The 55,668-nt window shown below is 59.4% G+C and carries 58 protein-coding genes (1 of these 58 only partly in view); 21 read left to right on the top strand and 37 right to left on the bottom strand.

From position 1 onward, the window contains the following. Positions 1–356 precede the first annotated feature (356 nt). From astA to KW837_RS14510, 7 genes are all read right to left on the bottom strand, one after another. The gene (astA, locus tag KW837_RS14540) at positions 357–1,391 is read right to left on the bottom strand and encodes an arginine N-succinyltransferase (RefSeq protein WP_218396700.1); all 1,035 of its coding nucleotides are present in this window, start codon (positions 1,389–1,391) and stop codon (positions 357–359) included. 61 nt (positions 1,392–1,452) lie between these two features. Beyond that, positions 1,453–2,469 (bottom strand): arginine N-succinyltransferase, encoded by a 1,017-nt coding sequence (locus tag KW837_RS14535; protein ID WP_218396698.1) that lies wholly within the window; start codon positions 2,467–2,469, stop codon positions 1,453–1,455. Positions 2,470–2,588: 119 nt separating this feature from the next. Next, the gene (locus tag KW837_RS14530) at positions 2,589–3,950 is read right to left on the bottom strand and encodes an APC family permease (RefSeq protein ID WP_008073256.1); all 1,362 of its coding nucleotides are present in this window, start codon (positions 3,948–3,950) and stop codon (positions 2,589–2,591) included. 57 nt (positions 3,951–4,007) lie between these two features. Then, positions 4,008–4,760: an N-formylglutamate amidohydrolase gene (locus tag KW837_RS14525; RefSeq protein WP_218396696.1), complete on the bottom strand. Its 753-nt coding sequence runs from the start codon at positions 4,758–4,760 to the stop codon at positions 4,008–4,010. Beyond that, the gene (locus tag KW837_RS14520) at positions 4,744–6,075 is read right to left on the bottom strand and encodes a glutamine synthetase family protein (protein WP_218396693.1); all 1,332 of its coding nucleotides are present in this window, start codon (positions 6,073–6,075) and stop codon (positions 4,744–4,746) included. The genes KW837_RS14525 and KW837_RS14520 overlap by 17 nt, the downstream gene beginning before the upstream one ends. Next, on the bottom strand, positions 6,072–6,716 hold the full coding sequence (locus KW837_RS14515) for an isochorismatase family cysteine hydrolase (RefSeq protein ID WP_008073253.1): 645 nt from the start codon (positions 6,714–6,716) through the stop codon (positions 6,072–6,074). Before KW837_RS14515 ends, KW837_RS14520 begins: the two co-directional genes overlap by 4 nt. Positions 6,717–6,718: 2 nt before the next feature. Continuing rightward, positions 6,719–7,573 carry a MurR/RpiR family transcriptional regulator gene (locus KW837_RS14510; RefSeq protein ID WP_218396691.1) on the bottom strand — a complete coding sequence of 285 codons (855 nt, stop codon included), beginning with the start codon at positions 7,571–7,573 and terminating at the stop codon, positions 6,719–6,721. A 504-nt stretch (positions 7,574–8,077) separates the two neighbouring features. On the opposite strand from KW837_RS14510, the gene KW837_RS14505 reads away from it, so the two are divergent. Both KW837_RS14505 and cobF read left to right on the top strand, forming a co-directional pair. After that, complete coding sequence (locus KW837_RS14505; RefSeq protein ID WP_218396689.1) at positions 8,078–8,650, top strand: histidine phosphatase family protein; 573 nt, start codon at positions 8,078–8,080, stop codon at positions 8,648–8,650. Next, the gene (gene cobF / locus KW837_RS14500) at positions 8,650–9,405 is read left to right on the top strand and encodes a precorrin-6A synthase (deacetylating) (RefSeq protein ID WP_218396687.1); all 756 of its coding nucleotides are present in this window, start codon (positions 8,650–8,652) and stop codon (positions 9,403–9,405) included. The genes KW837_RS14505 and cobF overlap by 1 nt, the downstream gene beginning before the upstream one ends. Positions 9,406–9,519: 114 nt before the next feature. Here the strand turns inward: cobF and ftrA are convergent, their stop codons facing one another. Further along, the gene (gene ftrA / locus KW837_RS14495; RefSeq protein ID WP_218396685.1) at positions 9,520–10,494 is read right to left on the bottom strand and encodes a transcriptional regulator FtrA; all 975 of its coding nucleotides are present in this window, start codon (positions 10,492–10,494) and stop codon (positions 9,520–9,522) included. 101 nt (positions 10,495–10,595) lie between these two features. On the opposite strand from ftrA, the gene KW837_RS14490 reads away from it, so the two are divergent. Continuing rightward, positions 10,596–11,030 carry a rhodanese-like domain-containing protein gene (locus KW837_RS14490; protein WP_218396683.1) on the top strand — a complete coding sequence of 145 codons (435 nt, stop codon included), beginning with the start codon at positions 10,596–10,598 and terminating at the stop codon, positions 11,028–11,030. 118 nt (positions 11,031–11,148) lie between these two features. Here the strand turns inward: KW837_RS14490 and KW837_RS14485 are convergent, their stop codons facing one another. Continuing rightward, a complete protein-coding gene (locus KW837_RS14485; protein WP_192343468.1) occupies positions 11,149–11,790 on the bottom strand; it encodes a type 1 glutamine amidotransferase in 642 nt (213 codons plus the stop codon). Between the two features lie 322 nt (positions 11,791–12,112). Between KW837_RS14485 and KW837_RS14480 the strand changes: the two genes are divergently transcribed. Together KW837_RS14480 and KW837_RS14475 are read left to right on the top strand one after the other, a co-directional pair. Continuing rightward, entirely contained in the window at positions 12,113–12,892 is a 780-nt protein-coding gene (locus KW837_RS14480) for an ABC transporter substrate-binding protein (RefSeq protein ID WP_218396681.1), read from the top strand. A gap of 187 nt (positions 12,893–13,079) precedes the next feature. Beyond that, positions 13,080–13,796, top strand: a complete 717-nt coding sequence (locus KW837_RS14475) for an alpha/beta hydrolase (protein WP_218396679.1) — start codon at positions 13,080–13,082, stop codon at positions 13,794–13,796. Positions 13,797–13,807: 11 nt separating this feature from the next. Here the strand turns inward: KW837_RS14475 and KW837_RS14470 are convergent, their stop codons facing one another. Continuing rightward, positions 13,808–14,395, bottom strand: coding sequence for a hypothetical protein (locus KW837_RS14470; RefSeq protein WP_218396677.1), 588 nt, complete (start codon positions 14,393–14,395; stop codon positions 13,808–13,810). Between the two features lie 373 nt (positions 14,396–14,768). Between KW837_RS14470 and KW837_RS14465 the strand changes: the two genes are divergently transcribed. Then, on the top strand, positions 14,769–15,026 hold the full coding sequence (locus KW837_RS14465) for a hypothetical protein (RefSeq protein WP_123499659.1): 258 nt from the start codon (positions 14,769–14,771) through the stop codon (positions 15,024–15,026). A gap of 90 nt (positions 15,027–15,116) precedes the next feature. Here KW837_RS14465 and KW837_RS14460 read toward each other — a convergent pair whose 3' ends face one another. Then, positions 15,117–15,914, bottom strand: a complete 798-nt coding sequence (locus tag KW837_RS14460; RefSeq protein ID WP_123499657.1) for a hypothetical protein — start codon at positions 15,912–15,914, stop codon at positions 15,117–15,119. Between the two features lie 202 nt (positions 15,915–16,116). Then, entirely contained in the window at positions 16,117–17,019 is a 903-nt protein-coding gene (locus KW837_RS14455; protein WP_218396675.1) for a LysR family transcriptional regulator, read from the bottom strand. Between the two features lie 110 nt (positions 17,020–17,129). On the opposite strand from KW837_RS14455, the gene KW837_RS14450 reads away from it, so the two are divergent. Continuing rightward, a complete protein-coding gene (locus KW837_RS14450) occupies positions 17,130–17,732 on the top strand; it encodes an NADPH-dependent F420 reductase (protein WP_192343476.1) in 603 nt (200 codons plus the stop codon). A 118-nt stretch (positions 17,733–17,850) separates the two neighbouring features. On the opposite strand, the gene KW837_RS14445 is transcribed toward KW837_RS14450, so the two are convergent. Genes KW837_RS14445 through KW837_RS14435 form a run of 3 tightly spaced genes read right to left on the bottom strand, consistent with a single transcriptional unit; the run spans position 17,851 to position 20,441 of the window. Continuing rightward, a complete protein-coding gene (locus KW837_RS14445; RefSeq protein ID WP_218396673.1) occupies positions 17,851–19,029 on the bottom strand; it encodes an acetyl-CoA C-acetyltransferase in 1,179 nt (392 codons plus the stop codon). 11 nt (positions 19,030–19,040) lie between these two features. Beyond that, positions 19,041–19,706, bottom strand: a complete 666-nt coding sequence (locus KW837_RS14440; RefSeq protein ID WP_123499651.1) for a CoA transferase subunit B — start codon at positions 19,704–19,706, stop codon at positions 19,041–19,043. Between the two features lie 36 nt (positions 19,707–19,742). Next, complete coding sequence (locus tag KW837_RS14435) at positions 19,743–20,441, bottom strand: CoA transferase subunit A (protein ID WP_007896014.1); 699 nt, start codon at positions 20,439–20,441, stop codon at positions 19,743–19,745. Positions 20,442–20,620: 179 nt separating this feature from the next. Between KW837_RS14435 and KW837_RS14430 the strand changes: the two genes are divergently transcribed. Next, positions 20,621–21,520, top strand: coding sequence for a LysR family transcriptional regulator (locus tag KW837_RS14430; RefSeq protein WP_192343478.1), 900 nt, complete (start codon positions 20,621–20,623; stop codon positions 21,518–21,520). Between the two features lie 144 nt (positions 21,521–21,664). Here KW837_RS14430 and KW837_RS14425 read toward each other — a convergent pair whose 3' ends face one another. Then, on the bottom strand, positions 21,665–22,711 hold the full coding sequence (locus KW837_RS14425; RefSeq protein WP_032830528.1) for a class I SAM-dependent methyltransferase: 1,047 nt from the start codon (positions 22,709–22,711) through the stop codon (positions 21,665–21,667). A 297-nt stretch (positions 22,712–23,008) separates the two neighbouring features. On the opposite strand from KW837_RS14425, the gene KW837_RS14420 reads away from it, so the two are divergent. Beyond that, positions 23,009–23,848 (top strand): DUF692 domain-containing protein, encoded by an 840-nt coding sequence (locus tag KW837_RS14420; RefSeq protein WP_218396671.1) that lies wholly within the window; start codon positions 23,009–23,011, stop codon positions 23,846–23,848. Beyond that, positions 23,841–24,605 carry a putative DNA-binding domain-containing protein gene (locus KW837_RS14415; RefSeq protein ID WP_218396669.1) on the top strand — a complete coding sequence of 255 codons (765 nt, stop codon included), beginning with the start codon at positions 23,841–23,843 and terminating at the stop codon, positions 24,603–24,605. The genes KW837_RS14420 and KW837_RS14415 overlap by 8 nt, the downstream gene beginning before the upstream one ends. A gap of 109 nt (positions 24,606–24,714) precedes the next feature. Here the strand turns inward: KW837_RS14415 and KW837_RS14410 are convergent, their stop codons facing one another. Both KW837_RS14410 and KW837_RS14405 read right to left on the bottom strand, forming a co-directional pair. Continuing rightward, the gene (locus KW837_RS14410; RefSeq protein ID WP_218396667.1) at positions 24,715–26,025 is read right to left on the bottom strand and encodes an ATP-binding protein; all 1,311 of its coding nucleotides are present in this window, start codon (positions 26,023–26,025) and stop codon (positions 24,715–24,717) included. After that, on the bottom strand, positions 26,022–26,762 hold the full coding sequence (locus KW837_RS14405) for a response regulator (protein ID WP_007896007.1): 741 nt from the start codon (positions 26,760–26,762) through the stop codon (positions 26,022–26,024). Before KW837_RS14405 ends, KW837_RS14410 begins: the two co-directional genes overlap by 4 nt. 305 nt (positions 26,763–27,067) lie before the next feature. On the opposite strand from KW837_RS14405, the gene KW837_RS14400 reads away from it, so the two are divergent. The 5 genes from KW837_RS14400 to KW837_RS14380 all read left to right on the top strand — a co-directional run bounded on the left by KW837_RS14400 (position 27,068) and on the right by KW837_RS14380 (position 30,293). Further along, entirely contained in the window at positions 27,068–27,331 is a 264-nt protein-coding gene (locus KW837_RS14400; protein ID WP_218396664.1) for a DUF2790 domain-containing protein, read from the top strand. A 48-nt stretch (positions 27,332–27,379) separates the two neighbouring features. Next, positions 27,380–27,601: a hypothetical protein gene (locus KW837_RS14395; protein WP_218396663.1), complete on the top strand. Its 222-nt coding sequence runs from the start codon at positions 27,380–27,382 to the stop codon at positions 27,599–27,601. A 170-nt stretch (positions 27,602–27,771) separates the two neighbouring features. Further along, positions 27,772–28,983 carry a cytochrome c biogenesis protein DipZ gene (locus tag KW837_RS14390; protein ID WP_218396660.1) on the top strand — a complete coding sequence of 404 codons (1,212 nt, stop codon included), beginning with the start codon at positions 27,772–27,774 and terminating at the stop codon, positions 28,981–28,983. Between the two features lie 188 nt (positions 28,984–29,171). Further along, a complete protein-coding gene (locus KW837_RS14385; protein ID WP_218396659.1) occupies positions 29,172–29,444 on the top strand; it encodes a DUF4242 domain-containing protein in 273 nt (90 codons plus the stop codon). A 36-nt stretch (positions 29,445–29,480) separates the two neighbouring features. Next, the gene (locus KW837_RS14380; protein ID WP_218396657.1) at positions 29,481–30,293 is read left to right on the top strand and encodes a class I SAM-dependent methyltransferase; all 813 of its coding nucleotides are present in this window, start codon (positions 29,481–29,483) and stop codon (positions 30,291–30,293) included. Positions 30,294–30,438: 145 nt separating this feature from the next. Here KW837_RS14380 and KW837_RS14375 read toward each other — a convergent pair whose 3' ends face one another. The 7 genes from KW837_RS14375 to KW837_RS14345 all read right to left on the bottom strand — a co-directional run bounded on the left by KW837_RS14375 (position 30,439) and on the right by KW837_RS14345 (position 36,124). Next, positions 30,439–31,365: a universal stress protein gene (locus KW837_RS14375; protein ID WP_218396655.1), complete on the bottom strand. Its 927-nt coding sequence runs from the start codon at positions 31,363–31,365 to the stop codon at positions 30,439–30,441. A 281-nt stretch (positions 31,366–31,646) separates the two neighbouring features. Next, the gene (locus KW837_RS14370; RefSeq protein WP_218396653.1) at positions 31,647–32,105 is read right to left on the bottom strand and encodes a GNAT family N-acetyltransferase; all 459 of its coding nucleotides are present in this window, start codon (positions 32,103–32,105) and stop codon (positions 31,647–31,649) included. A 64-nt stretch (positions 32,106–32,169) separates the two neighbouring features. Next, positions 32,170–33,351 carry a DUF4236 domain-containing protein gene (locus KW837_RS14365; RefSeq protein WP_218396651.1) on the bottom strand — a complete coding sequence of 394 codons (1,182 nt, stop codon included), beginning with the start codon at positions 33,349–33,351 and terminating at the stop codon, positions 32,170–32,172. A 426-nt stretch (positions 33,352–33,777) separates the two neighbouring features. Continuing rightward, the gene (locus KW837_RS14360) at positions 33,778–34,164 is read right to left on the bottom strand and encodes a DUF488 domain-containing protein (RefSeq protein WP_218396649.1); all 387 of its coding nucleotides are present in this window, start codon (positions 34,162–34,164) and stop codon (positions 33,778–33,780) included. 11 nt (positions 34,165–34,175) lie between these two features. Continuing rightward, on the bottom strand, positions 34,176–34,898 hold the full coding sequence (gene pcsA / locus KW837_RS14355) for a phosphatidylcholine synthase (RefSeq protein WP_032830527.1): 723 nt from the start codon (positions 34,896–34,898) through the stop codon (positions 34,176–34,178). A 217-nt stretch (positions 34,899–35,115) separates the two neighbouring features. Further along, complete coding sequence (locus KW837_RS14350; protein WP_218396647.1) at positions 35,116–35,481, bottom strand: VOC family protein; 366 nt, start codon at positions 35,479–35,481, stop codon at positions 35,116–35,118. 190 nt (positions 35,482–35,671) lie between these two features. Next, the gene (locus tag KW837_RS14345) at positions 35,672–36,124 is read right to left on the bottom strand and encodes a cupin domain-containing protein (protein ID WP_218396645.1); all 453 of its coding nucleotides are present in this window, start codon (positions 36,122–36,124) and stop codon (positions 35,672–35,674) included. Positions 36,125–36,304: 180 nt separating this feature from the next. Between KW837_RS14345 and ligD the strand changes: the two genes are divergently transcribed. Beyond that, entirely contained in the window at positions 36,305–38,929 is a 2,625-nt protein-coding gene (ligD, locus tag KW837_RS14340; protein ID WP_218396643.1) for a DNA ligase D, read from the top strand. A gap of 43 nt (positions 38,930–38,972) precedes the next feature. Here the strand turns inward: ligD and KW837_RS14335 are convergent, their stop codons facing one another. Together KW837_RS14335 and KW837_RS14330 are read right to left on the bottom strand one after the other, a co-directional pair. Further along, a complete protein-coding gene (locus KW837_RS14335) occupies positions 38,973–39,254 on the bottom strand; it encodes a DUF3303 domain-containing protein (protein ID WP_123499616.1) in 282 nt (93 codons plus the stop codon). A 213-nt stretch (positions 39,255–39,467) separates the two neighbouring features. Then, on the bottom strand, positions 39,468–39,869 hold the full coding sequence (locus KW837_RS14330) for a hypothetical protein (protein WP_008073195.1): 402 nt from the start codon (positions 39,867–39,869) through the stop codon (positions 39,468–39,470). Between the two features lie 313 nt (positions 39,870–40,182). Here KW837_RS14330 and KW837_RS14325 point away from each other — a divergent pair, with 313 nt between their 5' ends. Continuing rightward, entirely contained in the window at positions 40,183–41,055 is an 873-nt protein-coding gene (locus KW837_RS14325; RefSeq protein WP_218396641.1) for a DNA/RNA non-specific endonuclease, read from the top strand. A gap of 147 nt (positions 41,056–41,202) precedes the next feature. On the opposite strand, the gene KW837_RS14320 is transcribed toward KW837_RS14325, so the two are convergent. The 6 genes from KW837_RS14320 to KW837_RS14295 all read right to left on the bottom strand — a co-directional run bounded on the left by KW837_RS14320 (position 41,203) and on the right by KW837_RS14295 (position 46,835). Next, positions 41,203–42,564 (bottom strand): hypothetical protein, encoded by a 1,362-nt coding sequence (locus KW837_RS14320; RefSeq protein WP_218396639.1) that lies wholly within the window; start codon positions 42,562–42,564, stop codon positions 41,203–41,205. Between the two features lie 576 nt (positions 42,565–43,140). Further along, the gene (phnE, locus tag KW837_RS14315) at positions 43,141–43,908 is read right to left on the bottom strand and encodes a phosphonate ABC transporter, permease protein PhnE (RefSeq protein WP_218396637.1); all 768 of its coding nucleotides are present in this window, start codon (positions 43,906–43,908) and stop codon (positions 43,141–43,143) included. After that, on the bottom strand, positions 43,905–44,732 hold the full coding sequence (locus KW837_RS14310; RefSeq protein ID WP_218396635.1) for an ABC transporter permease: 828 nt from the start codon (positions 44,730–44,732) through the stop codon (positions 43,905–43,907). Before KW837_RS14310 ends, phnE begins: the two co-directional genes overlap by 4 nt. Beyond that, positions 44,726–45,523 (bottom strand): phosphonate ABC transporter ATP-binding protein, encoded by a 798-nt coding sequence (locus KW837_RS14305; protein ID WP_218396633.1) that lies wholly within the window; start codon positions 45,521–45,523, stop codon positions 44,726–44,728. The genes KW837_RS14310 and KW837_RS14305 overlap by 7 nt, the downstream gene beginning before the upstream one ends. After that, on the bottom strand, positions 45,520–46,371 hold the full coding sequence (locus KW837_RS14300) for a putative selenate ABC transporter substrate-binding protein (RefSeq protein ID WP_218396631.1): 852 nt from the start codon (positions 46,369–46,371) through the stop codon (positions 45,520–45,522). Before KW837_RS14300 ends, KW837_RS14305 begins: the two co-directional genes overlap by 4 nt. Positions 46,372–46,607: 236 nt before the next feature. Beyond that, positions 46,608–46,835, bottom strand: coding sequence for a hypothetical protein (locus KW837_RS14295; protein WP_123499602.1), 228 nt, complete (start codon positions 46,833–46,835; stop codon positions 46,608–46,610). Between the two features lie 325 nt (positions 46,836–47,160). Here KW837_RS14295 and KW837_RS14290 point away from each other — a divergent pair, with 325 nt between their 5' ends. Continuing rightward, complete coding sequence (locus KW837_RS14290; RefSeq protein ID WP_218396629.1) at positions 47,161–48,174, top strand: GlxA family transcriptional regulator; 1,014 nt, start codon at positions 47,161–47,163, stop codon at positions 48,172–48,174. A 112-nt stretch (positions 48,175–48,286) separates the two neighbouring features. Here KW837_RS14290 and KW837_RS14285 read toward each other — a convergent pair whose 3' ends face one another. Together KW837_RS14285 and KW837_RS14280 are read right to left on the bottom strand one after the other, a co-directional pair. After that, on the bottom strand, positions 48,287–48,667 hold the full coding sequence (locus KW837_RS14285) for a RidA family protein (protein WP_218396627.1): 381 nt from the start codon (positions 48,665–48,667) through the stop codon (positions 48,287–48,289). Positions 48,668–48,912: 245 nt separating this feature from the next. Continuing rightward, on the bottom strand, positions 48,913–49,554 hold the full coding sequence (locus KW837_RS14280; protein WP_218396625.1) for an FMN-dependent NADH-azoreductase: 642 nt from the start codon (positions 49,552–49,554) through the stop codon (positions 48,913–48,915). A gap of 95 nt (positions 49,555–49,649) precedes the next feature. Here KW837_RS14280 and KW837_RS14275 point away from each other — a divergent pair, with 95 nt between their 5' ends. After that, positions 49,650–50,504 (top strand): LysR family transcriptional regulator, encoded by an 855-nt coding sequence (locus tag KW837_RS14275; RefSeq protein ID WP_218396623.1) that lies wholly within the window; start codon positions 49,650–49,652, stop codon positions 50,502–50,504. A gap of 109 nt (positions 50,505–50,613) precedes the next feature. Here the strand turns inward: KW837_RS14275 and KW837_RS14270 are convergent, their stop codons facing one another. After that, positions 50,614–51,651 carry an AraC family transcriptional regulator gene (locus KW837_RS14270; protein ID WP_218396620.1) on the bottom strand — a complete coding sequence of 346 codons (1,038 nt, stop codon included), beginning with the start codon at positions 51,649–51,651 and terminating at the stop codon, positions 50,614–50,616. A 9-nt stretch (positions 51,652–51,660) separates the two neighbouring features. Beyond that, on the bottom strand, positions 51,661–52,575 hold the full coding sequence (locus tag KW837_RS14265; protein ID WP_218396618.1) for a GGDEF domain-containing protein: 915 nt from the start codon (positions 52,573–52,575) through the stop codon (positions 51,661–51,663). A gap of 436 nt (positions 52,576–53,011) precedes the next feature. On the opposite strand from KW837_RS14265, the gene KW837_RS14260 reads away from it, so the two are divergent. Both KW837_RS14260 and KW837_RS14255 read left to right on the top strand, forming a co-directional pair. Further along, the gene (locus KW837_RS14260) at positions 53,012–55,540 is read left to right on the top strand and encodes a TonB-dependent receptor (protein WP_218396616.1); all 2,529 of its coding nucleotides are present in this window, start codon (positions 53,012–53,014) and stop codon (positions 55,538–55,540) included. A 63-nt stretch (positions 55,541–55,603) separates the two neighbouring features. Continuing rightward, positions 55,604–55,668, top strand: partial view of a phytase gene (locus tag KW837_RS14255; RefSeq protein ID WP_218396614.1) — the 5' end (the start) only. Its footprint extends 1,849 nt past the window's final position; only the first 65 of its 1,914 coding nucleotides appear in the window; its start codon is at positions 55,604–55,606; its stop codon lies off the right edge, out of view.

The following is a 55,668-nucleotide window of genomic DNA, read 5'->3' as shown; positions in this document are numbered from 1 at the left end:
ACCATACAAAGGAATGGAAGGGCTTGAGCAAAAGTGTCAACGCCGAAGGAACAAAAGGCTATCACGGGGATGGGTAAAGAATGATGACGAATTTGCCGGCCAAGGAATGCAAGATCAAAAGATCGCAGCCTGCGGCAGCTCCTGCAGAGTGCATATCATCCGGATTGACACGATCCTGGCCTCGCCGCGATCCCTTGTAGCAGCTGCCGAAGGCTGCGTTCGAGTGCGAAGCGCTCGCCATCACGGATCGGAAGTCATGCATAAAAAAATCGAGTCGGCGATCAGTCTCAAAGACTGAGTTGGAAAGTTTACGACTGCTACGCAGCCGAACGCAGGCTTCGCCAGCTGCTACATGATCACGCCGCCACCGCCTGCTGCTGTTGATTGCGCAGCGGCACGGCACGCACCGAGTTGCCGGGTTGCAGTTGCAGGCGTTTGGCAGTGAGTCGGTCGACGATCAGGCTGTTGCCCACCAGCCGCGCCTGGGCAGTGGTGATGCGGCAGTTTTCCAGGCGGCGGTTGTGGATCAGCCATATTGGCGCCTGGTCGTCGGGCGTGCCGATGGCCAGCTCCAAGCGTTGGCTGTCACGCACCGTGCGGATTCTCGATACCGGGGCTTCGATCACCGGGCCGGCGTCGAAGATGTCGATGTAACCCTTATGAGCAAATCCCTCGGCGGTGAGGAGCTTCAGTGCAGGTTCGGTGTTCGGGTGCGGCTTGCCGATCACCGCCTGCGCCTGTTCGGTGAGCAGGCAGGTGTAGAGCGGCTGGCGCGGCATCAGTTCGGCGATGAATGCTTTGCTGCCAAGCCCCGACAAGTGATCGGCATGGCTGAAATCCATCTTGAAAAAGTGCCGACCCAGGCTGTCCCAGAACGGTGAGCAGCCTTGTTCGTCGGCACTGCCGCGCAGTTCGGCGATAAGCTTGTCGCCGAACAGATGGGGGAACTCGGCAACGAACAGCAGGCGCCCCAGCGACAGCAGTCGACCATTATTGCCATGACGTTGATCGTGTCGCAGAAACAGCGAACAGATTTCCGATTGGCCGGTCATTTCGTTGTTCAGGAACAACGTGGGGATCTGGCGCGCAATACCCAGGTCCGGCGAGGAGCTGACCGTGAGCCCCACCCGGTAGTTGTACCAGGGCTCCCGCAGGCCGACGGCTCCTGTCAGGGCGCTGACGCCGACCACTTGTTGATCGTCGTCTTCAAGCACGAACAGGTAATCGGCGTCCGCACGCTCCACCTGTTCGGCAAAGGTGCGCTGGGCCCAGCGTACACGGTGGGTCAGGCGCTCTTCACTGGCCGGCAGGGTGGTGAACCCGGGGCCGGCCCGTTGCACCAGATCAAGCAAGGCGGGCAGGTCGGTGACTTGGACCGGGCGGACAATCATGATGCAGCTCCTTCTTCGCGCATGTTCGGGCGCTGTCGTTGGGCACGGGGCCGGTGGCGGCTCACAGGGCGATCAACCGGATTGCGCTGGCGTCGGTCACATTCAGGGCTGCGCACATCTCGGCGCTCAAGGCCACGGGTTGCCCGGCGTGGTAGTCCAGTTCGGCAACGATGGCGCGGTAACCCTTCAACGAATCGTTGCTCACCAAGTAACTGCCGCGGGCATCGATGGTCGGGCCAGGATGCACCGTGCCGGTCTGGCTCTGGGCGATGGAGCGAATGTTCGAGGTGCGTGCGTACAGCGTCGGGCCAGCGTCGAACAGGTCGATGTAGCTGTTGGTCTCGAAGCCTTCGCGTTCAAGAATGTCGAAGGCCTCTTGACCGTCAGGATGAATCCGGCCGATACAGGCCTGTGCCTCCGGCGGCAGCATCGGCACGTAAATCGGGTATTGCGGCATCAGTTCGGCGAGAAACGTCCGGCTCTGCAGACCGCAAAGCCGCTCGGCCTCAACGTACGGCAGGTCGAAGAAATGCTTGCCCAGCGCATCCCAGAACGGTGACTGGCCCTGTTCGTCGCTGTAGCCAACGATTTCGGTGATCACCGCTTCGGCAAAGCGCGCCGTGTGGGCGGCGATGAACAGCAGCCGTGCCCGGGACAGCAATTCGGAAAACCGCGTGCGTTCCAGTGTTGCGTCGATATGGAAGCCGCGCAGCAACGTATGACCACTGAGGTCGTGGCACAACGACAGTGCCGGCACCCCGTGCTCGATGTTCAGCTCCCGTGAGGCGCTGGTGAAATGGCGGTTGCGCAAACTGTAGAACGGCTCGTTGAACCCCGCGGTGGCGAGGACTTCCGAGCAGCCGACAAGATGGCGAGTCGTGAGATTTTCCAGCACGAAGAAATAGTTCTCCGGGCCATGACCCTGGACGTCTTTCTCGAACGAAGCGCAGGAGGCGAGAATCTTCTCGCGCAGGCGTTCGGTGTCGTCCGGCAAGGACGTGACCCCCACCAGACTGTCGCGCGCCAGTTGCTGCAACTGGGGCAGGTCGGTTAACTCCACCGGGCGTAAGACCAGCATGGATGTACTCCTGTATCAAAGGGTTCGGCGATTTGCACCGAACCTGACTATCACTGTCGGTTTCCACGCTTGAAATCAGCAGTCGCCTGAATTCATGTCAGACGCTGCCCTTTTTCTTGTCAGCCATTGCTTGGGTCGGTGCTCGGATCAGGCAGCGCCGTGCTGGCACCCAGTTTGTTGAGGAAGAATAGATAGACCAGCCCCAGGGCAATCCATATCAGGCCGAGTTTCTGTGCATCGACGCCCATGTTGTACATGATGGCCGCGACGATGATGAAGCCGATTACCGGGCAGATCAGGTGACGGATCACCTGGCCGGACTTCTGCCGACGCCAGTAATAGTTGATGACGGTCAGGTGCAGCAACATGAAGCCGCTCAGGGCGCCGAAGTTCACCAGGGAGGTGAGGGTGTCCACCGAGTTGATGAACAGGTAGCAGATCACTAGCGACAGCACCGCCACCAGATAGATGCTCAAGTACGGCGTGTTGTGTTTCGGGTGCACCTTGGCCAGCACTTTCGGCAGTTTGCCGTCCCGGGCCATGCCGAACAGCAGGCGCGAAACCGCCGCTTGCGAGGTGATCGCGACGGCTACGCCCCAGGCCAGGGCGGTGGCCACGGCGGTCAAGGTTGCCAGCCAGCTGCCGGCGGCGATTTCGGCAATTTCATAGAACGCAGTGTCGGCGCTCTTGAAGCCCAGGCCGGCGGCCAGATCCGTGGCAATCCAGGTCTGTACGACGAAGATCACGCCCATTACCAGCAATGTGATCAGCGCAGCCTTGCCGACGCTACGGCCCGGATCGCCCTTGATCTCTTCGGCGAGGGTGGAAATCGCATCGAAACCGAGGAACGACAGCACGGCAATCGACACCGCTTGCATCAGCAGGGCGAAGTTGAAAGTCTCGGGGTTGTACAGCGGCGCCAGGGTCAGTTGACCATTACCGCCGCCGCTGTGCAGGGCATTCCAGGCGTAGAACAGGAAGATCCCCAGCACCACCAGTTGCGCCAGTAGAAAGACGATGTTCATCCGCGCGGTGAAGGTAATGCCCCGCAGGTTGACGAAGGTCGCGCTGACCAGAAAGGCCAGGATGAAGCCGACTTTCGGGATATCCGGGTACAAATGATTCAACGCCATCGCCGCGTAGACGTAGAGCAGCGGCGGAATCAGCAAATAATCGAGCAGCATCAGCCAACCGGCGATAAACCCGACATGAGGGTTGAGGCCGCGTTGTGCGTAGGAATACACCGAGCCTGCAATCGGAAAGGCCCGGGCCATGCTGCCGTAACTGAGGGCCGTGAACAGCATCGCCACCATGCCGATGATGTAGGCCAGCGGCACCATCCCCGGGGCTTCGGCGTTGACGTAACCATAGACGCCGAACGGGGCGATGGGGATCATGAAGATCATCCCGTACACCACCAGGTCCGTCAGCGACAGGCTACGTTTCAACTCTTGCTTGTAGCCGAATTCTTCTATTTCCATGAAGCCCTTCTCCTTGATTTGGAAGCAGCTGCACGCTGCGAGTGTGAAGCTATTGCTCTACAGCAGTGGCGCCAGATAATCGGTCCAGCGACCGATGTTTTCGGGTGTGCGCAGCAGATCGTTGCGCACCTCGATCAACACCGACTCCAGCCCTCGTGCATCGCCGTGAACCGGCACGGTCATGTCGCCCAGCGGATCGACTTTGTAAGGCTGATTGCCGGCGACTTTCAAGGGATGCCGACTCAACCCGTCGATCACTCGCTGGGCGTACTCCCCAGCCTGCCCGTACAACACGCCGACTTCCAGCGGTCGCGGCTGGCCGTAATATATCGGCGTGAAACTGTGAATCCCCACCACGCGAACCGGTCGACCTTGCGCCACACGGGCGTCGATCAAGGTTTGCAGGCGTGCATGAAAGGGCTTGAACAGGCAGTGTCGGCGATAATCGCGGGTGGCCTCGTCCAGATCCCGATTGCCCGGCACCTGATAAATTTCGCTCTGCAATGGAATGCTGTCCGGCGCATGGCGCGGGCGGTTGAGGTCGATCAACAGCCGTGAATAGTTGGCCGCTAACAGGGTCGCGCCCAGTGCTTCGGACAAGCCCTCGGCCAGCGCTAGGGCGCCGATGTCCCAGGCGATGTGTTCGCGGGCGGCTTCATGGCTCAAGCCCAGGTCATTCAACCCGGCCGGGATAAAACGACTGGCGTGTTCACACACCAAAATCAGCGGGTGCTGGGAGGCTTCCCGGCTCAGGGTATACGCGGGCTGGGTATAGAGGCCCAGTTCGGCGGATTCAGTACAGGCGCGCATAGTGCTCACAAAGTTCGGCGGGCGAGAGCTGTTCCGTCAGTCTCAGTTCCTCGGTTTTAAGGGCGAAGTAGGTGTCCAGCAACGCGCTCGGCAGGGCTTCGATCAGCGCCTCGCTGTTGCGCAGGCATTCCAGGGCCTGGGACAGGGACGCGGGCAGGGCGACGATGCCGCGGGCCTGGCGTTGCTCTTCGTTCAGGGAATCGGGGACTTCATCGGTGATCGCGTTCAGGGCCAGGCGCTGCTCGATGCCCAGGCGCCCGGCGATCAGCAACGCGGCCATGGCCAGATGCGGCGAGGCGGTGGCGTCCATGGCGCGAAATTCCAGGTTGTACTGCGCCGCCACGGCTTTGCCGCCCAGGCTCACGGTCGGGCAAATCCGCAGCGCCGCTTCGCGGTTGCGTTGGCCGAGGCAGGCGTAGGAAGCGCTCCAGTGATGAGGCTGCAAGCGTTCGTAGGACACCGGTGTCGGCGCGGTAAAGGCGCAGAGCGCCGGCAAATAATGCAGAACGCCGGCGGCCCAATGCTGGCCGAGGGTCGACAGACAGTTGGTGGTGCCAGCGTCGTACATCACCGGGTGGCCGGTGAGATCCTGCAGGCTCACGTGCAAATGCACGCCATTGCACACCGCCTGCGCGGAAGTCTTGGGCGCGAAACTCAGGTCCAGGCCCATTTGCCGGGCGATCTCACGGGTGATCTCACGCACGTTCACCGCGCGGTCGGCGGCGGCGACGCCGAGGGCCGGGCGGCAGGTGATTTCGTATTGGTGCTTGCCGTATTCCGGCAGGAACATCTCCGGCTCCACACCGCCGGCACGCAGTGCGCTGAGCAACCAGCCGCCGAACTCGGCGCCCTGGCGCTGCGCCTCAAGAGAGAACGCCAGATGCTCAGCCGCGCCGTTGCCGAGGTTGAATTCATGTTCGAACGCGGCGTTGATCTTCAGTCCCAATTCGCTGCGATAACGCTCCACCTCGTTGCGCAACAACGTACGCGGGCAGGCGCCCCACGGGCGGCCATCGGTTTCGCGAATGTCGCCGTGAATGAAGTCCAGCGCCGGGGCATTGGCGTCCGGGCCGTTGTTGACGGTCACGCGGCTGCTCATGTCGGGGATCAGCCGCAAGTCGCCATAAGCACCCCATGGATTGCTGGAGGCAATAATGTCTTGCGGGGTCAGGGCGCTGTTGGCCGGCACCCAGCCGCAGCCCGCCACTTGATAGGCCTCGAGTTCGTCGGTGGGAAAGGAACGGCCGCGCGTCACGCCGATCAGGTCGGTGGTGACAATGGTGGTCATGGGTAACGGCGACAGGCGAGCGCTCATGGCTGCATCTCCTGCAACCGGCCGAGCACGGTCCGGGTGTCGGTGATCCAGCAGTAGCCCTTGATGGCGTTCAGGCAGGCGTAATGCCGTTGTTCGGTGTAGGTGGCGCAAGCATCTTCGACCAGCGTCACCAGGTAACCGCGGTCGGCGGCGTCACGCACGGCCATGTCGACGCACTGGTCGGTGACGATGCCGGCGATGATCAAGTGTCGGGTTTCCAGGTTGCGCAGCACATAGTCGATGTTGGTGGAGTTGAAGACCCCGGAAGAGGTCTTGGGCAGCACGATTTCGTTTTCGATCGGCGTCAGGTCATCGATGATTCGCGCTTGCGGGCTGCCCTTGGGCAGGTGCATGTCCGAGAGTTTGTGATCCAGCGAACGATCGCGACCATCGGCGGTGAGGCTTTCGATGAGCGTGTGCAGCACGTTTTGTCGTGCATTACGAAAGGCACTGAGCAGCCGGCGTTGATTGGGCACCACTTGCATGTGGGCGCGGGTCAGAAAGTATTCGGCATCCGGCCCGTTGAGGTGCGCGTCGAACTGCGGCTCAAGCCAGGCACGCTGCATGTCCACCAGCAACAGTGCGGTGTGGTCGGTGGCAAACGGCAAATCCCGGGGCGAGTGGTGGGGGAGCGTGAACATCCTTATTTATCCTCCAGCAGGTGAGTGTCGAAGTCGTTCCGCAGGGCATCGATGCCTTCCAGGCGATCGGCCAGATCGGGGCTGCGCAGTGACAGGCAGGCAACCAGTGCTTCAACCTGAGCCAGCGCCGGAACCATCGAGTCGAAGGCCGACGCCGATTCCACCGGTGCGCTGATGATCAGGTCGGCCATTTCTCGTAGCGGTGACGCGTAGATGTCGCTGAACAGCACGACCCGCGCATGTTGGCTCTTCGCCGCATTGGCGACCCGCAGGGCTTGGGACTGGTAGCGGCGATAATCGAACACCAGCACCACGTCCTGACGCTGCACGTCGAACAGCCGGTCCGGCAATTGCGCGTTGTCTTCCAGGGCAAAACAGCCGGGCCGCAGCAGGCGCAGATGGTTGAGTAAATAGTTGGCGAGGAAACTGCTGAAGCGGCCGCCGAAGCAATGGACCTGATGGCGGGTGTCGAGCAGCCATTCCACCAGAATTCGTACATCTTCGGGTTGGGTCAGCGCCTGGGTCTCGACCAATGCCTGATGGCTGTTCGCCAGATAGTGGCTCCAGGGGTCATCTTTTTTGAGATGGGAGCGGGGTTGCAACAGGGTACTGGGGGAGCGCAAGCGGTCATCCATGTCGCTGAGCAAGGCTTCCTGAAAGTCAGCATAACCGCTGAAACCAAGCTTCTTTACCAGCCGCACGATGGTTGGGTCGCTGACACCGGCATGTTCGGCCAGACGTGACATCGGGCCCAGCCCGTTACGCGGGTACTGATCCAGCAAGGCACGTATGACTTTGCGTTCCGACGGCGTAAGTTCCAGGCCGGGATCGGTGATCAGGTCTCTGAGAGAGGGCATCCGGGCTCCTGCTGGATGGGTGTGTCTGTTTTGTTTCATAAATTGCTAAAACAGTATTTGTGTAACGTGTGCTACATGTCTAGTGAATTTTTCCGAGGATTTTAAACGCCCAAAAATGGAGCGAAAACCCTCGTGCGCCGCGGGCTACATGGATGTCGACTGGCTTTGTAGGACATCGCCCATGGTTGTGTGAGACATCGCCTGGAGACTGTAGGAGCTGTCGAGCCTGCGAGGCTGCGAGGCTGCGATCGGCTGCGAAGCAGTCGTAAAACCAGAAGTCGCGGTGTGTCAGGCAGACCGCGTCAGCCGATTCACGACTGCTGCGCAGCCGATCGCAGCCTCGCAGCCTCGCAGGCTCGACAGCTCCTACAGGGCCGAACGCAGCCTCGCAGGCTCGGCAGCTGCTACGAGGAATGCGTTCAGAGTGCGCGCTTCTTGCGGCACAATGACTCGATTGTTCGCGGCGTCGTGCCGTTTTCCATCCTATAGACAGAGTGATCTTCCGTGCAGGCGACCCGCTTGACCCTGATGTGCCACGCTCGAACCGTCGCACAAAAATTGGCGCGTTTTCCTACGAATGAGCCGTTGGAAATGGATTGGCAATCGGCGAAGGGTTCGCGTTGCCGCCAGTTCAAGGGCACCCCCCGTTTGCTCTGTGGCCCGGAACTGCGGACCCGGCAAACCGCTGAGCTGTTTGGCGATGATGTGGAGATTGTCACGGCACTGGCAGATTGCGATTTCGGACGCTGGAAAGGCACGTCGATCGACGACCTGCAAACCTCCGAACCCGAGATGCTCCAGGCCTGGCTCAATGACCCGACCTCGGCACCCCACGGTGGAGAATCGGTGGCGCAACTCGGTGAACGGGTGGCTGCGTGGTTGAATAGCCTTGAGGCGACGCCGGGGCATATCGTTGCCATCACCCATCCTTTTGTCATCCGCGCCGCACTGATGCAGGTGTTGCAAGGCGCGGCGTTCAACCAGATCGACGTCGAACCGTTGTCAGCCATCGAGTTGCGGTTCAACGGTTGCTGGCGGCTACGTTTGTTGGGCACGGACCCAGAGGGAACACATTGATGAAAAAACTTCTAGTCATCGGAGTCGGCGCCGGCAACCCCGACTACATCACGATGCAGGCGGTGAAGGCGCTGAACCGCGTCGATGTGTTTTTCCTCATGGACAAGGGCCAGAGCAAAGACAAACTGATCGACCTGCGCCGCGAGCTCTGTGAGCGCTACATCACCGATCACGACTACCGCTTCGTTGAAGCCCACAGCCCTGAGCGGGAGCGCGGGGATGTGGACTACAAGGCCAGCGTCGAAGATCTGAACCGCGCCAAGCAGCAGACCTTCGAGCGGTTGATCAACGAGGAAATGACTGACGATCAGTGCGGCGGTTTTCTGGTGTGGGGCGATCCTGCGTTGTACGACAGTACCATCCGGATTCTGCAGGCGATTCTGGCGTCAGGCCGATGTGTGTTCGAGTTCGAAGTCATCCCCGGGATCAGCAGCGTGCAGGCGTTGGCGGCGCAACATAAGGTGCCGCTGAATTGCATCGGGCGCTCGATTGAAATCACCACCGGCCGGCGGTTGGCGGCGGGGCAGGTGAGTGACGCCGACAGCCTGGTGGTGATGCTGGATGCACAAGATGCCTACCATCACGTGGCCGATCAGGAGACGGAGATTTACTGGGGGGCTTACCTGGGGACGCCGGATGAAATTTTGATCAGCGGCAAGCTCAAGGATGTCGCCGATGAGATTGAACGGGTGCGTAAGGCGGCGCGGCTGGCGCATGGGTGGATTATGGATACTTATCTGTTGCGCAAGCCTTGAGATAATGGGTGTCTGGGGTGACGCCTTCGCGGGCAAGCCTCGCTCCTACATTGGATCTGTGGCAAGACTACTGTAGGAGCGAGGCTTGCCCGCGAAGAGGCCCTCAAACACACCTCAAATTATTGCTTTAACCTCTCGCCCAAACCGCTCCCGATACACCGACGGCGGCACGCCGACCACACTGCGAAACGCCACGCGGAAACTCTCCACCGAACGATAACCGCAGTGCTGGGCAATCTGCTCGGTGTTCTGGCGGGTGCTCTCCAACAATTCGCGGGCCCGGGCCAGGCGCTCATGCTGCAACCAGGCCTTGGGCGGCATTCCGCTGGCTTCGGTGAACCGCCGCAGGAATGTGCGTTCACTCATGGCCGCTTCGCTGGCCAGGTCGCGAACTTCCAGCGGTTCGTGCAGACGTTCCCGCGCCCACTGCATGACCCGCGACAGATCGCTGCGGGGCGTCGGGCTGACCGGTGACGGAATGAACTGCGCCTGGCCGCCGGTGCGTTGCGGCGACATCACTAAGCGCCGCGCCACCGAGTTGGCCACCTGAGTGCCGAAATCCCGCGCGACCAGGTGCAGGCAGGCATCAATGCCGGCGGCGCTGCCGGCCGAGGTGATCAATTGGCCGGAATCGACATACAGCACGTCCGGGTCCACCTGTATGTCCGGAAAACGCTCGGCCAGTTCAGCGGTGTAGCGCCAATGCGTCGTGGCGCCGTGACCGTCGAGCAAACCGGTGGCCGCCAGTACGAATACCCCGGAACAGATCGACAGCAATCGCGCGCCCCGGGCATGGGCCTGGCGCAGGGCGGCGAGCAAGGGTTCAGGCACCGCCGCGCTGCGGTCGCGCCAACCAGGGATGATGATAGTCCGCGCCTCTTCCAGCAGTTCCATCCCGCCGTCGGCCAGCACCTGAATGCCGCCCATGGCACGCATCGGCCCTTGGTCGACGGCAACGATTCGATGCTCATACCAAGGGAAATCGAACTCCGGTCGCGCCAGGCCAAAGATCTCCACGGCAATACCGAATTCGAAAGTGCAGAGGCCGTCATAGGCCAGAATCGCGACCAATCCAGGGGTGGGCTGCATTTGGCGGAAAATTCCCGGTGAGTGTCTTGTGCGCCACTGTAGCGACAAGCGCGGGGCAGATAAAGTCTTCCCACACCCACCGTGACTTTGGAGTACAGCCCATGCCCAGCCTGGTTCGCGAAATTCCCGCCGCCCCATCTGCCATCGCCCTGATGCATTTCAGCAACCGTCTGACCTTCGAGACCGATTGTTCCGACGTCTACGGCAGCCAACAGGCTGGCGAGGTGGATTTTGTCCTGGTCGACGTGCGCGGACCGTTGGCGTTCGAACGCGGACATGTGGCAGGCTCGATCAACATCCCGGGGCGGCTGATCACGGCTGACGGCTTGGCGGGTTATTCGACATCCACGCTGTTCGTGGTCTATTGCGCAGGGCCCCACTGCAACGGCGCCAACAAGGCCGCGGTGAAACTGGCGGCGCTGGGTTACCCGGTCAAGGAGATGATCGGCGGGGTGACGGGGTGGCTGGATGAAGGGTTTGAATTGAGTGTTTCGGTGCAACGGCCAGTCAGTACCGTGATCGGCTGCGAATGTTGATGTAGCCGAAAAGATCGCAGGCTTCGCCAGCTCCTACATTGATCGAGGACACCGGTGAAATCACGGCAGTACGTCTTCTTCAAGGAGCTGCCGAAGGCTGCGATCTTTTGATCTTGATTCAAACCGCTGTCCGCGCCGCCCACCATTGGTCGAGCGTCCCCTGCAACCAGTCATTGACGGCTGCATAGGCGGCGCTGTCCTGTGACTCCCGAGGCAACGGCGATTCCTCGGCAAAGTGCTCATTGAGAGTCGCCACCGATTCAGCATTCCACTCCGGGTGGAACTGCAACCCCACCCGAGTCGCCCCGACGCGGTACATCTGCTGCTCACACACGTCACTGCTGGCCAGCAATTGCGCATCCGCTGGCAGATCGATCGCGTCTTCGTGCCATTCCAGCACCTTCAGCGTCTGGCCATCCGCAAAGGTCACGGTCGTCCAGCCAGTTTCGGTGCGAGCCATGCGCCGCACATTCCCACCCAGGCTCAACGCCAGCAATTGCGCGCCCAGACAAATCGCAAACACCGCCGCGCCCTGAGCCAGACTCCCCGCCAGCCACTGACGCTCCGCTTCCAGCCACGTCGGCCCGGCGTTGGATTCATAAGGCCCGCCCAACAGGATCGCGGGTGCCGCGCTCACCGGCGGCAACTGGCTGAGGTCGGCGCGAAACACGTTCAGCGTAATGCCACGGGCCCGAGCCCATTCGGCAATGGCGCCAGGACCTTCGGCAGGATGGTGCTGGATCAGGTTCAATGCGGGCATCACGCTTCTCTTTCGGGGATGGGGTGGCGGGATCAATGTGCCGTAAAAAAAGCTTCATCACCAGCGCGACTGTTCAATCGGATCACGCCCGAAACCTTGTAGGTTTTGTCTGAAACAAAGGATTGTCCTACAGCCCTTGCACCACCTTGGCGCACGCTTCAAGTGCCTTGAATCCCGCGGCTTTTTTTCTATAAGTATTTGTCGCTTAAACACAATTTGCCCTCCTGAAGCCGCTCTAGACTGCCGGCCACTTCGGTCTTCACTAACCGAAAGTTGCCAATCGAAAGCTGCCAATAGAAGCCTCCGCACACAGGAGTTATAAATGAAGAAGCGAGTGATGTTCGGTGCCCTGGCACTGTCGATGTTGTCCCTGACCGCCGTGGCCGAAGACGCCAAGCCGATTCGCCTCGGTATCGAAGCCGGCTACCCGCCATTCTCGATGAAAACCCCGGACGGCAAACTCACCGGTTTCGACGTGGACATCGGCGATGCGTTGTGTGAGCAGATGAAGGTGAAATGCACCTGGGTCGAGCAAGAGTTCGATGGCCTGATCCCGGCCCTGAAGGTCAAGAAAATCGACGCGATCCTGTCGTCCATGACCATCACCGACGATCGCAAGAAGAACGTCGATTTCACCATCAAGTACTACCACACCCCGGCGCGCTTCGTGATGAAGGAAGGCACCGACGTCAAGGATCCGCTGACCGAGCTCAAAGGCAAGAAAGTCGGTGTGTTGCGCGCCAGCACCCACGACCGTTTCGCCACGGAAGTGCTGGTACCGGCCGGCATCAACCTGGTGCGTTACGGTTCCCAGCAGGAAGCCAACCTGGACATGGTCGCCGGTCGCCTCGACGCGATGCTGGCCGACTCGGTCAACCTGGACGAAGGTTTCCTGAAAACCGACGCCGGTAAAGGCTTTGCCTTCGTAGGCCCGACCTATGAAGACGCCAAGTACTTCGGCGGCGGTGCCGGCATCGCCGTGCGCAAGGGTGATAAAGAGCTGGCGGACAAATTCAACACTGCCATCACCGAAATCCGCGCCAACGGCAAGTACAAGCAAGTGCAGGACAAGTACTTCAACTTTGACGTTTACGGCCATTAATACGCCGTAGAAAAAAGTGGCCACTGTTGACGCGGTGGCCACTTTTTTTATGCTCTCACTATTGAGATGAGAAACCTGTGGGAGCGAGCCTGCTCGCGATGGCGGCTTCAGCAACACCTGAAATGCCCCAGCATGCTTCACAGTGTTAGGCTTTGCCCCGAATCCTGCGCGCTGTGAAGGAAGGTTTATGTTGAAGTTGCTCGCTCTGCTCACGCTCCTGGCGTCCACCGCCGTCCACGCTCAAACCCCACTGCACACCGATCTGCCGCTCAAGTACCTGGAGCAGGCCGACTCTGAATCCCGCAACCAACCCTTGGTGATTTTCCTGCACGGTTACGGCAGTAACGAGCAGGACCTGTTCGACATCAAGGATCAATTGCCGCCCCAGTACAACTACCTGTCGGTGCGGGCGCCGATGACGTTGGAGGAGGGCAGTTACCAGTGGTTTCGCCAGAAGGGCGAGGGCGCCTACGACGGTGAGACGGCCGACCTGAAGGCCAGCGGCCAGGTGTTGAGGGATTTTGTCGCACAAGCGGCGAAGAAATATCACACCGAAGCGGACAAGGTATTCCTGGTGGGTTTCAGCCAGGGCGCGATGATTTCCTACGAGGTCGCGTTGCGTCATCCCGACGCAGTGGGTGGAATTGCGGCACTGAGCGGGCGAATTCTGCCGGTGCTCAAGTCCGAGCTCAAACCGTATGAAAAGCGCCAGCAGCTGGCGATTTTCATCGGTCATGGCACCGCCGACACACTCCTGCCCTACAACGACGGTACTGAGGCCGACAGCCTGTTGCAGCACCTGTCACTCAAGCCCGAGTTTCATGCCTATCCGGGTGTCGGTCACAGCATCAGCGCCACCGAGGTGAAGGATTTGAGCGCCTGGTTGCAGCGGCTCAATCCCTGAATCGGTCGGGTTTATTTGCCGCTGACGATTTGTTTCACCAGCGTTTCGTGGCCAGTTTTGTCGTTGGGGCGGGAAATGATCTGAACGATGGCCATGCGCGTGCCGGAAGCAGCCATCAACGTGCTGTCCAGCGTCATGCCGCCGCCCTGGGTGGCGGTGCTGTCGATCTGCCGAAGGCCCAGGCCCGTGCCTTTCTGGGTCAGGCTTTTTTCGCTGGTTTTGTTGAAATCCGGCAAGGCGTTGCGTTGCTCGGTGGCGAACGCGGACACGGTGGTGTCGAGGAATTCACCGTCGTTGTCCTTGACGTTGACGCCGCCGGGGATGGTGTTTTCAGCGGCGATCACCACGGTTTTGGTGGCCTGGTTGGTGTACATCGTACCCGTCGCCCCAGCAGTGCCGGTGGCCGCATCGCCGGCTGGCAGCGGGTTGGCGATGAAACCCTTGGGCAGGGTGAAGGTGAACTTGCCGCCGAGCATCGAGACCTTCTGGGCCGGCGCTTTGTCGCCGGCAGTGGCCTTGGCCGCCTGCACATTCAAGGCACCCAGGCTGGTAGCCGCCATCAGCAGCAGAACAACGGCTTTTTTACTCAACAATGACATTCAAACTCTCCTGGGGATGATCCGCGCTTTGACGGCGATCATCCCATGGATTGCGATCTGTAGCAGCCGCCGCAGGTTGAGTCTGTGGTGTAGCAGCTGTCGAGCCTGCGAGGCTGCGTTCGACTGCGCAGCAGTCGCAAACCTGTGCGCGCGATATACCTGAAAGACCGCGGTGCCTGATTTCACGACTGCTTCGCAGCCGAACGCAGGCTTCGCCAGCTGCTACACAGTGTGTGATCACACTGTGGCGAGATGCGGCGATCATCGTCGCCGTTCGTCGAAACTGTTATTTCTAACAGGTGTGCAACGCTTTGAGGCAGAGAAGAATGGGCTTGAAACTTATCGGTTGTCGATAAGTCAGGGAGTGATAGATATGAGCGCCAGTTTCCAAGAAAGGATTGCTGCCATACAGTTTAAAGGGACTGAAGACGGAAAGGGTAGTGCCACGCTTGTCGTCTGTTACAAAGAGGACGGCAAGTGGGTGGAGCTTGCTAGGGTGGAGTCCGATCGATATGAGATCCGGCCGCCTTATCCATTTAAAGGTTTGCTGCTCAATCCGCCGAAAGCGATTTTGAGTGACCTAGAGAAGATCGAGGTACATCACGCGGATCAGTACCCACCCCAGAGCTAAACCAGTTCTAACTCAAAGTTTCTGCACATTTGCCCGGAAGCCATTTCTGGGCAACCTTTTCATTAAAAATCCCGGACGGACAGCCAGGGCTTAGCCATCCATTCTCTGCAACTTTCGTGATCGTTCCTCATCGTTTTTTGATCGCAAGAGCAAGCGCTTCGTAATCATCAACATCCCCAGCGAAACCCCGACCCCCAACACAAAGCCCATCCAGCCAAATCTCGGCAACGCCAAAGCCAACACCAGACAAAACGCCGCAAACGAATACATCCCCGTCGCCGTCGCCCTGAGCAACACCGCAGTAAAAGCAGGCCCACGAGTCTGCTGGGAAAACACCGCCATCACACTGCCTAGCACCGGGAATACCGCGAGCAACCCGCTCCAGCGTTCGCCGACGGTGCTGGCCAGCAACGTCACAGCCAATGTGAGCAGGGCGCCGGCCATCATGCGCAGCAGCAGTTTGTCGGACTTCGGCGTCGGGCCTGAAACGATAGGTTGCACCGAGGGAAACAGGTACGGAGCGGCCAGTAATGCGGTGGCGGCCGCGATTACCGAGAACACCAGAGACGGCGGAATCAGCGACAGCACAATAGCCGCCAAGGCCCAGACCAACAGCGAAATCGTCAGCGCCCACGGCCAGCTCAAGCGTTGTGCAACCTGGGCGTAAGTCACGCAGAAGGCAATCATGGCGAACATTGCCGACAGCGCCGCCGTCGCGGCCTGAGCAGCGAACAGCTGGCCCTGCTCAATGGCGAGGAAGAACAGAATCGGCCCCACCACCACCGGCAACCCCGACAGCCAACCGGCCACGCTTGGGCCCCAGCGTTTTCCAGCCAGGGAAATCATCAACAGAAATCCCGGAATCACCAGCAGTTTGAGCATCAGCACCCACGCGTCTCCATTCGGTGTGAGCCGGCCACGTTAGCATTGCGGGCGATGGATTGCTCAGCGTGGTCTCTGAGTCGGGAGGTGTCTTGCCTGCCCGGGCCTCTTCGCGAGCAAGCCCGCTCCCACATTGGAACTGTGCCGATCACAAAATTTGTGATCAACCTCGATCAACTGTGGGAGCGGGCTTGCTCGCGAAGAACGATTACGCGGTCTCCCGCCCAAACGCCTCGACCAGATAATCGATAAACACCCGGGTCTTGGCCGGCATCAACGTGCGGCTCGGGTAATACAACGAGATCGGCCCCGCGTCGGCATGCCAGCCCGGCAACAAGCGCACCAGTTCACCTCGCTCAATATTGACGGCGACATCGGGCAACACCAGCAGCGTTACTCCGAGGCCGAGCAGGGCCGCTTCACGCATGGCGGCCGGGTCATTGAGCACGATGTTTTCACTGAGCTCGGCACTTGCTTCATTGCCCGCGCCATCGCGCATGACCCAGTGACGCACTCGCCCGGTGCGCACGCCGCGCATCACAATCCCGTTGTATCGCGCCAGATCCGTCGGGCTGTCGGGCGGCGTGCGTCCGGCCATGTATGCCGGTGAAGCCACTGCGACCACATGTGCCGCAGCCAACGTCCGCGAGATGACCCCGGGCGTCAGTTCGAAACCACCACCGATAGCTGCGTCATACCCTTCGGCAATCAGGTCCACCTGGCGGTTTTCGAAGTGCCATTCGGGGCGAATCAGCGGATAGCGCGCCAGAAAATCCGGCAACAATGGCAATACATGGCCGATGCCAAAAGTCGGCGCCAGGCTAACTTTGAGTACGCCCGCCGGCTCGCCTTGGTCACTGCTCACCGCACTGATCGCCGCCTGCAACGCGTGCAGATTGCCGCTGATACTCGCCAGAAAACTCTCCCCGGCTTCGGTCAGTGACAACTTGCGGGTCGAGCGCTGGAATAGCCGCACACCGATGTTGCGTTCGAGCATCGCCACGTTGCGGCTGACAGCGGCGGGTGTCAGTGCGAGCAGCCGTGCGGCGGCGGAGAAGCTGCCGGTTTCGGCGCTGCGCACGAAAGATTCAAGGTTGGCGAGGGTTTCCATCTCAGACACCTGATAGTAATGCTTGAAGATAATTCAAGTTATTACCGTCTAATCAAGTCGTAATGGCAAGTGCAGTATTCACTCCATCAACCCACCACGGAGTGAACACCATGAGCACAATCGGAATCATCGGCGCTGGCGCCATCGGCACAGCCTTCGCCAAAGCGTTATCCCGTCAGGGCATTGAAATCGTTATCGCCAACAGCCGCGGTCCGCAAACCCTGGCCTCACTGGTAGCAGAACTCGGGCCGACAGCGCGGGCCGGCACCCGTGAAGAAGCGGCTGCACAGCCGATTGTTTTGGTGGCGGTGAATTGGTCGAAGTTACCGACGGCACTGGCCGGGCTGCCAGATTTCGGCGGGCGGATTGTGATCGATGCGAACAATTCGATCGAGGCGCCATCGTTCAAAGCGGTGGATTTGCAGGGACGTCCGTCCAGCGAAGTGTTTGCCGAATGGGTGCCCGGTGCGCGGGTGGTCAAGGCGTTCAATCACCTACAGGCGCATCTGCTTGAGAGCGATCCGAAAGCGGAGGGTGGTCGGCGGGTGCTTTTTCTCTCTGGTGACGATGCCGAGGCCAAGGCACAGGTGGCTACGTTGATCGAGCGGTTGGGGTTCTTTGGAATCGATCTGGGCGAACTGAGTGTCGGGGCGCGGCTGGTGCAGTTTCCGGGTGGACCTTTGCCTGCGTTGAATCTGGTGAAATTCGCCTGAGGGCCAGAGACCATAACCTGTAGGAGCGAGGCTTGCCCGCGAAGAACGATAACTCGGTGCAACAGATAAACTGCGTCATCGTTCTTCGCGGGCAAGCCTCGCTCCTACAAGGATGTAATTAGCGCTCGACCGCCAGTGCTACGCCTTGGCCTCCGCCGATGCATAACGTCGCCAGACCTTTTTTGGCGTCCTGCTTGATCATTTCATGCAACAACGTCACCAGTACCCGGCAACCTGACGCACCGATCGGATGGCCCAGGGCAATGGCGCCGCCGTTGACGTTGACCTTGTTCAGGTCCCATTCCAGGTCCTTGGCCACGGCCAGAGATTGCGCGGCGAAGGCTTCGTTGGCTTCGATCAGGTCCAGTTGACCGATGGACCAACCCGCCTTGTCCAGGCAACGGCGAGTGGCCGACACCGGGCCGATGCCCATGATCGCCGGGTCGACGCCCGCGTTGGCGTAAGCGGCGATTTTTGCCAGCACTGGCAGCCCCAACGCTTTGGCTTTCTCCGCACTCATCAAGATCACCGCCGCAGCACCGTCGTTCAGCGAAGAAGCGTTGCCGGCTGTCACCGAACCGTCCTTCTTGAAGGCCGCTTTCAGTTTGCCCAGTGAGTCGGCGGTGGTGCCGGCCCGAGGCTGTTCATCGGTGGCGAAGGACAGCGGATCGCCCTTGCGCTGCGGGATCAGGATCGGCGTGATCTCATCGGCAAACCGTCCGGCTTCGATGGCGGCCACAGCTTTTTGCTGGGAGGCGGCAGCGAAGGCGTCCTGTTGCTCACGGGTCAGGCTGTATTTCTCGGCCAGATTCTCGGCGGTGATGCCCATGTGGTAATCGTTGAACGCATCCCACAAACCGTCGCTGATCATCGTGTCGACGATCTGCGCGTGACCCATACGCAAACCGGTGCGGGCGCCCGGCATGACGTAATTGGCCAGGCTCATGTTTTCCTGGCCACCGGCGATGATCACTTCGGCATCGCCGCAGCGAATTGCCTGAGCCGCCAGATGCAGCGCTTTCAGGCCCGAGCCGCAGACTTTGTTCAGGGTCATGGCCGGCACGGCGAAGGGCAGGCCGGCCTTGATCGCGGCCTGACGCGCAGGGTTCTGCCCGGCGCCAGCTGTCAGCACCTGGCCCATGATCACTTCATCGACCTGCGCCGGGTCCAGCCCGGTCTGCGCCAGCAACTGGCGGATCACCGCAGCACCGAGGTCAACGGCGGACACATTGGCCAGCGCCCCCTGGAAGCTGCCGATGGCAGTGCGAGTGGCGCCAACAATTACGACTTCTTGCATGGAAGGATTCCTCACTGGGCAGTGAACTGCATTTCCGGGACATGATCAGGCACGATCAGTTTACCAGCGGTCTTGGCGACGATTTCTTCGACGCTGACGCCCGGTGCGCGCTCTTTGAGAATGAACGCACCGTCCTTGATTTCCAGGTAGGCCAGGTCGGTCAGCACGCGCTTGATGCAACCGGCGCCGGTCAGCGGCAGGCTGCAACGCGACAGCAGTTTCGACTCGCCGTCCTTGGAGGCGTGGGTCATGGTGACGATGATGTTGTCCGCACCGGCCACCAGGTCCATCGCGCCGCCCATGCCCTTGACCAGTTTGCCGGGGATCATCCAGGAGGCGATGTTGCCTTCGACGTCCACTTCAAACGCGCCCAACACGGTCAGGTCGATGTGGCCGCCGCGGATCATCGCGAACGATTCGGCGGACGAGAAAATCGACGCGCCGATGCGCGCGGTCACGGTTTGCTTGCCGGCGTTGATCATGTCGGCGTCGACTTCGGCGTCGGTCGGAAAGGCGCCCATGCCGAGCAGGCCGTTTTCCGATTGCAGCATGACTTCCATGCCTTCAGGGATGTAGTTGGCGACCAGGGTCGGGATGCCGATGCCGAGGTTCACGTAGTAGCCGTCCTGCATTTCGCGGGCGACGCGTTGAGCCATTTGTTCGCGGGAAAGTGCCATTGTTGTTATTCCTTCATTCGGTCCGGGGGCAGGGGATCACTTACGCACAGTGCGCTGTTCGATGCGCTTCTCGAACGTGCCGCAAATGACCCGGTCGACGTAGATGCCAGGGGTGTGGATCTGCGACGGGTCCAGCTCGCCGGGTTCGACGATTTCTTCGACTTCGACCACGGTGATCTTGCCGGCGGTGGCGGCCAGCGGGTTGAAGTTCTGGGCGGTGTGGCGATAGACCACGTTACCGAAATGGTCGGCTTTCCAGCCTTTGACGATGGCGAAGTCACCGGTGATGGACTCTTCCATCAGGTACTGGCGACCCTTGAATTCGCGGACTTCCTTGCCGTCGGCCACCGGAGTGCCGACGCCAGTGGCGGTGAAGAACGCCGGGATGCCGGCACCGCCTGCGCGCATTTTCTCGGCGAGGGTGCCTTGAGGGGTCAGGACCACTTCGATTTCGCCGCTCAGCAGTTGCTTTTCGAACAGCGCGTTTTCGCCGACGTAGGAGGCCACCACCTTACGGATCTGCCGGTCCACCAGCAGCACACCGAGGCCGAAACCGTCGACGCCGCAGTTGTTGGAGACCACGGTGAGATCACGTGTGCCGCGGTGCTGGATCTCAGCGATGAGGTTTTCCGGAATCCCGCACAGGCCGAAGCCGCCGGAGATCACGGTCATGCCGTCTTCAAGACCTGCCATTGCTTCCTCGTAGGAATACACGCGCTTGTCGAACCCTGCCATATGCACCTCTTTTATTCTTTGTGGGCGGCTGGCTAGCCGGATGGGGAGGGAGTGTCTCGCCGGAGGATTTATTTGTTAAGTTGATTTTTAAGGTTGATTGATAGATAAAACTCACTAATAGGTAGGGGCTCCCGCAGACTGCGCCTACATTGAATGTGCTTACCGTGGAGACCGTGGTCATGACCGTCAAACAGATCCGCGCATTCCTGGCCGTGGCTCAGAGTTTGAGTTTTGCCGTGGCGTGCGAGCGGCTGCACCTGTCCCAGTCGGCGTTGAGCCTGACCATCAAGGCGCTGGAGGAGGGTTTGGGCGGGCGCCTGTTCACGCGCAATACCCGCAACGTCGCACTGACCGCCGAAGGCGAATCGCTGCTGCCACTGGCCCGTCGATTGATCGCGGACTGGGACAATGCCGAGGATGAACTGCGCCAACGCTTCACCCTCCAGCGCGGTCGCGTGACCTTGGCGGCGATGCCGTCGTTTGCCGGCAACCTGCTGCCGCCGATCCTCAAGACCTTTCGCGCGCGCTACCCCAAGGTCAACGTCACGGTGAACGACGTGATCAACGAGCAGGTGCTGGAAATGGTTCGCGACCGTCAGGTGGAATTGGGCGTGGCGTTTGAACCGACCCAGAGCTCGTCGCTGGAATTTACCCCGTTGTACATCGACCGGTTTGTGGCGGTGGTGCCCCTCGATTCACCGCTGGCGGAGCTGGCCGACATCGATTGGCAGACGTTGCTCAAGGAGCCGTTCATTACCTTGCAGCGACCATCGACGGTGCGGGTGATGCTCGAAGAGCACTTGCAGGCACGGGGCATGAAGTTGCCGGTGGAATTTGAAAGCCATCAGTTGGCAACGGTCGGGCGGATGGTCGCCAGCGGATTGGGCGTCAGTGCGGTGCCGGCCTTGTGCGCCGGGCAGATGCGCGAGCTGGGCGCCCGTTGCATAACCCTGCGCGACCCGGTGGTGGAACGGGCGATCGGGGTGCTGACGACAGGGCATGAACTGTCGGCGGCGGCGCAGGCGTTGTTCGATATTCTCAAAGCCGAAAACCTTGGCGAACGCCTCTCTATGTACTGATCACAGTCCCCTGTGGGAGCGGGCTTGCTCGCGAAGGGGCCAGCACAGTCAACATCGATGTCGCCTGGCACTACGCCTTCGCGAGCAAGCCCGCTCCCACAGGATCCGGTTTCGTCAGTTGCATCCGGGCAAACCAGCCTGCCCTTATTTACGCGCCTCCAGTATCAGGTTGAACGGCGTTTCCGTGGCCCGCCGGAACTGCGTGAACCCCGCCTCGGTGAAGACCTTGCGCAACCGTGCCTCGCCCGCCTGGGCGCCGAGCCCGAGGCCGACTTCCTGGGACAATGAGTTGGGTGTGCAAATAAAAGTCGAGGCGGCATAGAACAGTCGTCCCACTGGAGTGGTGTTGGCGTCGAGCGTGTCGTTGGCGAAGGGCTCTACCAGTAGCACCGAGCCGTCGGGTTTGAGCGATTCATAGGCGTGCTTTGCGGCGCCGACCGGGTCACCCATATCGTGCAGGCAGTCGAAATAGCAGACCAGGTCATAGTCGTCGCCCGGATAGCTCTTGGCGGTGCCCTGAAAGAACCGCGCCCGGCCGGACACGCCACCTTCTTCGGCGCGCTGGGTGGCGACGGTGACCGAAGGCGCGTGGTAATCGAAACCGACGAACCGTGAATTCGGAAACGCCTGGGCCATGATCACGGTCGAGGCGCCGTGGCCGCAGCCGATGTCCGCTACCTTGGCGCCGGCCTCCAGTTTGGCGACCACTCCATCAAGGGCCGGCAGCCATTCGCTGACCAGGTGCGCTTTGTACCCTGGGCGGAAAAACCGTTCGGTGCCGCTGAACATGCACGGATGGTGATCGCCCCAAGGCAGGGCGCCGTTGCCGCGCATGGCATTGACCAGTTTGTCCTTGTCATGGAAAAACGATGCAACCACGCCGATACCGCCGGCCACATAGACCGGTGAATCTTCGATCGCCAACGCCAGGGCTTGCTCTTCGGGCAGGCGGAACTGGCCGTCGCGGTGTTCCATGTAACCGGACGCGGCGTGGGCGCTGAGCCATTCGCGCAGCAGGCGGGTATTGCAGCCGGTCTTTTCGGCGAGTGCTTCGGGGGTGACTGGCTGACTGTCGGCCATGGCCCGGTACAGGCCGAGTTCTTCGCCGAGGATGACGTTGGCGAGCATCGCCGCGCCACCCATGTCGTTCACCAGTTTGCCCATGAAATCATTGAGTCTGGCCTCGTCCATCATGTGTGCTCCTTCAGCAGGATCAGGGTCCAGAGGCATTGTTTGTCGAGGCATGCACCTTTGGGCGGTGATCGTGGGAATGAACAGGACGATAACGGCGTCCTGGCCCCCTGCGGGGGTAATCAATAAGTCTAGTTCGTGTATCCCACTGTATCTGACTGCCTGTCCGATACAGTGGCCTGAGAAGAGCGGCGTTGGTGAACACACACCCGACACACCACGGCGCTTGACTGGGCCCGCCGGCCGGCACTGAGTTTTCAGACGCTGGAGACCGGATCCCTGGATGAGATCGACACCATGCAGACTCCCCTCACATCAGCGAAGACGAGCGTCGGGCTAGGCTTGCGCCGCGGTTTAATGAAGGACCTTCAAGCGGCCCCGGTGGGCGCTTTCGACTTTCTGGAAGTCGCCCCGGAAAACTGGATCGGCATCGGCGGCGCTCATGGCGCGACGTTTCGCGCCTTGACCGAGCGCTATCCGCTGTCCTGTCACGGCTTGTCCTTGTCGTTGGGCGGGCCGGCACCGCTGGACGTCGGGTTTCTGCAGGAGGTGCGGGTTTTCCTCGATCACCACAAAGTGCCGCTGTACAGCGAACACCTGAGCTACTGCAGCGATGACGGGCATCTTTACGATCTGCTGCCGTTGCCGTTTACCGAAGAAGCGGTGCATCACGTTGCCGCCCGAATTCGCCAGGCACAGGACATTCTCGGTCGGCGCCTGGCGGTGGAAAACGTCTCCTACTACGCCGCGCCGCAGCAGGACATGGACGAACTGACGTTCACCAACGCGGTGCTGCGCGAAGCCGATTGCGACCTGCTGCTGGACGTCAACAATGTCTACGTCAACTCGATCAATCACGGCTTCGATCCGCAGACGTTTCTGGCGGGCATCGACGCGGGGAGGGTGGTTGCCATGCATGTGGCGGGGCACTTTGATGAGTCCGACACGCTGAAAATCGACACCCATGGCGCCTCGGTCAAACCGGTGGTCTGGTCGCTGCTGGCCGAGGCGTATGCGCGGTTCGGTGTGCAACCGACGCTGCTGGAACGGGATTTCAACTTTCCGGCGTTCTCTGAGTTGGTGGCTGAATTACAGATCATTCGCCGCCTGCAAGGTAAGGGGGTGAACCGTGGATAAGCCGACGCTGTATCAGCAGCAAGACACATTGACCCGCTACCTGCGCGACCCCGACCACTGTGCACCGCCCGCCGGGATGGACGTGGCACGGGCGCAGGTTTATCGCGACCTGGTGTTTTCGAATCTATCGTCGTTGCTCAGTGCGACTTTTCCGGTGCTGGTGAAGATATTGGGTCACGGTGAGTGGAGTTCTCTGGTGCGGATCTTCCTGCGAGACTACCGCGCTCACACGCCAAAATTCGGCGAGATCGCCCAGGAGTTTGTCGAGTTTCTGGCCTCTGAACCGCTGGCGCTGAGCGATGGACCGTGGCCGCCATTCATGGTTGAGCTGGCGCATTACGAGTGGGTCGAGATGGCACTGCAACAATCCGAAGCCGAGCCATTGCCGGCCAGCGATGCCGGGTTGCTGCTGGATCGACCGTTGCAGGTTTCGCCGCTGGCCTGGCCATTGGCGTATGGCTGGCCGGTGCAGTTGGTGGGGCCAGATTACCGGCCGGACACGCCGCCAGTTCAGCCGACATTGCTGTTGGTTCGTCGGGGCGAGGACTGGGGGGTACGGTTTTCCGAACTGAGCCCGTTGGCGTGGCGGTTGTTGCAGCGGATCGGGGAATTTCCTCGGCTCGATGGCCGGGCGCAGCTGGAAGGGTTGGCGGTGGAGGCGGGGATGGTTGGGGCGTCGGAATTCATGGACAGTGGGTTGGCGTTGTTGCAGCAGATGCACGGGGAAGGGGTTCTGGGAACGATCAAACACCACTGATCCAATGTGGGAGCGGGCTTGCTCGCGAAAGCGGTGTGTCATTCAACATTGATGCTGGCTGACCCGACGCCTTCGCGAGCAAGCCCGCTCCCACAGGGATTCGTGGTGTTTAGTGAGGTGTCGGCAACCTGAGCTCCGCACACAACCCACCGCCCTCGCGATTGCTCAATTTCAATGACCCGCCAATCGCGATGGCCAACTGCTGCGCAATCGCCAACCCCAAACCGGTCCCTCCCGTACTGCGATTACGCGAGTTCTCCACGCGGTAGAACGGTTCCATCACCTGTGCCAATTGCCCTTCGGCAATCCCCGGCCCACGGTCCATCACTTTCACCGACAAGCTGCCATCGGCCTGCGTTTCCACCGACAGCTCTGCGGTGCCGGCGAATTTCAGCGCGTTGTCTATCAGGTTCACCAGCCCCCGTCGCAAGGCATGCGGCCGGGTGTTGATCACGGCTGCGCTTTTGCCGTTGAGCTGCACGTCTTTGCCCATGTCCTGATAGTCGAATACCAGGCTGTCGAGGAACGAATCCAGATCAGTGCGGCGACTTTCCTCGGTGGCACCATGAATGCTGCGGGCATAGGCCACGCCTTCGCGCACCAGGTGTTCCATCTCGCCGAGGTCGTTCCACAGTTTGTCTTTCTCGCTGGAGTCATCCATGAACTCGGCGCGCAGTTTCATGCGGGTGATCGGGGTTTGCAGGTCGTGGGAAATTGCCGCCAACAACTGCATGCGTTCCTTGAGATAAGCCGCAATGCGCGCCTGCATCGCATTGAAGGCCCGCGCAGCGTAGGCGACTTCGGTCGGGCCTTTTTCATCCAGGTGCACGGCGTGGGTGTTGGGGTCGAGGGTTTCCACCGCTTGGGCGAGGCGGGTGAGCGGGCGAATGGCGATTCTCACGGCCAGCCAGGTGCAGGTAATCATCAGCGCCAGTTGCCCCAGCAACACCGCCGGCAACCACGGCGACAACGGCACCATCGACGGTCGCACGTCGATAGTGACAGGGCTGCCGTCCTTCAGTTTCAGGTGGGCCTGGAAGTGTTTTTTCGGGCCGGGGATGTCGGTAAAGGTCAGCGGGTAATCATGGCCGATGGCGTCCTGAATCGAGGTCACTGCAATCGACACATCGCGAGCCGCCATCGGTGTGCCCGGCGAGCCTTCATTCAACAGATAGTTGTAGTTGGCGCGTTCCAGACGCGGTAGCCAGTTCGGGCGTTCGTCGGCGGGCAAACGGTCGAGGATGGCCAGGGAGGTCGAAACATCGGTTTCCAGGTTGCCCAACATGGTGTTTTTCGCACTTTCGTAACGCTCGTAGTACTGAGCGCCAAAGGACAGCGCTTGGGCGAGGATCAGGCCGACCAGGAAAATCAGCGACAGCCGCGAAGCCAGCGTGCGGGGCCAGTGCAGCGCAAGGTTCATGACGGCGCACCGAGCACTTCCACCGGCAGGGAGAACACATAACCTTCACTGCGCACGGTCTTGATGTAGGCCGGTTCCCGGGCGTCGTCCAGCAGACGCTGACGCAAGCGGCTCACCAGCAAATCGATGGAACGGTCGAACAAATCGGCATCGCGGCCCTGGGTCAGGTTAAGCAACTGGTCGCGATTGAGCACCCGTTGAGGATGATCGAGGAACACCCGCAGCAAACGATATTCCGCACCGCTGAGGGCGACCATGGTGCCGTCCTCATCCAGCAGATGCCGGGCCGAGGTGTCCAGGCGCCAGCGACCGAATGCCAGCAGGCGACCGCTTTCGGTGATCACCAGGTTCGGCGGCAGCATCCGCGTGCGTCGTAGCACGGCGTTGATGCGGGCGAGCAATTCACGAGCGGCGAACGGTTTGACCAGGTAATCGTCGGCGCCCATTTCCAGGCCAATGATGCGGTCGGTTTCATCGTTGCGAGCGGTGAGCATCAGCACCGGCGTGGCCTTGTGTTTGCCGGCGCGAAGTTCGCGGCAGAGGACCAGGCCATCGTCCCCCGGCATCATGATGTCGAGCACGATCAAATCCACCGGTGTGGACTCCAGAAACGAGCGCATCTGCCGCCCATCCGCCACCACGGTGGTGCGCAGGCCGTTCTTTTTCAGGTAGTTGCCTACCAGTTCCCGGATTTCGCGGTCATCGTCCACGATGAGAATGTGATCGACGTGTTCCATGGTGACCAAGCCTCTTGAATGGGAGTTGTCGCGCAGTCTATCGAGCCTTGGCCCGCTCGCCTGCCGTCGATTGTATTGCAGTGTATCTGGCGTACCAGCAGATACACGGGGACGCAAAAACAGCCGATTTCAGGGGTTTTGTATCGCTGTGTATCGCAAGCAGGCGCGGATACACAGCGATTTACCCGCGCCTGTTCTCGACACAGACGGGATACCTCACGGGTTTCAAATAGGTTCCATCGAGGCAAACCCAACCGCCTCGGCTCAATCAACGATTGACCTATTGAAGCCTTGAGGAAATCACCATGAACACCAAAGCCGTGTACGCCGCCTGCCTGTTTGCCGCCCTGAACATCTGCACCTTGTCGGCCCGGGCCGAAGCCGATGTCACTCCTCAAACCTACACCTATGGCACGCACCTGGACATCCAGAAAGTGCTGTCGATGAAACAGGACGCCACCCCCGCCTGCGGGATTGTGAATGCCCGGATGACCTACCTGGATTCCCAAGGCAAAACCCGGGTACTGGATTACAGCAAATTCGCTGACGGCTGCAACGAAGGCAGCTGAATCCTTCGACGACCCATTGCCCATCCCCTTTGAAACAGGAAGAACATCATGAACAACATCACCCGCTTTTTCACCGCCATCGTTTTCTCCGTAGCCGGCGCCGCTGCCCATGCCAACGCGGCGGTAGAACAGAGCGGCTGTGGCAGCAGCACCTGCTTCCAACTGACTCCGCTGCTGACTGAGGATGGTTCCAGCCGCACACCGCAAGGGCAACTGGTTGCAGAGAACGGCTACAGCCAGACGCCACAGGGCCAGCAGCTAGAGGCCTGAAGCCTGCACAGATCTGTCAATTTCCGCCGTTCCAGTGTGGGAGCGGGCTTGCTCGCGAAGAGGCCAGTACATTCAACATTGATGTCGACTGACACTGCGCCTTCGCGAGCAAGCCCGCTCCCACATTGGAACGGCGGTGTATCGCCCTTCGTATTCTCAAGGTGATCCCCATGTTCCTCATCGCATTCCTGGGCGGTATTTTGACCGTCCTCAGCCCCTGCATCCTCCCGGTCGTGCCGTTTCTGTTTGCCGGTGTTAAACGCACGCGTTCTTCGATCCTGCTCACCCTCGGCGGCATGGCCCTGACCTTCGCCCTGATCTCCAGCCTGGCTGTGGTTAGCAGCGATTGGGTGATACAAGCCAACAACACCGGCCGCCATGTGGCGCTGATCGTGATGGTGCTGTTTGCCCTGTCGCTGATCTCCGCTCGCATCGGTGGCTGGCTGGCGCGCCCGTTCGTACTGCTGGGCAATCGCCTTGATCCCAACACTCGCAAAATGTCTGGCCCGTTAGGCTCGGTGATGATCGGCGTCGCCACCGGTCTGCTCTGGGCGCCGTGTGCCGGGCCGATCCTCGGGGTAATCCTCACCGGCGCCATGCTGCAAGGCGCCAACGTTCAGACCAGTCTGTTGCTGGTGGCGTACGGCCTGGGCAGCGCGTTGTCCCTGGGCACTTTGATCTTCGCCGGTCGCGGCCTGGTCAATCGCTTGAAACCGTCGATTCCGCTCACCGGTTGGCTGCGTCGCGGCACGGGGGCTGCGGTGTTGGTTGCCGCAGCGGTCATCTCCACTGGCGCTGACAACACGTTGCTCGCCAGCACCTCGTCCGAAGGCGTTACCACGGTTGAACAGCGCGTGCTGGAAACCGTACCGAAAGTGGTCGATTACTTCGTCAGCAAGGTCAAGGCCGACTCGACCCAGGACGCGGCCAAAGGCGCGATGCCGTCACTCTCTGGCGCGGTCGAATGGCTCAACTCGCCAGCGCTGAGCAACGATTCACTGCGCGGCAAAGTGGTGCTGGTGGACTTCTGGACGTACGACTGCATCAACTGCCAGCACACCTTGCCCTACGTGAAGGACTGGGCGAAGAAATACGAGAAGGACGGCCTGGTGGTGATCGGCGTACACACCCCGGAATACGGCTACGAACGCATCATCGACAACGTCCGCGAGCAGGTGAAAAAACTCGGCATTACCTACCCGGTGGCGATCGACAACAACTACGTGATCTGGCGCGCCTTCGACAACCAGTACTGGCCCGCTCACTACCTGATCGACGCCCAGGGGCAGGTGCGTTACACCCACTTTGGCGAGGGACGGTACGAGACTCAGGAACAGATGATTCGGCAACTGCTGGAAGAGGCCAAAACGCCTGCTGCATAACCCGTTTTCGGCGACGCAAGCCGATCTGTTAATGCGGCGTTACAGATAGGCGACCATGTATCGGAGAATGCCATATTTGGTGAACTCTCCGGACGATCGGCAGGACGCCGGCGTATCCGGGAGCGATAGTTTGTGGACGACGGGATCATTGCCGACCCTGTCATCACCCTCAAGAAAAGGACGTTGCCATGCCTAAATACATTATTGAACGCGAGCTTCCGGGCGCCGGCGCACTGCCGCCACAGGAACTCAAAGCGATCTCGCAAAAATCCTGCGATGTGTTGCGCGAGATGGGACCAGAGGTGCAGTGGCTGGAGAGTTACATCACTGGCGACAAGATTTACTGCGTGTACATCGCGCCGAATGAGGGACTGATCAGGGAGCACGCCCAAAAAGGTGAATTTCCCATCAACAGCGTTTCCCGGGTCATGAACGTCATCGATCCCACCACGGCGGAGTGAGCCGGACGAGTTCCAACCCGCAACGGAGCAGATTTCATGAGTACCCCCATTGACCTCACTGCCCTGAAAAACCGTCAAATGGCCTCGTGGGCCAGCGGCGACTACGCCGTGATCGGCACCACCTTACAGATCGTCGGCGAACAACTGGCCGAAGCCTGCGACTTGCTCTGTGATGAGCAGGTGCTGGACGTCGCCGCCGGCAACGGTAATGCAACGCTCGCCGCCGCGCGCCGGGGCTGCAAGGTCACGTCCACCGATTACGTGGCCAAGTTGCTTGAACGCGGCGAAGACCGCGCACGGGCGGAACACCTGGACGTGACCTTTCAGGTGGCCGATGCCGAGGACTTGCCGTTCGAGGACGCCAGTTTCGATGCCGTGCTTTCGACCTTTGGTGTGATGTTTACGCCGGATCAGCCCAAGGCCGCAGCGGAACTGGCGCGGGTGTGCCGTCATGGAGGGCGGATCGGCCTTGCCAACTGGACGCCTGAAGGCTTCATCGGCCAGATGTTCAAGACCCTGGGCCGCCACATGCCGCCACCGCCAGGAGCGCAACCCCCTTCGAACTGGGGCACCGAAGCCTGGTTGCACTCGCAGTTCGATCAGCGCGACTTTCAGCTCCAGGTGACACGGCGGTTGTTCAACTTCCGCTATCGCTCGGCCGCGCACTTTATCGACACCTTCCGCACCTGGTATGGCCCGGTTCACAAGGCCTTTGCGACCCTGCCACCCGAAGAGGGCGCGGCCCTGGAAAACGACATGACTGAACTGCTGAATCGCCTGAACCGGGCGGGGGAACGGTCGCTGGTGGTGCCCAGTGAATACCTGGAGGTGGTGATTACACGGCGTTGAAACGACAACACAAATCCCCTGTGGGAGCGGGCTTGCTCGCGAAGGCGGACATTCAGTCAACATCACTGTTGAATGTAAGGTCCTCTTCGCGAGCAAGCCCGCTCCCACAGGGGTATGTGCAGAATTGACTACCTGACCAGGCCGATCACTCATCCAGCCGCTCGGTGTACACCACCCACACACTGCACGGCATTTTATACAGCAGATGTTCCACGGTGCTGCCGATCAACCGGCCCATGCCGCGATGGCCGACCCGGCCCATGACAATCACGTCGACGTCATAGGTATCGGCGTAGCGAGTCAGCACCTTGGTCGGGCTGCCCATGAGCATGTGCCGTTGCTCCGGCGCGATGCCGTTGCGCGCGGCCAATTCGTTGAAGGCATCCTCCTGGAAGTCGAACAGGGTCTTGGCCTTGTCCGAGGCGAAAAAAGCCGAACCGTTCTCGAAGCTGAACTCGTCCGAGCTGATCGACGAAAGGTCATAGGCGTAGACCACGTCGAGCTCGGCATTGCAGGCACTCGCGAGTTTTGACGCTTCGTGCAGAATCCGGTCATTGAAGCTTTTGTAGTGATCATCACGATGGAAGGGGTCCACCGCTGCAACGATCTTGCGCGGCAACGCATGCTTGGCATGGCTGACGAAGTGCAGCGGCACCGGGCATTCGCGCAGCAAATGCACGTCGAGGGGGGTAAAAACCAGCCGCGACAGCCGTGATTGGTGCTCCAGCGCCTTGATCAGCACGTCCATCGGCTGCTCTTTGAGGTGCGTCAGGATTTCCTCCAGCGGATTTTCGACCCAAGTCACCTCCGTGGTGACGTGCACTCCGATCTTGCGCAAGGGGCGAGCCTGTTCCTCAAGCCACTGGCGGTGACGCTCGACATAGCCCAGACGCATCTGCTCCAGAGCCTTTTCGTTGACCAAGCCGGCGGTCGCCAGACCCTCCAGATAGTCGAAGGCCACGATATGCAGGGCCGCATCTTCGGCTTTGGCCAGCGCTGCGGCCCGGTCGAAGGCAGGGCTGTGTTCCATCAGGGGCGAGGCGACCAGCATGAAACGAGCTTGACCAGACATGACAAACCTCCCGTGGGTAAACGAGCAGACGACGGGCCCCCTGGATTGCGATGGGGAAGCGCCTGTGCGCCCGACGTGTGGTCATTCGATAGCCATTCAATCCTCTAAGTATTGACCATGATCAAAATCTCGTCCGCAAGCTCGGTGCGAGCTGAAGTCCGTGCTGCATTCAAGTGCAGATGTGTCACACCGAAGTTCAATTGTGGGAGCGAGCCTGCTCGCGATGGCGGCCTTCCAGTCGATAAAGGTCCGGTCTGACACACCTCAAGCAGATGCAGCCCTTACGAGTAACTAATAGCCTGCTCCATGACAATCGTGCGCTCGGCACCATGGAATTCATCGCGAACTTTTCGAAAGCCCAACTTGAAGTAAAAGCCTTCTGCGGTAATCGAGGATGGGACATGTAACACCTCGATTTCCTTATCGATGGCGACGGTTCGAATCATCGCCATCAATTGCCCGCCGATACCATTGCCCTGATGCTGTGGGTCGACGAAGACGCTGCGGACAACGTCGCGATCAAGGCTGGCGGTGGCCACTACTCGACGATCGATGGTTGCGACGAAGACCTGGCGTTGAGTGAGTAAGGAGAGAATGGCCTCGGTTGAAAAGTTTTTCTCTATCTGAGTAATCACTTCGGCTGGGTAATCCTGGGCATTGGAGCTGCGCAGCGACTGAACGATAACCCGGCTTATGGCTGGCGCATCCTCGGGGGTTGCGTTTCGAATTTGAGTGTTCACTTGAAGACCTCATTCCTTGTGTCTTTGGCACCCACTGTCAGGCACGGGGATTCTGGGTCAAGTGTCAGTTACTAAAAGGCTCAATGGGCTTGAAAATCCCGGTCTTGGACATCTGACGGCGTAGCTCAAATTGTTCAAGTGACGCTACTACATCAATATGAGCCAATTGATCGAAAGCAATTTTCATCCATTCGCTTCTTGTTACGCGTACCGACAATAGGTATTCATCACCCACCCTTCCTGTGGCTTTGTTCGGTCGTTGCGAGTAACCCGACAGAACTACTGCGTTAGCCAAGGGCAGGGCGGCGAAGGTCTCACCGATGATTCTGAATGCCACACCGTGGATGTGTGCCATGTAGAGCTTCTGAATTGCTGTTGGGGACATCGGTTTAACGGCAAGCTTCAGGCCTCTGACCGGCACGGTAGCTGTGTTTCCCGGCATGTGCTCCAGTTCCGGAAAATCCACATCAAACAAAACGCTATCACCTGACTCAGTAATCTCGAATGAAGCCAAGGTTTCACGAGGCCAGGTAATGCCTTGTAGAACGTCCTCAAGCCATACTTCCATGTCTGCCGTGTTGTTATAGATTCCTTTCTCAATGATGTGCTTACGGATTTCTGCCTGCTGGTAAAAGAGATCCTTGCGCTGCTGCCAATCATATAGCTCGACCTGAAAAGCGGCATGAAGATGGGCATTTTGGTCCGTAATCCGCTGCATCCGCTTTTTGAATAGTCGATCCCACAGTGATGGTTTTTTTGGGCTTCGCTGTGTTGGCTCTGGTTCGTCGAAAGCCATAGGGGTAAAGGTCGGACGTGAAAGACAATTAGGGGTATCGAGGTGAATGTTACTGAGCAGTTCGATGCCGTTATTGATGTCATCGCATTTGCGTTGAATGAAGGAAAGGATGACGTCCCGATTTTGCTTTTTCGCAGCGTCAATGACGTGTTCAGGGAGCTCATCACCATTGGCATCACGAAAAGACAAATTTCCCTCGTCGTCCACTTCGCACGTCAGGGAGATCAGGGCTTGGGACTTGGAATCGATTGCAGGTCTGGACGACTTTTTGGGGCCAGTGAGTTTTTGACTGGAAGAAAACCCCATGAAACTACTGTTTAAGCGTGTACCTCTTTTACTGATTCCAATGGAGGAACCCCGTGGGCCAAGTGTCCATCCCACTCCTGAGCCACTCAGATTCATGCGGATTCCTGGAGCAAGCTTGATGGATTTCCTGAATCGCACTGGCATGGTCATTCTCCTGATGTGCCTAAGCATGTCTTCCGTGATGGCTAATCAGAATCGTCCGAAATTGTGTGGCTGACAAGGCTTTTGGTTGAGATCGGTAGCTGACCGAACGCTCGATCATTACCCCAATCCATCCCCAAGGAAGCAACCGAACCCGCAAGCCGAGCGTAATGTTTGTCGTCGCTCCGGATATCGATATGGAAGTCTATTGGCCCACGCCTGTGAGTCACTGAGGGAAACCGCTATCGCGAGCAGGCTCGCTCCCACAAGGGGTCAGCGGTGTTCATGCGATGGGTGTCACGCAGGAATTCTAATGTGGGAGCGAGCCTGCTCGCGATGGCGGTGTGTCAGGCAACATTGATGCTGAATCGGCTGACTTCTTCGCGGGCAAGCCTCGCTCCTACAGGGGATTTGTGTAGTTCATTTAATTTAAACAACCTTCGCGCCCCGTGCCTCCAGCAACTCCCGTAACACGGAACGGTGGCAGTGAGCCTCGTCCTCGCAATAACACCCTACCGCCAGCGACGTTTGATGGGAGAGGGCGGCCAGCAGGTCGAGCAGTTGACTGGGCGCGGGATGGTTCATCTCGGCCTTGAACTTGCGCTTGAAAGCATCCCAGGCTTTGGCATCTTCCGCCGCTTTGGCTTCGGCCACCAATTCGGGGCTGGGGGACAGCAGCGGTTGCCACACGTCGTAAAAATCCCGGCTGGCAAATTCGGCCTTCGGTACACCACGGGGCGGGCGGCGTACCGTGCCCAGGCGCAGGCCTTCATCCGCGGTGCGGGGTGAGCCGAGTTGGACGATGTGGATGGGCATGATCGCAGTGCCTATTTGAGCCGCGAGCTGTCGAACCACTCCAGCGCCGTGCGCCAGAAGCAGATCCCCAGGAAGTAGGCCGACATCAGCAGCCACAAACCCATCACCAGCGGATTGATGACCGGGTGGTTGACCACCAGCGACAAGCTGCACAGCAGCCAGATGGCCGTCACGGCAATGTTGATCGGCATGAACCGGCGCACGCGGAACGGGTGCAGGAATTTCATGCGGGTCACGGTCAACAGCGCCAGGCCGATGACGGTGAGCAGGGTGATCCACGGCGATGGATCGATGATGTACAGGCATAGCGCAACCACGTTCCACGCGGCGGGGAAGCCCTGGAAGTAGTTGTCTTTGCTCTTCATGTTGACGTTGCAGAAGCAAAACAGCGACGACACCAGAATCAGCGACACGGTCAGCAGCAGGGTGTAGTCCGGCAACGGGATGTAACGGTAGATGAACAGGGCCGGAATAAATACATACGTCAGATAGTCGATCACCAGGTCGAGGATCGAACCGTCGAAACTTGGCAGCACCGACTGCACATTGACCTTGCGTGCCAGCGCGCCGTCCAGACCGTCGACGATCAGCGCCACGCCCAGCCACAGCAGGCAATTGGTCGGCTGATTCTCCAACAAAGCGAGGGTCGCGAGGAAGGCTGTGACCACGCCAGTGGCGGTAAAACCATGGGCGCCCCATGCTTTGAGCCTGGCAATGTGTACGGTGGATATCACGGGGGCGTTCTCCAGAAAGTGAAGCAAGCCAATGATCACCCTCTTGTTTAGGGCATCGGCAAACCGGGTCGGGTTGCAGGTATCGACCGGATTTGCAGGGATAAGGTTCACCAACCTTGAATCTTAGTCGCCGCGCAAAAAAATACCCCGGAAATATCCGGGGCATGTAGTGAACGCTGTACGCCTGCGCCTGACTGATGTCGAGGCGGGCACCGGCTCAGTGAGGAGAGAACACGCGCAGACGATGGTTATCCGGGTCAAGCGCGACGAAGGTGCGACCGAAGTCGAGTTCTGTAGGCGCTTGCACCATGGTCAACCCCAGAGCGCTCCAATCGGCATACAGCGCATCGACCTGTTCGGCGGACTCCACCGGGAACGCCAGCTCGGTGCCGCCACCCGTTACATCCACGGCAGGCTCAGCCGTATGCCGTGACCAGAGCCCCAGCTTGTAGCCGCCATCCAGGATAAATAGCGCGAAAGCCGGTGACTCTTCCACGGGCTTGCGCTCCAGCAGAAACTCATAGAACCGCGCACTGACAGCGGGGCTTTCCACGAAAAGCAAAATAAAACGGGGAGTGATCATAGGGCTGCTCCATTCAAGGTGGGCGCAGCATAAAAGGAGGCAGTGTCAGTTTCTGTCAGGAGTGTGAAGGGCAAGGGCTGCACCCATGACGTCAGCCAGACGAAGTAGGAGCTGGCGAAGCCTGCGATCTTTTGATTTTCAGCGGTTTTGAAAATGCCCAAGATCAAAAGATCGCAGCCTGCGGCAGCTCCTACGCGTGTTCTGGTGATTTCGGCAGCAGAAACGTAACGCCAAAGCCTTCAGATATCTCCAGTATCCGAGGCAGGTCTTCAGGCACTTTGAGCTGATCCAACGCCGCAAAGAACTGACCGCCGCGTGGATCGGAAACCACACCGATCATTTTCGCGGTAGGGCTGATGTTCTTGTAAGCATGGATCGCCCCAGCGGGGATGTGCACGTAACCCCCGGGCGAGACGGTGGTGGATTGACCCGCGACGGTCACTTCGACCTGCCCATCGATGACATAAAACGCCTCGTCCCAAGGGTGAAAGTGCAGCGGTGGTCCGCCACCCTGCACACCTTCCTGGATATGCACTTCAAAGGGTTTGGTCAGATCGCCACCGGCAAGAATAGTGATGGTCTCTCCAACAACTTTGACCGGCGCGGGCGTTTTCCCGGCTTCGATGACGTGAACCGTTCGCATGATTTGCTCTCCGAGGCATGAATCCCCCATCCGCTGAGTATATTCACTGCACCGCGAGCCAGTGCCGCGGCACTGGTCCGTCTGTCCGGGCAATTTCAACGGGGATGGAATTTTCTTCCGGGCCTGTCGCTCTGCTGATGTAGAACCTGCCCACTCAGCGTTCGGCAACGAGCATCAGCCATGAACAAGAACCTGGACGATTACAACCGCATGCGCGATTTCTCGGCGACCTCGGAACCGGCCGCCGTCAAACGCTCGGGCAAAAAAACAGCGAAGGATCATGCGTTGCAATTCTGCATTCAGAAGCATGACGCCTCGCACCTGCACTATGACTTTCGCCTGGAACTCGACGGCGCGCTGAAAAGTTGGGCCGTGCCCAAAGGGCCGTCGCTGGACCCCAAGATCAAACGCCTGGCCATCCACGTCGAAGACCATCCGCTGGATTACGCCACGTTCGAGGGCACCATTCCCGAAGGGCATTACGGCGCCGGTGATGTGATCGTCTGGGACCGTGGGGTGTGGATTCCCCAGGATGATCCGGCCAAGGCGTACACCAAGGGCCGGCTGAAATTCGAGCTGAAAGGAGAAAAGCTCGGCGGCCTGTGGAACCTCGTGCGCACGCACATGCCGGGCAAGCAGGAACAATGGTTTCTGATCAAGCATCAGGACAGCGCCGCCAGACCCGGCAGCGAATACGACGTGGTTGCCGCCGAGCCGGACAGCGTGCTCAGCGACCGCACCATTCTGGAAAAAAAGCACGGCGCTGAAAAAACCAAACCGATCAAAAACGCCCCGGCCAAGGCGCGTAAGGAAAAGTCGGCACAACTGACGGGCGCGCGCAAAGCCAAACTGCCGGAGCTGCTCAAACCGGAACTGGCGACACTGGTCGAATCCGCGCCAAGCGGCGAATGGAGCTATGAGATCAAATTCGACGGCTACCGGGTCATGGCGCGCATCGACCACGATGAGGTCAAACTCTTCACCCGCAACGGTCACGACTGGACCCATAAATTACCCGGGCAAGCCGAGGCATTGGCAGCGCTTGGCCTGGAGTCGGCCTGGCTCGACGGCGAAATGGTGGTGGCCAACGAGCAGGGCGTTCCGGATTTCCAGGCGCTGCAAAACGCGTTCGACTCCGGCAGTAGCGCCAGCATCGTTTACTACCTGTTCGATTTGCCCTACCTCAATGGCGTGGACCTGCGTGAAGTACCCGTCGAGGAGCGCAGGGCGGCGCTGGCGACTGTGCTCAAACTCAATGAAAACCCGCTGTTGCGATTCTCCGACGCCTTCGACGAATCCCCGGAGGCGTTGCTCAACAGTGCCTGCGAAATGAAGATGGAAGGACTGATCGGCAAGCGCCTGGGGTCGCCTTACGTGTCTCGGCGCACCCGTGACTGGATCAAACTCAAGTGCAAGCACCGGCAGGAATTCATCGTGGTCGGCTTCACCGACCCCAAGGGCGCACGCAGTGCCTTTGGCGCGTTGCTGCTGGGGTTGCACGACCGCGACAGCGGTGAATTACGCTATGCCGGCAAGGTTGGCACCGGGTTCAATGAGGCGACTCTCAAGCGCATTTACGAACAATTGAAACCGCTGCAGACGAAAAAGCCGTCGGTAATCAATCCACCCAGCGGTTTCGAAGCCAAGGGTGTGCATTGGCTTAAACCCACTTTATTGGCGGAAGTGGCTTTTGCCGAAATGACCAAGGACGGCTCGGTGCGCCACGCCGTGTTCCATGGTTTGCGCGATGACAAGCCTGCCAAAGAAATCACCGAGGAGTTGCCGACAACCGTGAACACATCAGCCTCGAAAACTGCCGCAGCAAAATCCGCAGCGAAGAACAAATCCGCCGCCGAGAAACCTGACGCCGCCGACCCGAAAACTGCCCAGTCGACTGTCGCGCCGTCGCAGATTGGCCTGGCCAGCGGCAAAGTGCGGATCACGCACCCGGACCGGGTGATCGACGCCAGCAGCGGCACGACCAAGATGCAACTGGCGGAGTACTACGCCAACGTCGCTGAGTGGATTTTGCCGCAACTCAAGGACCGGCCGGTGGCGCTGGTGCGCGCGCCGGACGGCATCGCCGGCGAACTGTTCTTTCAGAAGAACGCCGAACGCCTGGCCATTCCGGGGATTGTTACCCTGGACAAGGAACTGACGGGCCAACCGGTGATGATCATCAACAACGCCAAAGCGCTGATCGGCGCGGTGCAGATGAGCACGGTGGAACTGCACACCTGGAATGCCACGTCAGTCGATCTGGATAAACCCGATCGCTTCGTCCTCGATCTCGACCCGGATCCGGCGCTGCCCTGGAAAAGCATGATCGAAGCGACCCAGCTAACGCTCACGGTGCTGGATGAGTTGGGGCTCAAGACGTTTCTCAAAACCAGCGGCGGCAAGGGGATTCACCTGGTGGTACCACTGACCCGCAAACAAGGCTGGGACGAGGTCAAGGACTTCAGCCACGCGATCGTCAGCCACATGGCCAAATTACTGCCGGATCGTTTTTCCGCGGTGTCCGGACCGAAAAACCGTATCGGGCGTATCTTCATCGACTACCTGCGCAACGGTCTGGGCGCCACCACTATTTGCGCGTATGCCGTGCGCACCCGCGAAGGGCTGCCGGTGTCGGTGCCGATCTTTCGCGAGGAGGTGGCCGAGCTCAAGGGTGGCAATCAATGGAACGTACATAACGTGCATGAGCGCCTGGCCGACATCGGTGACGAACCCTGGGCCGACCTGAAGAAAACCCGCCAGACGATAACTGCCGACATGCGGCGGCGGGTGGGGATGAAAAAATAGTGAATCAGAAGGAAGGCGGCGAGGGCACTCGCCGCCTCGACGCCTATTGCTTGCCGACTGCGGCAGCCAGCAGCGGCGCCACCTGTTCATCGGTCAGTGCGGCGTGGACTTCCATGCTCATGAGGTCGCTCCATTCCAGCACCCACTTCTGAATCGACACCGGATCACTGGCTTCTGCAATGCCAAAACCACTCGAGCCACCGACGGCATGCCAGCGCCCCAGCATCTTGACGCCTGCGGGTGGCGCGCCACCGGTCTTGAGAAAACGTTCGATTGCGCTATTACGCTGTTGCGGACTGATGGACCAACGGACCATGAATAACATCTGCCACCTCCTGCTACGGATTGGCACCTTTTATCTTCGCGCACATGGCTGGCGCCGGGGCCACGGCCACGCTTGTGTTTCCAGTTCCATCCTGGCTGGCCTGATACCCTTTCTCCCATCAGAAGGCATAGCAGCGGCCCGCGTTTCGCGTACGACCGCTGATCCTCTTTCAGGACATTTGAAACGAACATATCGAGATAACAGCGAGAACAATCAGGCATCACGCAACAAGTCGTTGGCATTGAGCAGCTCGTAGGCAATCTCCGGGCGCTTCTCCAGCCCTCGACGAATCGCCGCCGGAATCGACTGACGGGTTTTGCGGCACAGGCCCGGCAGTTCTCCGAGGGTGATGTTGATGCCGCGCATGGTGCGCACTTCATTGAAGCCCGGGACGATCTCGACGCGCAGACCCAATTGCTCGTACATCCGGCGTTGCAGCCGCTCCAGATCGCCGAGGCTCTGGAGATTCTCCAGGCGCTCGACCAAGCGCTTTTCCTCCGATCGGGTCAGGCTCAGGATGCGCAGATCCGCGCCGGGGGTTTCCAGCAACGGCTCACGCTCGCAGATGCAGGCTCCGGGCGGGCAGGGTTGGCGGATTGGAAGAGAGGTCGTCATGGGGTTCAATCATAGAGCGCTATGATCGGGTTTGCCCATGGGGTTGTTGTGCCGTTGAGCGCGATGTCTACATTCCTCTGCCGATCGCTTCTTCGAAGAGCATCGACGAGTCGAATGTAAACGCTGCTCAGCACTAAAGTGACTTGTGATGGTCAATAAATCCCGCGCGAACCGACCGGATCCGCATCGACATTTTGATCAAGGACAGTGAAAGCATGCTCGCCGCAATATAATCAGCAACCGCCTCCACCAGGTTCCGTGAATCGGGACTCGCCGTACGTTTACCCCTCAATCCAATTCGAAGATTTAAAGCATGCACCTACGCAAAATTGCAGTTGGGCTGTCGGCCCTTGTTTTGCTCTCGACCGGGGCAGAAGCCCGCAGTCTGCTGGATCTCATCAAGCCGCCCACCCAGCATCAGGAGCAAGTATCCCGCTCGGGCTCGATCAGCCAGAACGCGGCCCTGGGCCTCTATTCGAACAAACAGAAACAGGCATCGTTTGACGGCTGCGCAGAGCTGTTCCCGGCTGCGCAACCGATCAACACGACCACTGTGCCTGCAACCATGAAACCCCTGGCCCTGTGTTCCGACAACTTTGCGGTGCTGTACTCGCAAACCAGCAAGACGCCGTTGGTCGTGGTCGAACGCCTTAATGCCGCGCAGCTGCAGGATGCCAAAGGCGAGGAGCGCACCAACCAGTTCTACCCGGACCCACGCATCCCCAAGAGTGGGCGGGCAGAGTTGAGCGACTACCGTAGCCAACATCCGGCCGTGGACCGCGGCCATCAATCCCCGGCAGCCGATGCTCCGAATCCCAATGCAATGGCTCAATCCTTTGCACTGTCGAACATGGTGCCGCAGGACCCAACCAATAATCGGAAGATCTGGAGTAAGGTCGAGTCCGATGTCAGGAAGTTTGCCAAGCGAGCCGATGGCAATGTTTTTGTCTTTACCGGCCCGCTCTTTGATTCAGGCCATACCACTATCGGCGACAACAAGGTCTGGGTGCCGACCCGCCTGTTCAAGCTGGTTTACGACGCATCGTCCAAGCGTGCCTGGGCCTACGTACTGCCTAACGCTGAAACTCGTATCGAGAGACCGATGGACTATGACGCTTTCGTGAAGAGTACCGGGCTCAAATTGCTGGGGAATCTACCGGTCACAGGTTCCGTAGGGCGCTCTTGATGGCTTGATGAATTGCACCCCAAAGGCTGGAGGCAACCGATGGGGTGTTTCATTCACGGATAAATAGCGGCGGTTCAAAAGTTGCTGCGACTTTCCGATCCGCACTCTTTGGCGTTGGTTGCGGAGTTTGCTTTATTGCCCTTTCGTTCATTCATCCATTGCTCTTTCTTGCTCTGCCTCTACCTTGTTTTGAGGTTGATAGAGTCGCGGTATGGTTGTGTACCCGGTACGTGAAGCGGCATTGCCAGTCGCTCCCTGTAACCTTGCTTTTTCCTCTTTCAACCATTCGTCCATTGCTCTTTCTTGCTCTTCCGACACCTCGATTTGAGGTTGATTGAGTCCCGGTGCGGCTGTATACCCGATACGTGAAGCGGCGTTGCCAGTCGCTCTCTGTAACTTTGCGTTTTCCTCCTTGATCCATGCATCCATTGCTTTTTCTTGCTCCGCCGATACCTCGTTTTGAGGTTGATAGTGCCCCGGCGTGGCTATATATCCACTGCCGTCATAACTGGGCTCGTCGTTTTTAACGGTGCCATCCTTCAAACGCTCCGATGAACCAGCAATGCCTCCTGAACTTCTATCGTCCTTTTTAGTATCAATCGCAACCTGGCTTGAGTTCTGATTGGCAGAGTTTTCACTCGATTTAGCGGTGTTTGCGGTGGTTGTATCACTAGCTGTGTTAGATTTCAGGGTGGGGGCAGTGGGAGCAGAGACGGTCTCTACTCTAACTTTTGATTTGTTTTTATTCGCCGATTTATTTCTGCTTTTTTGCACTTTCTTAGTCGTTGAAAAAGCAGAGTTCAGTTCCTTTTTGTTCTTTTTAATAAGATTGTCAATTGGGACGTAGCTAATAATTTGGTTGGGTTTTCTTTTGATATTCGAGTTATAAAACTTCACCTGCTTCTGTGTTAGCTGGATATCAGCAATGGAGGGCAACCGAATGAGGCCAATAATCGCCTCGCGAGCAATGGCGTATGTAAGTTGATCAAAGCTGTAAACAACACTATTACTTGGTTTTGGTAGGGTGGGGGAGAGTGTCATTAATTCAATGGCGCTATCATGCTTGGAGAGTGTTTTTCCTGCCACTAAATCTTTATATGTGTAAACAACGTTGCACTTCGTTCGGACTCCACTCCAGGTGTTGCTTACAGATACTGAAGATACTTCTGTGCTTATTTCAATGCGCCCACTGTAATGTCCAAATTCGATAAAGCGATCACTGTTATGAATTTCTTTCTGGGTCGCATTCTTGATAGAATTCCCCCAGTTTGAAATCTGTAATTCACCTGAAAAGCTATTGTCAATATTTACATTTTCTTTGTTTTTTATTTCTGCAGGAAGCACAATAACATTTACATTGTATGCAAAGTCATAATAGTCAATATCAGAAACAATGCTCTTGTCTCTTTCGCTTGAGATTTCTGAATAGTTTCTTATGTTGGCACAACTTGTAACTCCGAAAAAGCTAAAAGCCAGCAGGAGTAAGGCCGTTCTTTTTTTTATCGACATGTTACTCTCCTGGCTTTGTCGCTAACGTATAACAGTGATTAGACCGGATTCGGCGATAACGAAATAATAGAAGTCTCTAGATAACTCTGCGCTACCGATTCCGACTTTTTTTAAAAGTCCCTGTAAATCATAGGCCTATATTTCACGCCCAACACCTCAGCACCACTAGCCGATGACAGACCGCGATCAATAGGTGGTCGGGGAAACTGAGTGCATCCCTTGGTTTTGGGAGGCCGCGCTTGGCCCAGGCTGTCGTGACTGGCCGAAATCCCCCGGGCTGACGTTCAGGGAAAACGAATCCGTCGTCCTTTTCCCCGGCGTCAAACCAAGGTTTCGGTGAGAGCGGGGCCTATGTGTGTTCCGAATGGAATTGCGCGCAAAGGTGCAGTACTTTGTATTTGTAGCACCCTCGTGTCGCAGTCCTGTCCAGGTTGAGAGGTCGCCTTCATGAACAACATCATCTACATCGTAGGGGTCGTTGTGATCGTCGTGGTTATCCTGTCGTTCCTCGGGTTTGCATAGCTTCGAAGACCCACTGAACGATTGCCGGGCGCCTTGCAGATGCATCTGAAGCAGTCAAGCCTTGACCCACCGTTGACGGCTCCAGCTGCTCAATGTATCGACCGCGAATACCAGTAACAGCATGGCCAGAATCACCGTGCTGGCTTGCGCTTCCTGGAACAGGCTGAGGCTGACATAGAGCATTTGCCCCAAACCACCGGCGCCGACGAAGCCGAGCACACTGGCCATGCGGATATTGTTTTCCCAGCGGTACAGGACGTAGGCCAGTAGCTGTGGCAACAGGTTGGGCAGTGTGCCGTAACAGAAAGCCCATACGGCGTTGCCGCCCTGCAAGCGGATGGCTTCGGCCGGTTCCGGCGGGGTGTTTTCCAGCGCTTCGGCGAACAGCCGACCGAGCACGCCGGTGGTGTGCAGGGCTAGCGCCAGGGTACCGGCGTTGGGGCCGAGGCCGGCGGCGAGGACCATCAGCGCGGCCCACACCAGTTCCGGAACCGCGCGCAAAGCGTTGAGCACCAGACGCGCCGCGCTTTGCAATGGCCAGCCGAAACGCCCGGCCGCAGGCAATGCCAATAGCAGACCGAATACCGCCGCGAGCAGGGTGCCCAGGGCAGACATGGCAATGGTTTCCAGAGCACCGTGGCCGATGGCTTGCAGATGACCGGAGCTCAGGTCCGGGCTGAGAAAACGCTGCGCATAAGCACCCATCTGCTTCAGGTTGCCGGTGCCGCCCAGCTCGCCGAGGTCGATGCCCAGGTAGATGAACGAGGCGATCACCGCTGCGCCGATGCAGAGCAGCAGTGCCAGATTGATCAGGCGATTCATGCCAGCCTCCAGCGCAGCAGGCGGCTGAGTTGATCGGCGAGCAGCACCAGCACGAGGAACGTCAGTAACAAACTGGCCACTTCACCGCCGGCGAACATGCGCAACGACAGATCTATTTGCTGGCCCAGACCGCCGGCACCGACAAAGCCCATCACCACCGAGGCGCGGATGGCGCATTCCCAGCGGTAAACCGTGTACGACAGCAATTCCGCAGCGACATTGGGCAGGATCCCGTAGCAGAAGGCTGTGAGCCGACCGCTGCCCGATTGCAGTAGCGCGTGGGCCGGGCGCTGGTCGACCGACTCGAAAATTTCCGCATAGACCTTGCCCAACATGCCGCTGTAGGTAATGGCAATGGCCAGCACCCCGGCCGTCGGGCCGAGGCCGACGGCGCGCACGAACAGCAGGGCCCAGACGATTTCCGGCACGCTGCGCAGGAAGATCAGCAAACCGCGTACCGGCCAACGCAGCAGTTGGCCCCAATAGCTCGGGTGGCCGGCACGGGAGGCCGCAGACAGCGACAGAGCGCGGCTGGCCAACAGGCTGGCGGGGACTGCCAACAGCAACGCCAGGGCCATGCCGGCCGTGGCGATGGCCAGGGTCTGCAGGGTGGCTTGCAACAACAGCTCAATGAACGCTTCGCCATGGGCCGGTGGCCAGAAGGCGGACACAAACCGGCCCATCTCGCTCTGACTGTCGCTCGCCACCAGTACGCTGAGGTCCAATTCGCTGAAGTGGATCCCTGGCCACAGCAGGGCAAGGGCCAGTAATGTGAACAGCAGGCGGGGCCGGGTGGCCGGATCTCGGGTATCACGGGTCAGCATCGGGGAATCTGCACACTCAAGGGCGCCGGAGCAATCGGTGGGGATAGCAGTTGTTCGTTGGCGTAAAGCTTGTCGAGCAACTCACGGTCGACTTCGCTGGCCTGAAGGTCGAACAGGATCTGTCCATCACGCAAGCCGATGATGCGCGAAAAGTGCGCCAGGGCCAGCTCCACCGCATGCAGGCTGGCGACCAGGGTGACGTTGTGCTGCCGGGCATGGCTGCAGAGCACCGAAAGCGTGTGCTGGGCCAACACGGGGTCCATGGCCGAAACCGGCTCATCGGCCAGCAACACCTCGGGCGCCTGGTACAACACGCGGGCAATGCCCACACGTTGCAGCTGTCCACCGGACAGTTGCTGGCATTGCGCGAACAACTTGTCACTCAGGTCCAGCCGGGCCAATGCCGCGCGTGCGCCCGGAATATCCAGTGGGTGCAGCAGGTTCAGCAGGCTCTTGCCCAGACCCCACTGACCCAGCTTACCGGCCAGAACCGCGGTGATCACGCGCTGGCGCGGTGGCAGGGGGGGCGACTGATGGATCAGGCCGATGCGCGCGCGCAGACGCTGACGCTGACGGGCAGAAAGCTGCCAGGCTCGCTCGCCGAGCACCTGCAGCTCGCCATTGCCCGGTCGCAGGGCAGTGGCCAGCAGGTTGAGCAGGCTCGACTTGCCCGCGCCGGACGGGCCGATGATGGCGACCTGTTCGTTTGCACCGATGTGCAGGTCCACGCCACGCAGCGCCTGGACACCATTGGCGTGGGTAAGGCTGACCTGGGTTAGACGCAATGTCATTTGAGCAGGTCGGCGGCGCGTGCGGCTTCCTCGATGCCCTTGTAGTTCTCGGGCTTGGTTTCGATGAATCGGCTGGCGGCCTGCAGATCCAGAATCTCCTTGTCCGCAGGCTTCGCCAGATCGAGGGCCAGGAAGGCAGCCTTAATCTTGGCCGCCAGCGCTGGATCGAGGGTCCCGCGCACCGTCCAGTTGTAGTCGAAGTAGGCCGGAGTGGTCGCAAACACTTTGACCTTGGTGGTATCGACCTTGCCGGCGGCGACCAGTTTTTCCCACACGCTGGCGTTCAGTACGCCGGCGTCGACCTTGCCGGCCTGGACCCAGGCGACAGTGGCGTCATGGGCACCGGAGTAGCCGACGCGACTGAAGTAGGTTTCAGGCTTGATGCCGTCCTTGAGCATAAAGTAGCGCGGCATAAGACTGCCCGATGTGGAGGACACCGAGCCGAATGCAAAGGTCTTGCCCTTGAGATCGGCGAGGGACTTGACGGCAGGGTCGGCGGTGATGAATTTGCTGGTGAATTGGGCGTCCTGTTCGCGCTGTACCAGCGGAATGGCATTGCCGGTTTTCAGGCGTGCCTGCACGAACGTGAAGCCGCCCAGCCAGGCCAGGTCGATGCGGTCGGTAGCCAGCGCCTCGACCACGGCCGGGTAATCACTCACCGGCACGAACTCGACCTTCATGCCCAATTGTTGTTCCAGATAGGCGCCAAGCGGCTTGAACTTGCGCAGCAGTTCGGTCGGGGCTTCATCGGGAATCGCGCTGACTTTCAGCGTATCGGCGGCCTGCGCCAACAGGGTGAAAAAAGGCAGGATCAAGCTGACGGCCAATGCCAGGGTACGCTTGAGCATGGAAAATCTCCGGTGTATTAACGAAAGAATGTCGAGGCGCCAGGCAGGCCTGGCGCTTTGTGAGGGTAGACGAAAGGGAGCGATATTGACCGGTTTTGGCCCAATTGCAATCTGTTGCATCGGCGGGTTGAATCCAAAACGCAAAGCGGTCAATTTCCGGAACGCATAATACCGTTTGGGAGATCACCCCCCACCAACGTCTGCATCATGATTTCTCTCGTTCCAGCGGCACCCTGCTAGTTACCGTCCGCCACCTTGCGTTCTATCTCCGCTATTTTTCGCCTGAGCTCTTCAGCCTCCAGCTCCCGGGCATGGGTTTGATTTATACCTTCGTTGTCGTTGTCGTTGTCGCTGTCCTCAAGCTCTGTTTCAACCACATCGTCGGGATTGCCAGAGGTATCGGCAGGCGGGATGTTCGAGGTCGTTTCTGATTCGTCGTCATTAACACGGTCATCATTGTTCATTTCGCTCACCTCCATTGGCCTATAAATTGGATTCATCGGTGTGGAGGGAGTTCGGGTTTTTCAGCCTTTATGACGCGGTTCAATGCTTACTGTTTTCAATAACGCCTCTCCCTTGCCTCAATGGCATGTCGCAAACGCTCTCTCGCGTGTCGTCCCCGGCCACAACACCATTTTCGTCGATGATAAAGACCCGCTTCGTCACGGCTTTCAACTGGCCTGATCGGTCGCATAATTGCGCTAGGGCTTTTTGAGCTTCTGCAGGTAGCATTAGCTTTATTAGCGCACCTAATGACAGGTTGGTTAACGTAACCGAGTGGGTCGAACATTGATCGAACGACGTCAATTCAGCGGAGGCATGAAGGGGAAAAACCTCCGCTATCTGAATGAAAACACTGGCGAGCCTGCTCGAATGACTCGGGCAGGCTTTTTGCTGCTCGAGCATTTCTCGCTGCCCGCGTTCACGCAAGCACTGGATACGATTGTCACCGCGAATCTTCTGCGCCCCGGGTTGTTCTCTTCCCGAACGTTCGGCTTGAATGAGGGGGAGGTCGTCAGCGACCTGGGCCTGGTCATTCGGCCGGATGCACGTATCGATTCTTCAGCCATTCACAACCTGGACCTGCTGGTCATTTGCGGTGGCTACAGGACAGAACTGAAGGCGACTGATGAGCTCATCAGCCTGTTGCGAGCGGCGGCAGATCAGGGTGTCATTCTGGCCGGGTTGTGGAACGGTGCATGGTTCCTGGGCAGCGCAGGCTTGCTCGATGGATACCGTTGCGCCATTCACCCCGAACATCGCCCCGCACTCGCGGAAATCTCCAAGGCGACGCATGTCACCAGTGAACCCTATGTGATTGATCGAGACCGGCTCACCGCGTCCAGTCCCTCTGGGGCATTTCATATGGCGTTGGACTGGATCAAGGAACTGCACGATAAAGCCCTGGTCGAGGGTATCGAGGACATTCTTGCTTTCGAGGAGTCTCGCTACCGGCGCATCAAACCGGCTGAAAATATCTGTGTGAGCGCGCCGCTGCGAGAGGTGGTCAAGCTGATGGATGCCAACCTCGAAGAGCCTCTTGAGCTGGAGCAGCTGGCAGTCTACGCGGGCCGTTCCCGGCGACAACTCGAACGCTTGTTCAAGGAGCAGCTCGGGACCACGCCGCAGCGATATTACATGGAGCTGCGCATCACCGAAGCGCGTCGACTCCTTCAGCACACAGAACTGTCCCAGGTAGACGTGCTGGTTGCCTGTGGCTTTGTGTCGCCCAGTCATTTCAGCAAGTGCTATAGCTCGTACTTCGGCTACAGGCCTTCCAAGGAAAAACGGCTGGTCAAATAGCCGCTTTTTTTGAGTGCATCACTCATTCCCGACGGCGCAAACCTGCCGTTGGGAATGAGTGATGCCGTGGCGGCCGCTCGCTGGAGCAGGTGCACCGGACAAGTCCGCAGACTTAGCCCTTGGCCGCCATCGCGGTGACTTCCACGCGCATACCTTCGACCGCCAGGGAGGCCACGCCAACGGCGGCGCGAACCGGCCAGGGCTTGGCGAAGAAGCGCTTGTAGACTTCGTTGAAAGCGGCGCGATCGGCCATGTCAGTGAGGTAGATGGTCAGATGCAGCACCCGGTCCATCGAACTGCCGGCAAGCTCCAACGCTACCTTGAGCGCTTGCAGAGTGCATTCACTCTGCTCGGCGATGCCACCCAGCTCCAGACTACCGTCGACGCGGGTGGGGATTTGAGTGGAGACCAACAGGCCGCCGAAACCGGCGACATCGGAGGAGATGGATTCCGGGTCCGGGTCGGGGAGAAAGGTGATGTCGCGATTTGCCATGAAGGTTCTCTTGCTTGAGGTGGTAAAGGGCGTTTGTGCATGGGGCAGTTGTAGCAGCTGTCGAGCCCCAGCGAGGCTGCGTTCGGCTGCGAAGCAGTCGTGAATCCGGCTAACGCGGTCTGCCTGATGTATCGTAATCTCTGATTTTACGACTGCTTTGCAGCCGAACGCAGCCTCGCTGGAGCTCGACAGCTGCTACGGGCGAACGCAGCGTTCGCATTATGACTTAAGGTACCGCGGTCAGTTTACAGCACGAGACTATCTGCCAGCCTCATGGCCTGTTGAGTCGCGGCCTTACGCGCAGCCTGGTCAACGTCTTCCCCCAGGATGGTTTTCTCGACAATCACCGAGTGCACATCGCTCACGCCGATAAATTGCAGCCAGGCTTCCACGTAGGGCTTCTGAAAGTCGAAGCGCTCCGCTGGCGTGATCGACTGCGCCGAAAAATCCAGGCCGCGGGCGTACATCACCACGGCGGTTTTATTGCGCAGCATGCCTTCCAGACCGCGTTCCGGGTCGAAGCTGAATAAAATGTCTTTCTGCGACACCAGGTCGATGAAGTGTTTGAGTTTGTACGGGATGCTGAAATTCCACAGCGGTACGGACATCACCAGGACGTCTGCGCGGTGCAGGAACCCGGCCAGGTCTTTCAAGGTGTTCCAGGCGTTTTGCTGCGCCGGGGTCAAGGGCGTGCCATTGAGCCCGGCGTATTTGGCGTCCATTGCCAGCTCATCGAATTCCGGCAACACCATGTTCCAAAGATCGAGGGTGAGGATTTCGGTGTCCGGGGTGTTTTCTTGATAGCGCGCAATGAAGCTGCGGGCGACTTCAAGGGAGGCTGACCGCTGTTTGCGCGGGGAACATTCGATATGCAGAAGGGTGGTCATGGCGTGTCTCGGGCGGGGGAAGTTGGACCATTGCAACATAGTTTTATTTGGAATATAAATCGTGAATAAATAAGCCATTAATCACGAATTGAGCTATGTTCGATATTCTGCTGTTAAAAACATTCGTCACCGTCGTCGATGAAGAGGGTTTCAGTCGCGCAGCCGAAAAGCTGCACCTGACCCAATCTGCGGTCAGCGGTCACTTGCGGCGACTTGAAGAGCAAGTCGGAAAACCGCTGTTGACGCGTACAACCCGTTCCCAGCAATTGACGCCCGATGGCGAGCGCCTGATCGCTTATGCGCGAACGATCCTCGCGTTGAACCGTGATGCCTGGGCGCAACTGACGCGCACACCGTTTCACGGGCGGGTGCGGATCGGGGTGTCGGAGGATTTTGTCGAACCGCGATTGCTGCGGGCTTTTCAGGATTTCGCGGCGCAGTACCCGGGCATGGCAATCGACGTGCAGGTGGGCATTCCTGGCACGTTGCTGAACCTGATGAAGCAAGGCGATCTTGAGCTGGTCATCGGTTCTCTGTGCGAAACCAGCGAAGCGGGGTTGCTACTGTGGCAAGAACCGCTGGTGTGGGCCTGGTCGGCGCAGCCCGTCACTCAGTTACCGACACCGTTGCCGCTGGCGCTGTTCCCCGAGCCTTGTCCTTATCGTGAGATCGCGCTGAGGCGGCTGGCTCAGGCGGGGATCGCCCAACGTACGGCGATGTCATGCACCAGCACCGCCGGGTTGCGGGCGGCGGCGCTGGCTGGTTTCGCGGTGGCGCCCATGACGGTCAGTCAATTGGGGCAGGGACTGGCGGCTCTGGGGGCGGAACAAGGATTGCCGGATTTGCCGGATGCGCAGTTTCGGTTGTTTGCCTCTGCTGAAGCGGATCAGGCGATTGTGGCGGCGCTCTCTCAGCTCATTGTGGAGTATTGTTCCACGCGAAGGGCTTGACTGTCTGGGTCGATTACTGAGGCATTGCTCAACCGCGACGCTTTTGTAGCCGCTGCCGAACCCGCGAGGCTGCGATCGACAGCTCCTACAGGGCCGATCGCATAACGCTTCAGCCGGGATTGAACAACTGACGGATCAAATTGGGTGTACTGCCGGTCCAGCGCTTGAACGAGCGGCGGAAGTTTGCTGCATCGTTGAAGCTCAGGTACTCGGCCACAGCTTCATTGCTGAACCCCTTGATCTGGTACAGGTACAGGGCCACGTGCTTGCGCACCAAATCTACCTGCTGCTGGAAACCGGTGTCGTGTTTTTGCAGTTTGCGCTTGAGGGTCGCGGGGCTCATGGCGAAGGCCTGGGCGGCTTGTTCCAGGCTTGGGGTGTGGCGCACGTGGCGCTGCAAATAGCGGTACAGGCAGTCGAGAAAGCTCGACGTGCAGCCCAACTGCTCCAGTTGCCCCTGAGCTTCCTGACGGGCGACCTGGCCAGCAGTGGCCGACGCATCGGGCCATCGCTGGGCGAGAAATTCCCGGGGGATGCGCATCAGGTCCAGAGGCCGGTTGAACTGAGTGTGCTCGCCCAAATGCACCCAATATTGCTCGACATAACGGGGCTCGGCATGGCTGAAACTGCATTCCCACGGCAGACGCTGGCCGCTCAGCGCGCGACTCATGGCCACCAGCGAGGTCATGCTTGCTTCCAGCAGAAAGCGCCATTGCTCGCCGGCCCCGCAACTGTCCAGCCAATAGAGATAGGCGTGTTTTTCATCCAGCACCAATCGCGGCGTCATTAACGGGCTGAGCAGCGCCTGTTGCTGCACCAGGGTGTCGAGTGCCTGGTGCAGGTTTTGGGCATGGCGCAGGGCGTGGCTGGCGGCGCCGTAGTGTCCGGGCAGCAGGCGCTGACCGAACAGAAAACTGCTGTCATCGGCATCCAGCAGACGTCGGCTATTACCGATCAGTGCGAAAAACTGCTGGGGGCTGAGGCGGGTCTGGCCAGCCAGAATGTCTTCATGAAACAGCCCGGTGCCGCGCAGCAGACGATGGCTGTCGATGTCCCGGGACAGCGCCAGATCAATCAGGGTTGCCGGCTGATAATGCCCGGGAATGAAGCGGCTATCGGTTTCGTACCATGTGGTTTTCAGGGTCATGGCCGGGCCTCAGGCCGTTCTTGCCAGAGGCTGCTTGGCCCGGGCCAGCGCCAGGTTAAGGCGCTTGAGCAGGGCGTCCGGCGACTCGTTCAGCGCCATCACCACCTCCGTGCTCGCCGACAGTTGCAAGCGTTCGCCATGCAGCCGGGTTTTGTGTGCCAGGCCCTGCACCGCTTGTTGCAGTTCCAGCGCCAGCAACCTTGCCTGGCTCTCGCCGGTATTGGGCAGCAGCACCACGAAACGGTCGCCGGCCAGTCGGCAGAGCAAGTCCTGGCGCCGCAGGTTGAGCAGCAGCAAATGACTGACCGCTTGCAACACGGCGTCGCCTTCAGCATGCCCGAAGGCCTGATTGATGGCCGAGAAGTTGTCCAGGTCCAGCGCCAACAACGACAACGGCTGTTGTTGGCCGTGACTTTCCTCAAGGCTGCCGGCCAGTTGACGCTTGAGGTAATCGGCGCCGCCCAACGGCGTGAGTTTGTCGAATAACCGATGCTCGCGGAACAGCCGCTCGCGTTTCTCCATCTGCGCGCTGATCGCCAGTTGTTCGCGGTGCCAGTGATAGATGCCGATGGTCAGCAGGATCATGCCGACCGGCATCGGCCCGGACTCGAGCCAGTGATCCCAGGTGATGCTGTCAGGCAGGCGGATGAACTCGTCGAGACTGTCGATCCACCAGGAAAAAAAGATCCCGCTCAAACCCAGCACCAGGTAATTGGTGACGCGCCCGGCTGGCCGACTCTTGAGTACCAACCCCAACCAGACCAACGCCAGCAGCGCCGAACCGCCTTCACCGACGATGTCCAGCCAGACCCATTCGCTGACCGGTTTCACCTCGCCGCAGGCCAGATGCAGGAGCAACCCCAGGTTGGCGGCCAACAGCAGCAGGGCGAGTTTCCAACGGTGGGGTTTGAGCACTGAGAACATGGCCGCGATCCTTTGGCGAAGAAGCAATGCGCGCCAGCACAGCAGATGTTTGTGACAGTCGGGTGACGGGGGTGTGAGGTCGAATCAGCTCATGGTTCTACGAGGTTTTCTGTCTGGCGCAGAACCTGTGGGAGCGGGCTTGCTCGCGAAAGGGGTGTGTCAGTCGACATCAATGTTGACTGTGCCGCCGTCTTCGCGAGCAAGCCCGCTCCCACAGGTTCTGCGCGACAGTTGGGCAAGCCTCCTCACCACAGAAGCATTGTCAGCCGGAACAAGTCATTTCAGCTCACTTCCCGCCCCGAACCCCGGCAAAACCCCGGTTTACTGCACCTTCCGCCACCCCCTGTCACAGAACCGTCATCCCCCATCCCTAGCGTGCCCTCCCAGTTGCCGGGCCTCTTGCCTGGCGTTAACGGACTCTTGGGGGAGGACATTCATGTACAAGCGCAGCAGCACCGCAGGAGTGGTCGGTTTCACGCTCACCGCCCTGGCCATGGCGATCGCCAGTGAACGCCTGAGCGCCGCCGAAGCCGTGGCGAACACCGAACACGTCGAAGTGGTGGGCCAGGCGGCGAGCATTGATCAGGCGCTTAAGGAGCAGCGCAGTTCCGACAGCATCAAGAGCGTGGTGCATGCCGACGGCGTGGCGCAGTTGCCGGACGAAAACGTCGCCGAAGCGGTGCAGCGCCTGCCGGGCGTCAGCGTCGAGCGCGACCAGGGCGAAGGGCGGTTTGTCAGCGTGCGTGGCCTCGGACCGGATCTGAACAGCGTGACCATCAACGGCACGCTGGTGCCCTCGCCGGAAAGCGAACGCCGGGCCGTGGCCCTCGATGTGCTGCCCTCGGAATTGGTGCAGTCCTTGTCGGTGATCAAAACCCTGACCCCGGACATGGACGCCAACTCCCTGGGTGGCACCGTGGATGTGAAAAGCCTCTCGGCCTTCGATCACAAAGGGCTGTTCTACACCGGCAGCAGCGAAGCCAGTTATGACAAAAACACTCACCAGACCAGCCCGAAATTTTCCGGTGCCATCAGTGATCGCTTCAGCCTTGGCGACGGCATCGACAACTTCGGTGTTGCCGCCGCGCTGAGCTGGCAGAAGCGCGACTTCGGCTCGGACAACGTCGAAACCGGCGGCGCCTGGGACTTCGAGCAAGGCGCCAGATTGCAGGAGTTCGAGCAACGCGATTACGACATCAGCCGTGAACGCGCCGGTGGTGGCCTGAACTTCGATTACAAGCCTGACGACCTCAGCAGCTATTACCTGCGCACCCTGTACAGCCGCTACAAGGACAGCGAGACGCGCAATTCCACCAGCCTCGAATTCGCCGACCCGCTGGCAGCGGGGGAGTTGGGCGACACCGAAGGCTCACGCAAACTCAAACAACGGGAAGAGACCCAGGAAATCCAGTCCTACGTATTGGGCGGTGAGCGTATGTTCGGCCTCTGGACCCTCAGCGGTCAGGCCGGCTACAGCCGCTCCAGCGAAGACAGCCCGGGCCACATCGCCAACGCCGCGTTCAATGGCACCGACGACTTCGCCGACAGCGGTTTTCACGACAACGACAAGCCGCGGCCTATCATCGGTCAGGGCTTCTACAACCCGGACAACTTCAGTCTCGACAAGGTCGATTGGGAAAAACAGAAAACCACCGACACCGAGAAAAACCTGCGCCTGGACCTGGCCCGCGACTACGACCTCAGCGGCTATGCGTCCCAGGTCAAATTCGGCGGCAAGGTCAGCCGCCGCAACAAAGACAACAACCTCGACGCCTGGGTCTATGAAGATTTCGACGATCTGGGTTTCAGCGATGAACAGCTCAACCTCAGCCGATTCAAGAAAGGCACCGTGGATTATCGCCTCGGCCAGTTCGGCCCGGGCATCAGCGGCAGCGCCATCAAGCAGTTGATCGGTGGCCTGAACCAGGCGGACTTTTATGACGAGACCGAATCGCGGGTCAACGACTTCAAGATCAGCGAAGACATCAACGCCGGCTACCTGATGAACACCATCGATATCGATGACTGGCGTTTCATTGCCGGCATGCGCTACGAAGGCACCGAGTTCGAAGCCAAGGGCACCGGCGCCACCGACGGCGAGTTCCAGTCCACCGAGACCAAACGCCGCTATCACCACTGGTTGCCGGGCCTGCATGCGCGCTATCAACTGGACAAGAACACTCAGGTGCGCGCGGCCTGGACCAAGTCCGTGGTGCGCCCGACGTTCGGCCAACTGGCGCCGGGTTTTGTCATCGATGATGACGAGGCGACCTTCGGCAACCCGGACCTCAAGCCGCTGGAATCCAGTAACCTCGACCTCGGCATCGAGCACTACATGGGCCATGCCGGCACGGTCTCGGCGTTCGTGTTCTACAAAGACATCAAGAACTTCGTCTACAACACTGACCTCGCCGGCACCGGCGCCTGGGCCGATTTCTCCGAGGCTCACACGTTTGCCAACGGCGACAGCGCCAAACTCTATGGCCTGGAACTGGCCTACTCGCAGAAATTCGACTGGCTGCCCGCACCCTGGAACGGCCTGCTGCTCGGCGCCAACACCACCTTCAGCCGCTCCGATGCCGAGATCGAAGGCTTCGACGCCGCCAGTGGTATCAACCGCAAGCGCAGCATCGATTTGCCCAATCAATCGGACACCGTCGGCAACCTGATGCTCGGTTGGGAAGACGACAAGTTGAGCCTGCGTCTGTCGGCCAACTACAAGTCCGATTACCTCTTTGAGTTGGCCTCGATCAACGACAAGGCCCACGACCTGCACGTCGATGCCCAGACCTTCGTCGATTTCAGCGCGCGCTATTCGCTGACCAAAAACCTGCAAGTCAGCTTCGAGGCGCAGAACCTCACCGACGAGCCGTACTTCGTCTACACCGGCAACCGCTCCTACAACGGCCAATACGAAGAATACGGCCCGACCTACAAGCTCGGCCTGACCTTCACCCACTTCTAAGCCCCGGGGCGGCTGCCCGGTGCTGCCGCCGTGATGGATGCACGACAAGGACTTTGCCTGTTCATGAGTATTTCGTGGTTACCCAAACACGGTCTGCTGGCCACACTGATCAGCTTGACCATCGGCCA

It is taken from the genome of Pseudomonas sp. PDM24, from assembly GCF_019218905.1.
Classification (GTDB): Bacteria; Pseudomonadota; Gammaproteobacteria; order Pseudomonadales; family Pseudomonadaceae; genus Aquipseudomonas.
The sequence above is the reverse complement of the archived record's forward strand: the minus strand, read 5'-3'. Positions and strand labels throughout refer to the sequence as shown.

Bases quoted from the DNA above. Each gene is read 5' to 3' on its own strand.
- KW837_RS14535 (WP_218396698.1), bottom strand. From the start codon at position 2,469: ATGCTGGTCTTACGCCCGGTGGAGTTAACCGACCTGCCCCAGTTGCAG.
- KW837_RS14360 (WP_218396649.1), bottom strand. From the start codon at position 34,164: ATGCCCATCCACATCGTCCAACTCGGCTCACCCCGCACCGCGGATGAA.
- KW837_RS14510 (WP_218396691.1), bottom strand. From the start codon at position 7,573: ATGCCCTCTCTCAGAGACCTGATCACCGATCCCGGCCTGGAACTTACG.
- KW837_RS14440 (WP_123499651.1), bottom strand. From the start codon at position 19,706: ATGGCACTTTCCCGCGAACAAATGGCTCAACGCGTCGCCCGCGAAATG.
- KW837_RS14515 (WP_008073253.1), bottom strand. From the start codon at position 6,716: ATGTTCACGCTCCCCCACCACTCGCCCCGGGATTTGCCGTTTGCCACC.
- KW837_RS14280 (WP_218396625.1), bottom strand. From the start codon at position 49,554: ATGACCACCCTTCTGCATATCGAATGTTCCCCGCGCAAACAGCGGTCA.
- ftrA (WP_218396685.1), bottom strand. From the start codon at position 10,494: ATGCAGCCCACCCCTGGATTGGTCGCGATTCTGGCCTATGACGGCCTC.
- KW837_RS14405 (WP_007896007.1), bottom strand. From the start codon at position 26,762: ATGGAACACGTCGATCACATTCTCATCGTGGACGATGACCGCGAAATC.
- KW837_RS14260 (WP_218396616.1), top strand. From the start codon at position 53,012: ATGTACAAGCGCAGCAGCACCGCAGGAGTGGTCGGTTTCACGCTCACC.
- KW837_RS14450 (WP_192343476.1), top strand. From the start codon at position 17,130: ATGAGCACAATCGGAATCATCGGCGCTGGCGCCATCGGCACAGCCTTC.
- KW837_RS14270 (WP_218396620.1), bottom strand. From the start codon at position 51,651: ATGACCCTGAAAACCACATGGTACGAAACCGATAGCCGCTTCATTCCC.
- KW837_RS14275 (WP_218396623.1), top strand. From the start codon at position 49,650: ATGTTCGATATTCTGCTGTTAAAAACATTCGTCACCGTCGTCGATGAA.
- KW837_RS14365 (WP_218396651.1), bottom strand. From the start codon at position 33,351: ATGCCAGTGCGATTCAGGAAATCCATCAAGCTTGCTCCAGGAATCCGC.
- KW837_RS14425 (WP_032830528.1), bottom strand. From the start codon at position 22,711: ATGGACGAGGCCAGACTCAATGATTTCATGGGCAAACTGGTGAACGAC.
- KW837_RS14470 (WP_218396677.1), bottom strand. From the start codon at position 14,395: ATGTCATTGTTGAGTAAAAAAGCCGTTGTTCTGCTGCTGATGGCGGCT.
- KW837_RS14400 (WP_218396664.1), top strand. From the start codon at position 27,068: ATGAACACCAAAGCCGTGTACGCCGCCTGCCTGTTTGCCGCCCTGAAC.
- KW837_RS14330 (WP_008073195.1), bottom strand. From the start codon at position 39,869: ATGACGACCTCTCTTCCAATCCGCCAACCCTGCCCGCCCGGAGCCTGC.
- KW837_RS14520 (WP_218396693.1), bottom strand. From the start codon at position 6,075: ATGAGCGCTCGCCTGTCGCCGTTACCCATGACCACCATTGTCACCACC.
- KW837_RS14385 (WP_218396659.1), top strand. From the start codon at position 29,172: ATGCCTAAATACATTATTGAACGCGAGCTTCCGGGCGCCGGCGCACTG.
- KW837_RS14305 (WP_218396633.1), bottom strand. From the start codon at position 45,523: ATGACATTGCGTCTAACCCAGGTCAGCCTTACCCACGCCAATGGTGTC.
- KW837_RS14390 (WP_218396660.1), top strand. From the start codon at position 27,772: ATGTTCCTCATCGCATTCCTGGGCGGTATTTTGACCGTCCTCAGCCCC.
- astA (WP_218396700.1), bottom strand. From the start codon at position 1,391: ATGATTGTCCGCCCGGTCCAAGTCACCGACCTGCCCGCCTTGCTTGAT.
- KW837_RS14380 (WP_218396657.1), top strand. From the start codon at position 29,481: ATGAGTACCCCCATTGACCTCACTGCCCTGAAAAACCGTCAAATGGCC.
- KW837_RS14335 (WP_123499616.1), bottom strand. From the start codon at position 39,254: ATGTTATTCATGGTCCGTTGGTCCATCAGTCCGCAACAGCGTAATAGC.
- KW837_RS14320 (WP_218396639.1), bottom strand. From the start codon at position 42,564: ATGTCGATAAAAAAAAGAACGGCCTTACTCCTGCTGGCTTTTAGCTTT.
- KW837_RS14465 (WP_123499659.1), top strand. From the start codon at position 14,769: ATGAGCGCCAGTTTCCAAGAAAGGATTGCTGCCATACAGTTTAAAGGG.
- KW837_RS14395 (WP_218396663.1), top strand. From the start codon at position 27,380: ATGAACAACATCACCCGCTTTTTCACCGCCATCGTTTTCTCCGTAGCC.
- KW837_RS14295 (WP_123499602.1), bottom strand. From the start codon at position 46,835: ATGAACAATGATGACCGTGTTAATGACGACGAATCAGAAACGACCTCG.
- KW837_RS14475 (WP_218396679.1), top strand. From the start codon at position 13,080: ATGTTGAAGTTGCTCGCTCTGCTCACGCTCCTGGCGTCCACCGCCGTC.
- KW837_RS14525 (WP_218396696.1), bottom strand. From the start codon at position 4,760: ATGCGCGCCTGTACTGAATCCGCCGAACTGGGCCTCTATACCCAGCCC.
- KW837_RS14325 (WP_218396641.1), top strand. From the start codon at position 40,183: ATGCACCTACGCAAAATTGCAGTTGGGCTGTCGGCCCTTGTTTTGCTC.
- KW837_RS14300 (WP_218396631.1), bottom strand. From the start codon at position 46,371: ATGCTCAAGCGTACCCTGGCATTGGCCGTCAGCTTGATCCTGCCTTTT.
- KW837_RS14410 (WP_218396667.1), bottom strand. From the start codon at position 26,025: ATGAACCTTGCGCTGCACTGGCCCCGCACGCTGGCTTCGCGGCTGTCG.
- KW837_RS14530 (WP_008073256.1), bottom strand. From the start codon at position 3,950: ATGGAAATAGAAGAATTCGGCTACAAGCAAGAGTTGAAACGTAGCCTG.
- KW837_RS14310 (WP_218396635.1), bottom strand. From the start codon at position 44,732: ATGCTGACCCGTGATACCCGAGATCCGGCCACCCGGCCCCGCCTGCTG.
- KW837_RS14265 (WP_218396618.1), bottom strand. From the start codon at position 52,575: ATGTTCTCAGTGCTCAAACCCCACCGTTGGAAACTCGCCCTGCTGCTG.
- phnE (WP_218396637.1), bottom strand. From the start codon at position 43,908: ATGAATCGCCTGATCAATCTGGCACTGCTGCTCTGCATCGGCGCAGCG.
- KW837_RS14435 (WP_007896014.1), bottom strand. From the start codon at position 20,441: ATGGCAGGGTTCGACAAGCGCGTGTATTCCTACGAGGAAGCAATGGCA.
- KW837_RS14490 (WP_218396683.1), top strand. From the start codon at position 10,596: ATGCCCAGCCTGGTTCGCGAAATTCCCGCCGCCCCATCTGCCATCGCC.
- KW837_RS14420 (WP_218396671.1), top strand. From the start codon at position 23,009: ATGCAGACTCCCCTCACATCAGCGAAGACGAGCGTCGGGCTAGGCTTG.
- KW837_RS14485 (WP_192343468.1), bottom strand. From the start codon at position 11,790: ATGCCCGCATTGAACCTGATCCAGCACCATCCTGCCGAAGGTCCTGGC.
- KW837_RS14375 (WP_218396655.1), bottom strand. From the start codon at position 31,365: ATGTCTGGTCAAGCTCGTTTCATGCTGGTCGCCTCGCCCCTGATGGAA.
- KW837_RS14345 (WP_218396645.1), bottom strand. From the start codon at position 36,124: ATGCGAACGGTTCACGTCATCGAAGCCGGGAAAACGCCCGCGCCGGTC.
- KW837_RS14455 (WP_218396675.1), bottom strand. From the start codon at position 17,019: ATGGAAACCCTCGCCAACCTTGAATCTTTCGTGCGCAGCGCCGAAACC.
- KW837_RS14445 (WP_218396673.1), bottom strand. From the start codon at position 19,029: ATGCAAGAAGTCGTAATTGTTGGCGCCACTCGCACTGCCATCGGCAGC.
- cobF (WP_218396687.1), top strand. From the start codon at position 8,650: ATGAAAAAACTTCTAGTCATCGGAGTCGGCGCCGGCAACCCCGACTAC.
- KW837_RS14430 (WP_192343478.1), top strand. From the start codon at position 20,621: ATGACCGTCAAACAGATCCGCGCATTCCTGGCCGTGGCTCAGAGTTTG.
- KW837_RS14480 (WP_218396681.1), top strand. From the start codon at position 12,113: ATGAAGAAGCGAGTGATGTTCGGTGCCCTGGCACTGTCGATGTTGTCC.
- KW837_RS14285 (WP_218396627.1), bottom strand. From the start codon at position 48,667: ATGGCAAATCGCGACATCACCTTTCTCCCCGACCCGGACCCGGAATCC.
- KW837_RS14350 (WP_218396647.1), bottom strand. From the start codon at position 35,481: ATGATCACTCCCCGTTTTATTTTGCTTTTCGTGGAAAGCCCCGCTGTC.
- ligD (WP_218396643.1), top strand. From the start codon at position 36,305: ATGAACAAGAACCTGGACGATTACAACCGCATGCGCGATTTCTCGGCG.